50 protein-coding genes, 2 tRNA genes and 1 pseudogene (1 of these 53 cut by a window edge) are annotated in these 57671 nt (G+C 42.0%); 26 read left to right on the top strand and 27 right to left on the bottom strand.

The genetic code is table 11. The features are described from left to right. The 3 genes from AAEY88_RS09690 to AAEY88_RS09680 all read right to left on the bottom strand — a co-directional run. Nucleotides 1-97 carry the start of an endonuclease/exonuclease/phosphatase family protein gene (locus tag AAEY88_RS09690; RefSeq protein WP_350561849.1) on the bottom strand. It extends 662 nt beyond the left edge of the window, so only the first 97 of its 759 coding nucleotides appear in the window; the start codon lies at nucleotides 95-97; its stop codon lies beyond the left edge, outside the window. Nucleotides 98-339: 242 nt separating this feature from the next. Next, the gene (locus tag AAEY88_RS09685) at nucleotides 340-1149 is read right to left on the bottom strand and encodes a glutathione S-transferase N-terminal domain-containing protein (protein ID WP_350561847.1); all 810 of its coding nucleotides are present in this window, start codon (nucleotides 1147-1149) and stop codon (nucleotides 340-342) included. A 183-nt stretch (nucleotides 1150-1332) separates the two neighbouring features. Next, nucleotides 1333-2445: a hypothetical protein gene (locus tag AAEY88_RS09680; protein WP_350561846.1), complete on the bottom strand. Its 1113-nt coding sequence runs from the start codon at nucleotides 2443-2445 to the stop codon at nucleotides 1333-1335. A 592-nt stretch (nucleotides 2446-3037) separates the two neighbouring features. Between AAEY88_RS09680 and AAEY88_RS09675 the strand changes: the two genes are divergently transcribed. The 5 genes from AAEY88_RS09675 (at nucleotide 3038) to AAEY88_RS09655 (ending at nucleotide 8435) form a co-directional block, all read left to right on the top strand. Beyond that, nucleotides 3038-5275 carry a M3 family metallopeptidase gene (locus AAEY88_RS09675; protein ID WP_350561844.1) on the top strand — a complete coding sequence of 746 codons (2238 nt, stop codon included), beginning with the start codon at nucleotides 3038-3040 and terminating at the stop codon, nucleotides 5273-5275. Next, nucleotides 5275-5532: a hypothetical protein gene (locus tag AAEY88_RS09670; RefSeq protein ID WP_350561842.1), complete on the top strand. Its 258-nt coding sequence runs from the start codon at nucleotides 5275-5277 to the stop codon at nucleotides 5530-5532. The genes AAEY88_RS09675 and AAEY88_RS09670 overlap by 1 nt, the downstream gene beginning before the upstream one ends. Nucleotides 5533-5869: 337 nt before the next feature. Then, entirely contained in the window at nucleotides 5870-6553 is a 684-nt protein-coding gene (locus AAEY88_RS09665; RefSeq protein WP_350561840.1) for a cupin domain-containing protein, read from the top strand. Nucleotides 6554-6623: 70 nt separating this feature from the next. Further along, complete coding sequence (locus AAEY88_RS09660; RefSeq protein ID WP_350561838.1) at nucleotides 6624-7811, top strand: FAD-dependent oxidoreductase; 1188 nt, start codon at nucleotides 6624-6626, stop codon at nucleotides 7809-7811. Between the two features lie 135 nt (nucleotides 7812-7946). After that, nucleotides 7947-8435 carry a M48 family metallopeptidase gene (locus tag AAEY88_RS09655; protein WP_350561836.1) on the top strand — a complete coding sequence of 163 codons (489 nt, stop codon included), beginning with the start codon at nucleotides 7947-7949 and terminating at the stop codon, nucleotides 8433-8435. Nucleotides 8436-8976: 541 nt separating this feature from the next. Here AAEY88_RS09655 and AAEY88_RS09650 read toward each other — a convergent pair. Further along, entirely contained in the window at nucleotides 8977-10236 is a 1260-nt protein-coding gene (locus AAEY88_RS09650; protein ID WP_350561834.1) for a ferredoxin reductase family protein, read from the bottom strand. 269 nt (nucleotides 10237-10505) lie between these two features. Between AAEY88_RS09650 and AAEY88_RS15840 the strand changes: the two are divergent. Then, nucleotides 10506-10574: pseudogene (locus AAEY88_RS15840) on the top strand (manganese efflux pump MntP); the annotation flags it as partial. A 370-nt stretch (nucleotides 10575-10944) separates the two neighbouring features. Here the strand turns inward: AAEY88_RS15840 and pnp are convergent. The 14 genes from pnp to tpiA all read right to left on the bottom strand — a co-directional run bounded on the left by pnp (nucleotide 10945) and on the right by tpiA (nucleotide 24905). Next, entirely contained in the window at nucleotides 10945-13041 is a 2097-nt protein-coding gene (pnp, locus tag AAEY88_RS09645; protein WP_350562067.1) for a polyribonucleotide nucleotidyltransferase, read from the bottom strand. A 689-nt stretch (nucleotides 13042-13730) separates the two neighbouring features. After that, complete coding sequence (gene rpsO, locus AAEY88_RS09640) at nucleotides 13731-13997, bottom strand: 30S ribosomal protein S15 (protein WP_350561832.1); 267 nt, start codon at nucleotides 13995-13997, stop codon at nucleotides 13731-13733. Between the two features lie 347 nt (nucleotides 13998-14344). Beyond that, a complete protein-coding gene (locus AAEY88_RS09635) occupies nucleotides 14345-14530 on the bottom strand; it encodes a hypothetical protein (RefSeq protein ID WP_350561830.1) in 186 nt (61 codons plus the stop codon). 112 nt (nucleotides 14531-14642) lie between these two features. Beyond that, the gene (locus AAEY88_RS09630; protein ID WP_350561828.1) at nucleotides 14643-14804 is read right to left on the bottom strand and encodes a hypothetical protein; all 162 of its coding nucleotides are present in this window, start codon (nucleotides 14802-14804) and stop codon (nucleotides 14643-14645) included. Nucleotides 14805-14862: 58 nt separating this feature from the next. After that, nucleotides 14863-15390, bottom strand: coding sequence for a type 1 glutamine amidotransferase domain-containing protein (locus AAEY88_RS09625; RefSeq protein WP_350561826.1), 528 nt, complete (start codon nucleotides 15388-15390; stop codon nucleotides 14863-14865). 336 nt (nucleotides 15391-15726) lie between these two features. Further along, nucleotides 15727-16839 (bottom strand): tRNA pseudouridine(55) synthase TruB, encoded by a 1113-nt coding sequence (gene truB, locus AAEY88_RS09620; RefSeq protein ID WP_350561824.1) that lies wholly within the window; start codon nucleotides 16837-16839, stop codon nucleotides 15727-15729. Nucleotides 16840-16848: 9 nt separating this feature from the next. Then, nucleotides 16849-17238 carry a ribosome-binding factor A gene (locus AAEY88_RS09615; protein ID WP_350561822.1) on the bottom strand — a complete coding sequence of 130 codons (390 nt, stop codon included), beginning with the start codon at nucleotides 17236-17238 and terminating at the stop codon, nucleotides 16849-16851. A gap of 208 nt (nucleotides 17239-17446) precedes the next feature. Further along, nucleotides 17447-20176, bottom strand: coding sequence for a translation initiation factor IF-2 (gene infB, locus AAEY88_RS09610; protein WP_350561820.1), 2730 nt, complete (start codon nucleotides 20174-20176; stop codon nucleotides 17447-17449). A 151-nt stretch (nucleotides 20177-20327) separates the two neighbouring features. Then, nucleotides 20328-21812, bottom strand: coding sequence for a transcription termination factor NusA (gene nusA, locus AAEY88_RS09605; protein WP_350561818.1), 1485 nt, complete (start codon nucleotides 21810-21812; stop codon nucleotides 20328-20330). 224 nt (nucleotides 21813-22036) lie between these two features. Then, the gene (gene rimP, locus AAEY88_RS09600) at nucleotides 22037-22537 is read right to left on the bottom strand and encodes a ribosome maturation factor RimP (RefSeq protein WP_350561816.1); all 501 of its coding nucleotides are present in this window, start codon (nucleotides 22535-22537) and stop codon (nucleotides 22037-22039) included. A gap of 409 nt (nucleotides 22538-22946) precedes the next feature. Beyond that, nucleotides 22947-23023, bottom strand: a tRNA-Met gene (locus tag AAEY88_RS09595). A 122-nt stretch (nucleotides 23024-23145) separates the two neighbouring features. Further along, nucleotides 23146-23230 (bottom strand) — tRNA-Leu (locus tag AAEY88_RS09590). A 300-nt stretch (nucleotides 23231-23530) separates the two neighbouring features. Continuing rightward, nucleotides 23531-23839, bottom strand: a complete 309-nt coding sequence (gene secG, locus AAEY88_RS09585; protein ID WP_350561814.1) for a preprotein translocase subunit SecG — start codon at nucleotides 23837-23839, stop codon at nucleotides 23531-23533. Nucleotides 23840-24083: 244 nt separating this feature from the next. Then, nucleotides 24084-24905 carry a triose-phosphate isomerase gene (tpiA, locus tag AAEY88_RS09580; protein ID WP_350562065.1) on the bottom strand — a complete coding sequence of 274 codons (822 nt, stop codon included), beginning with the start codon at nucleotides 24903-24905 and terminating at the stop codon, nucleotides 24084-24086. A 420-nt stretch (nucleotides 24906-25325) separates the two neighbouring features. On the opposite strand from tpiA, the gene pilB reads away from it, so the two are divergent. From pilB to coaE, 4 genes are all read left to right on the top strand, one after another. After that, nucleotides 25326-27035, top strand: coding sequence for a type IV-A pilus assembly ATPase PilB (pilB, locus tag AAEY88_RS09575; protein ID WP_350561812.1), 1710 nt, complete (start codon nucleotides 25326-25328; stop codon nucleotides 27033-27035). 128 nt (nucleotides 27036-27163) lie between these two features. Beyond that, nucleotides 27164-28387, top strand: coding sequence for a type II secretion system F family protein (locus AAEY88_RS09570; RefSeq protein ID WP_350561810.1), 1224 nt, complete (start codon nucleotides 27164-27166; stop codon nucleotides 28385-28387). A gap of 7 nt (nucleotides 28388-28394) precedes the next feature. After that, a complete protein-coding gene (locus tag AAEY88_RS09565; protein WP_350561808.1) occupies nucleotides 28395-29294 on the top strand; it encodes an A24 family peptidase in 900 nt (299 codons plus the stop codon). Between the two features lie 283 nt (nucleotides 29295-29577). Continuing rightward, a complete protein-coding gene (coaE, locus tag AAEY88_RS09560; RefSeq protein WP_350562063.1) occupies nucleotides 29578-30240 on the top strand; it encodes a dephospho-CoA kinase in 663 nt (220 codons plus the stop codon). Here the strand turns inward: coaE and rlmB are convergent. Then, a complete protein-coding gene (gene rlmB / locus AAEY88_RS09555; RefSeq protein ID WP_350561806.1) occupies nucleotides 30203-30973 on the bottom strand; it encodes a 23S rRNA (guanosine(2251)-2'-O)-methyltransferase RlmB in 771 nt (256 codons plus the stop codon). The genes coaE and rlmB overlap by 38 nt on opposite strands. Before the next feature lie 212 nt (nucleotides 30974-31185). Beyond that, a complete protein-coding gene (locus AAEY88_RS09550; RefSeq protein ID WP_350561804.1) occupies nucleotides 31186-31521 on the bottom strand; it encodes a pyrimidine/purine nucleoside phosphorylase in 336 nt (111 codons plus the stop codon). 861 nt (nucleotides 31522-32382) lie between these two features. On the opposite strand from AAEY88_RS09550, the gene recN reads away from it, so the two are divergent. The 11 genes from recN (at nucleotide 32383) to AAEY88_RS09495 (ending at nucleotide 41400) form a co-directional block, all read left to right on the top strand. Then, complete coding sequence (recN, locus tag AAEY88_RS09545; RefSeq protein WP_350561802.1) at nucleotides 32383-34062, top strand: DNA repair protein RecN; 1680 nt, start codon at nucleotides 32383-32385, stop codon at nucleotides 34060-34062. A 150-nt stretch (nucleotides 34063-34212) separates the two neighbouring features. Then, the gene (locus tag AAEY88_RS09540) at nucleotides 34213-34776 is read left to right on the top strand and encodes a YqgE/AlgH family protein (RefSeq protein WP_350561800.1); all 564 of its coding nucleotides are present in this window, start codon (nucleotides 34213-34215) and stop codon (nucleotides 34774-34776) included. A 24-nt stretch (nucleotides 34777-34800) separates the two neighbouring features. Then, nucleotides 34801-35331 carry a Holliday junction resolvase RuvX gene (ruvX, locus tag AAEY88_RS09535; protein ID WP_350561798.1) on the top strand — a complete coding sequence of 177 codons (531 nt, stop codon included), beginning with the start codon at nucleotides 34801-34803 and terminating at the stop codon, nucleotides 35329-35331. Between the two features lie 32 nt (nucleotides 35332-35363). Continuing rightward, nucleotides 35364-35870 (top strand): hypothetical protein, encoded by a 507-nt coding sequence (locus tag AAEY88_RS09530; RefSeq protein WP_350561796.1) that lies wholly within the window; start codon nucleotides 35364-35366, stop codon nucleotides 35868-35870. Nucleotides 35871-35928: 58 nt separating this feature from the next. Further along, entirely contained in the window at nucleotides 35929-36192 is a 264-nt protein-coding gene (gene tusA, locus AAEY88_RS09525) for a sulfurtransferase TusA (protein ID WP_350561794.1), read from the top strand. Nucleotides 36193-36362: 170 nt separating this feature from the next. Further along, the gene (locus AAEY88_RS09520; protein ID WP_350561792.1) at nucleotides 36363-37577 is read left to right on the top strand and encodes a class I SAM-dependent methyltransferase; all 1215 of its coding nucleotides are present in this window, start codon (nucleotides 36363-36365) and stop codon (nucleotides 37575-37577) included. A 164-nt stretch (nucleotides 37578-37741) separates the two neighbouring features. Next, nucleotides 37742-38680 carry a site-specific tyrosine recombinase XerD gene (gene xerD, locus AAEY88_RS09515; protein ID WP_350561790.1) on the top strand — a complete coding sequence of 313 codons (939 nt, stop codon included), beginning with the start codon at nucleotides 37742-37744 and terminating at the stop codon, nucleotides 38678-38680. A 185-nt stretch (nucleotides 38681-38865) separates the two neighbouring features. Beyond that, nucleotides 38866-39204: a DUF3817 domain-containing protein gene (locus AAEY88_RS09510; protein WP_350561788.1), complete on the top strand. Its 339-nt coding sequence runs from the start codon at nucleotides 38866-38868 to the stop codon at nucleotides 39202-39204. A 453-nt stretch (nucleotides 39205-39657) separates the two neighbouring features. Next, nucleotides 39658-40275 carry a hypothetical protein gene (locus tag AAEY88_RS09505; protein WP_350561786.1) on the top strand — a complete coding sequence of 206 codons (618 nt, stop codon included), beginning with the start codon at nucleotides 39658-39660 and terminating at the stop codon, nucleotides 40273-40275. A gap of 125 nt (nucleotides 40276-40400) precedes the next feature. Next, nucleotides 40401-40667 (top strand): hypothetical protein, encoded by a 267-nt coding sequence (locus tag AAEY88_RS09500; RefSeq protein WP_350561784.1) that lies wholly within the window; start codon nucleotides 40401-40403, stop codon nucleotides 40665-40667. Between the two features lie 124 nt (nucleotides 40668-40791). Next, on the top strand, nucleotides 40792-41400 hold the full coding sequence (locus tag AAEY88_RS09495) for a methyltransferase (protein WP_350561782.1): 609 nt from the start codon (nucleotides 40792-40794) through the stop codon (nucleotides 41398-41400). A gap of 90 nt (nucleotides 41401-41490) precedes the next feature. On the opposite strand, the gene lptG is transcribed toward AAEY88_RS09495, so the two are convergent. Next, on the bottom strand, nucleotides 41491-42699 hold the full coding sequence (lptG, locus tag AAEY88_RS09490; protein WP_350561780.1) for an LPS export ABC transporter permease LptG: 1209 nt from the start codon (nucleotides 42697-42699) through the stop codon (nucleotides 41491-41493). After that, nucleotides 42699-43982: an LPS export ABC transporter permease LptF gene (lptF, locus tag AAEY88_RS09485; RefSeq protein ID WP_350562061.1), complete on the bottom strand. Its 1284-nt coding sequence runs from the start codon at nucleotides 43980-43982 to the stop codon at nucleotides 42699-42701. The genes lptG and lptF overlap by 1 nt, the downstream gene beginning before the upstream one ends. A gap of 718 nt (nucleotides 43983-44700) precedes the next feature. Here lptF and AAEY88_RS09480 point away from each other — a divergent pair. From AAEY88_RS09480 to AAEY88_RS09465, 4 genes are all read left to right on the top strand, one after another. After that, complete coding sequence (locus AAEY88_RS09480; protein WP_350561778.1) at nucleotides 44701-45300, top strand: cysteine hydrolase family protein; 600 nt, start codon at nucleotides 44701-44703, stop codon at nucleotides 45298-45300. Nucleotides 45301-45709: 409 nt separating this feature from the next. Beyond that, a complete protein-coding gene (locus tag AAEY88_RS09475; protein WP_350561776.1) occupies nucleotides 45710-47353 on the top strand; it encodes a leucyl aminopeptidase in 1644 nt (547 codons plus the stop codon). A 37-nt stretch (nucleotides 47354-47390) separates the two neighbouring features. After that, the gene (locus AAEY88_RS09470; protein WP_350561774.1) at nucleotides 47391-47852 is read left to right on the top strand and encodes a DNA polymerase III subunit chi; all 462 of its coding nucleotides are present in this window, start codon (nucleotides 47391-47393) and stop codon (nucleotides 47850-47852) included. Nucleotides 47853-48742: 890 nt separating this feature from the next. Beyond that, nucleotides 48743-49930, top strand: a complete 1188-nt coding sequence (locus AAEY88_RS09465; RefSeq protein WP_350561772.1) for an MFS transporter — start codon at nucleotides 48743-48745, stop codon at nucleotides 49928-49930. A gap of 222 nt (nucleotides 49931-50152) precedes the next feature. Here AAEY88_RS09465 and AAEY88_RS09460 read toward each other — a convergent pair whose 3' ends face one another. From AAEY88_RS09460 to AAEY88_RS09445, 4 genes are all read right to left on the bottom strand, one after another. Further along, nucleotides 50153-50476, bottom strand: a complete 324-nt coding sequence (locus AAEY88_RS09460; protein ID WP_350561770.1) for a chaperone modulator CbpM — start codon at nucleotides 50474-50476, stop codon at nucleotides 50153-50155. Nucleotides 50477-50554: 78 nt separating this feature from the next. Continuing rightward, complete coding sequence (locus tag AAEY88_RS09455; RefSeq protein ID WP_350561768.1) at nucleotides 50555-51529, bottom strand: DnaJ C-terminal domain-containing protein; 975 nt, start codon at nucleotides 51527-51529, stop codon at nucleotides 50555-50557. 138 nt (nucleotides 51530-51667) lie between these two features. Continuing rightward, on the bottom strand, nucleotides 51668-53698 hold the full coding sequence (locus AAEY88_RS09450) for a DUF4105 domain-containing protein (RefSeq protein WP_350561766.1): 2031 nt from the start codon (nucleotides 53696-53698) through the stop codon (nucleotides 51668-51670). A 132-nt stretch (nucleotides 53699-53830) separates the two neighbouring features. Further along, nucleotides 53831-54301, bottom strand: coding sequence for a DUF3015 family protein (locus tag AAEY88_RS09445; protein ID WP_350561764.1), 471 nt, complete (start codon nucleotides 54299-54301; stop codon nucleotides 53831-53833). A 499-nt stretch (nucleotides 54302-54800) separates the two neighbouring features. On the opposite strand from AAEY88_RS09445, the gene AAEY88_RS09440 reads away from it, so the two are divergent. After that, on the top strand, nucleotides 54801-55163 hold the full coding sequence (locus AAEY88_RS09440) for a septal ring lytic transglycosylase RlpA family protein (protein ID WP_350561762.1): 363 nt from the start codon (nucleotides 54801-54803) through the stop codon (nucleotides 55161-55163). Nucleotides 55164-55348: 185 nt separating this feature from the next. Here the strand turns inward: AAEY88_RS09440 and AAEY88_RS09435 are convergent, their stop codons facing one another. Continuing rightward, a complete protein-coding gene (locus AAEY88_RS09435) occupies nucleotides 55349-57421 on the bottom strand; it encodes an ATP-binding cassette domain-containing protein (RefSeq protein WP_350561760.1) in 2073 nt (690 codons plus the stop codon). Nucleotides 57422-57671: the final 250 nt, after the last annotated feature.

The following is a 57671-nucleotide window of genomic DNA, read 5'->3' as shown; positions in this document are numbered from 1 at the left end:
CTTGGGCGATACCTTGCATTTTAACTTGGCGATTCATCGGCGACATGCCTTTATGAATGTTATAACTGGTCAGGACAAAAGAGGTTGTAGTATTCATAAACTCAGTATTCATAAGATAAGTGTTGGATATCGTTATTGTTGTCATTGTTTATATTATTGATGTTTTAATTACTAATAAGATAGCGTTTACAACAACTACTAGAGCGTAACTGACATCGCGATTGTTGTTACTTTAAGCGGTTAACTGTCTATCATAAAGCATCAACGGCAAAAACAGTGTAGCAAATAACATAATGCCCATTAATCGTTATTATCAACCAGTCCTAGCACTCATCACTATCAACCATAGTTTTTATCTAAATAATTGATAATATCTCGCGACTCAAACATCTTAGTATCCGTATTGGGATCGATGAGATAAGGAAATTGTAGCTTGCCATCCATCACCTCATTCATGATGCGTTCACGTTTACCACCTTTTATGGGCTTATACTGCCCCAGGTTGAGACGGATACCGAATGCACCGATATCCTCTATCTGTTCACGAGCGACGTTATGATTGATATAACCAACTTCAAGTACGCAAAGCTTTTCGCGTACTAAGCGACAAAAAGGACTGGCCTCAAAACCATATAAATGTAAGGGCTTATCGGGCTTACCACGGGCTTTATTCTTTTTCGGATAGTCAGATTTGATACCGCGCATCATAGATGCAGCACTGGTCGCTTTATTAATTAAAGTGGCATTATCTCCATTAGGCTTCTGATATTTCTCCGGTGTAGTGGCTTTTTTAGAATAATTTGTAAACAAATGATCAATGATTGCTTGCGAGTCTAATATTTTGTCTCCAGTATTCTCATCAATTAAAAACGGCACTTGTACTTTGCCAGCCAATTCTTTGAGCTCATCACGGTAAACATGACCCTTATGGGGACTTGGGCGGCTTTCATAGTCTAAATTAAGATGAGTCATAGCTTCGCGAATGCGGCGTGAATAAGGACAAGCTTCATGCTCATATAGAATCAATGATTTTTCGGGCTGCATAGGTGTTGGTGTACCCATGTTTCCTCGCCCCCCACGTAATAATGTTGAGGTCGTCGCTTGTAAAGTTTTTAATCTAAAACCAAGCGCATTATTTAGAATAATCATTGTTAACGTCCTTATTATCTGGTCGTAACTAATATACGTTGGTGATTAATAGTCATTATAAAAGCAGTGCTCATTAAAGGTGTTAATCGTTAAAAATGAGCATAATTAACGAAAAAGAGCATTGACTCTTATCGAACCAATGCTCTTCTATTGTTTTGCGCTTACCTATTCTATTACAAGTTATTAGTAGCGAGTGACCAACGCGATTGGTTGATCTGCCGCCATAATATCTTGGGGCATAAATACTGCTTCGCCACCGTTATGGATTACATGCTCAATGATTTCACCAACTGCATCGTCCGTTACCCCTTCTGCAGCAGAATCTTCAACGATGCTCAATGTCTGCGCTTTTTCATCAATCTTAGCTGGCTGGATATAGCCGCGACGTACATACAGGGTCTCACCGGCACCTTGATAAGCGGCACGATAGACTTCCTGTAAATCGGTTGTTAACATATTGGCGCCGCGAGCTTTATCAATCTCACCTAAGGCTGCTTCATGTAATGATGTCCGATATTCTTCTACCGCTTTTTGGACACTATCAATGACATGTTGGGCGCTACCGTCTTCAAGATCGGTGGCGTTCGATACCGTAGCAATGATATTTTCTGGACGGTCACATACTTCTTTGTAGTAGCTAACATTGCGCGCGTCACCGACGATAACCAACGGCATTTTATGCTCGCCCCACAGCTCTTGCACACTTTTATCCACCTGATTAAAAAACTCTTTTAAATAAGTGTCTTCTTTAGAGGCTGACCGATCAGAGCCACCATCACCAGTGGTATATAAGCCATTATTATCAATTGGGAATGGGATGCTTTCCATGTGGTTTTGGGTATCGTCATTTTTATCCAATTCTATTACCACACGATCATTTGATGCCTCAATTAAACGGGCCTTTTCGCGCGTAAGAACAACGGTATAATAATGTACGGCACTGGCCATATCACGCACTAAATCACGCGTTGCAAAGCGGTCTGAGATAACCACACGCTCTGTTGTATCTATCGGCATGCGTACAATCTGTACATCATCAGTACTCGCAAAAATAGCTAAAGTATCTAGATTATAATTATGATTGAGATCATTAGTCTTAGCATGGATATTATCCAGAATCGTAGTCGCTGTACGCTTATCATATTCAGTCGTTAAACGCTCTTCGACAACTTTTAGTTGGTTTTTTAGAGCAATAGGGTCTTTCTCGTTGTCGGGATGTTCACGATGAGTTTTAACAAAAATACTTACTGCTGGGTTGGCCTTAGTCTCGCGTAAACTCTTGAGGGTCGCTTTCATAGATTATTTTCCTTATTTTATAATGATAAATTTTTAATAATAGGTTTTAATTTTATTTGAAAACTTGCTTTGCTGTGTTGCTGAGAAATTTTAGAATGGATTAACCATAATGCTTACTTACTAAGCATATTGCTTCTTATTATCTATAATTTATATATCCTATACCTATGATGCTAACAATTTCATCCTGATAGCTGTACGGTTAGTTTGCAAGCAAATGATGGCGCTTTGTAAGCAAAGTAATAATTACTGTGTAATCATGGTTGTATAGGGCAGGCTTTTATTTGCTATCTCTAACAATAGAGTGAATGAGTTATTGATACATAAGGCAGGATTATCAATGAGACCTATCCTTAATAAAGTCATGTCTACTAACAAAGCTGATACTCATGAAAAGCCTACAGACGACTGGGTTGTATTTTTATCCAAGCATACCCATCTTTTAGTTAGCTTTTATTGAATGCACACCCCTAAAATACATATCCTTTTGATAAAATTTAAGTATAAATAATATTTTATTTATTGATCTTCCTATTCACTATTTAATCTTGTCACGACTCAATCTTGCTACTTACTATTATTGGACCTCTTTATGACTACTCTACTTTCAGACTTGCACCTCGTTGACTTTGCCGCCGCAACGCCCAGCAACTTACAGGCACAAGTAACTACTGCTATCGATCAAGCTAATAATTTCTTAGATCAGCTGTCAGTGATGATTGATGACAATCAGGATGCTAATAAGATGAATGCCGAGCAAGCGCTGGCTGATGTAATGGCATTTGAGCATATCAACTTGGCATTGGATCGCAGTTGGGGTATTTTATCGCACCTGAATGGCGTAATGAGTAATGACGAGATTCGTCATGTCCATCATGAGCTGCTACCTAGATTATCGGCTTATGGGACGCGCGTTGGGCAACATCAGCCGCTATTTACTCGCTACCAAACCATTGTTAACGACCAAAAGTTTTTTGCCACACTTGAGCCTGCGCGCTCGCGTGCGATTGAGCTGGCGCTACAGAGTTTTGAGTTGTCAGGCGTGGCCTTGCCTAAAGCTGAGCAGGATAAGTTTGCTGCTATCCAAAGTCAGTTGTCCACTTTATCCGCAACATTCTCTGATCATATTTTGGATGCAACCCAAGCTTATGCGCTGCCGCTTAATCAAGATCAATTAGCAGGATTGACTGAAAGTGGCCTGGCACTGTTAGCCGATGCAGGCGAGCAATTCAAAGCTCGCGAATTGGCAAATAACACGCTCACGCAAGCTAAGCTAGACGAGCTGCCAACTCCTTATTATGTAGCGACGTTAAATATTCCAGTGTATCTCGCCATTATGACTCATGCCAGTGATCGCAGCCTACGTGAAACTTTATATCGCGCTTATGTAACCCGCGCATCAGAATTTGATAGCCATAATAATGCTAAAGGTGAGTCACTAAATAACGCAGATATCATGAGTCAAATCTTACAACTGCGCGAACAAAAAGCCCAGTTATTAGGCTTTACTAATTATGCTGAGGTGTCACTATCAACCAAAATGGCAGATAGTGTGCTAGAAGTTGAAACCTTTTTGCGCAATCTAGCGACGCAAGCAACGCCTACAGCCGAGCAGGATTTAGCGCAGCTACAAGAATGTGCGCAAGATTATGATATTGAGTCATTACAACCGTGGGATAGTGCTTATATTGCCGAAAAGGTGAAGCAAAGCAAATTTAGCTTATCACAAGAAGAGATTCGCCCGTACTTCCCGTTACCCAAAGTAATCAGTGGATTATTTGCTATCGTTGAGCGTTTATACGGCATTCAGGTACGCGAACAAAATAACGCTACTATTGATACTGATATTGATGTCAACAGTGAAGATAATAATACAGATAAAGGCATCTCGCGCTGGCATGATGAGGTACGTTTTTATCAGTTATTCGATAAGAACGATACTTTGATAGGCGGCTTTTACTTTGATTTATTCGCTCGTAGCGGTAAGCGTGGCGGTGCATGGATGAGCGGCTTTCAAGCACGTTATAGTCATGATCAGCAAAACTATCAGCAACTGCCGGTTTGCTTTATGGTTGGTAACTTTACCCCAGCGCTGGAGGGTAAACCAAGCCTCCTCACCCATGATGAAGTATTGACCTTGTTCCATGAATTCGGTCATGGTCTCCATCACCTATTGACCCAAGTAACGGTCGGCGATGTCGCAGGCGTTAATGGGGTGGAATGGGACGCGGTCGAGCTACCCAGTCAATTTATGGAAAACTGGGCGTGGGATGCAGAAGGTATCGCGTTAATTAGCAGTCATGTTGAAACTGGTGAACCATTACCCAAAGACAAGCTTGATGCTTTATTGGCCGCTAAAAACTTTCAAAGTGGCATGCAAACCTTACGCCAGATTGAATTTTCACTGTTTGATTTACTGATTCATGCGCATACGCCTATACCCGATTATAAAGGTATTCTAGACACCTTAAATACTGTCCGTGCCGATATTGCCATTATGGAAACCCCTGACTATAACCGCTTTGCCAATGGCTTTAGTCATATCTTTGCCGGTGGCTATGCCGCAGGTTATTACTCGTATAAATGGGCAGAGCTATTATCAGCTGATGCGTTCAGTAAGTTTGAAGAAGAAGGTATTTTTAATCCTATAACGGGCAAGGCGTTTCGTGAGACCATTTTATCCGTTGGTGGCAGCTTACCAGCCAAAACTAACTTTGAAAACTTCCGCGGTCGTCGTGCCAGCATTGATGCCTTATTACGGCATAGTGGCTTTAGCAATTCTAAAAATAATAACGCAAACAATGAGCAAACCAAACGTGAGGCGATATAATGCGTTATCAATCAAGCCGCCCCAAGCGCCAGTTTTTATCTGGCGTGCGTTGTCCTAAATGTCAGACCCTAGATGCAGTGGTACAGGTGCAGATAGTGTCACCTGAGCCTGATGAGTATATAGAATGTACTCACTGCGGTCATATAGAGCGCCGTCCTGAGCCTGATGCTATTAGTGCCAAAAATCACGCTGAAGATCAGCTTACCCGTGATGCGATGGCGACTGGCACCAGTGGTACGGTGAAGTTTAAGCCTTAAATAGTCGGTGGTAGTGCTTGCATAACCTACTACCAAAAACGGTCTGCTTAATAATTAATAAGTAGTAGCAATTAAACTATAATGACTACTACTTATGCAGCCTACTGCTATGGATAGTTTCAATTCATATCATAGGCGATTTGAAACTTGATCTTACCCCGTAACAATTTTGTTCTGCCATGCTGCGTTTTTTGGTCCATACGTTTGTGCCTGTATAAATGCTCAGCTCATCAAGTTGATCTTTACAGTTTTCTCAGCCTATATCATTACCTTTGAATAGGCTTATTTTTATTGGAATCAACTACATTAGCCCTTAATCTTTTATGGAAAATACTTTATGTTGATTAATGCAGATTTTTCACAACGGGCGTCGTTAGCAGTTGAAGATTATCAATGGGTGAACTCACCGCAAAATGGCGTTGAGCGCGTGATGCTCGACCGTATAGGCGAAGAAAAGGCCCGTGCCACTAGTATCGTACGCTATGCACCCGATTCTTATTTTCCACACCATTTACATCCAGGTGGTGAGGAAATTTTGGTATTGGCGGGCACTTTTTCCGCAGATGACAAAGATTATCCAGCAGGTTGGTATCTACGTAATCCGCCAACATCAGGCCATAAACCTTATAGTCGTGAAGGGGCTGTTATCTTCGTCAAACTCTGGCAGATGTTGCCAGACGAAGATCAACATGTGGTTATCGATACCCAAAATACAGCAAACTGGCAACAACATGGAGAGCATCAAGTCTGTCCTTTATTCTCAAACGATAACGAGCAAGTGAGCATGCAACGGCTGAATGCGGGCGTAGCATTATTCGCTACTGAGATAGTGGGAGGTGCAGAACTGTTAGTGATAGAAGGCGAATTAATAGAGGCAGAGCAAACCTATAAGCGCGGTAGCTGGATACGTCTGCCCGTAGGTTCAGTTGCACAGTTAAACGCCGGTGCAGAAGGTGTCACCATTTATCTAAAGACTGGACACCTTGCTCAAATAGAGAACATTGATTTTGAAAATTTCTAAGTTTGGTGCACAGTAATACTAAAAAAACTTCTATCCGTTAATTGAGGCTATTAATCAGGGAACACTCAACATGCAAAATATACCGGTTGCGATTGTGGGCGGCGGTTTAAGTGGGTTATATGCCGCTTTTTTATTAGAACAGAAAGGCATTGACTATATACTTTTAGAAGCTCGTGATACGCTGGGTGGTCGCATTATCGCTGCCAAGCATGCTAAAAAACAGTCTTCGGAACCCTCGAATTCTGACACTACAGAAATGGCGGTAACAGACAGCTTTGATTTGGGACCTTCTTGGTTTTGGCCTGACTATCAGCAACAATTGAGTCATCTTATCAATGAGTTGCAACTGGAAAGTTTTGCACAATTTGAAGAGGGAGATATGATGGTTGAGCGCGCTCCTAACGAAGCCCCTATTCGTACACAAGGCTATAAAAGCTCGCCGCCCTCAATGCGTCTAACCGGTGGCATGGCCGCTTTGATTGACGCCCTATATTGTCGCCTCGATAAAAAACGCGTTCACACCGGCCAAATAGTACGTCGGCTGAATAACAGGGGTCAGTATATAGAGCTTGCCAGCAAAGACTCGTCTGGGCAAGTGACGACTTGGCAAGCTCAACATGTGCTGCTCGCATTGCCGCCGCGTTTGGCAGAAGCCAGTATAGAATTTACGCCCGCTTTACCACTAGATCTGAGCAAACAATGGCGTGAGACGGCTACTTGGATGGCGCCACATGCCAAGTACTTTGCGATTTATGACAGGCCTTTTTGGCGAGAGCAAGACCTGTCAGGAGCAGCTAGAAGTGCGCTAGGGCCACTTAATGAAATTCATGATGCCTCTATAATGGGTAGCAGTGGCGCACTATTTGGTTTCCTCGGAGTTCCCGCTCAAGTACGTCAAAGCGTTTCTGAAGACCTGCTAAAAGCACATTGCCGCGCACAATTAGTTCGCCTATTTGGCACGCAAGCAGACTCACCACAGGCAGAGTATCTTAAAGATTGGGCACAAGACCCATTTACGGCGACGACAGCTGATGCTGATAGTGATGGTCAACATGGGTCAGCCCCTACTGCCAAAGCGGCATCAGGTGTATGGAAAGACTGCCTGACTGGCATAGGTAGCGAATGGTCCCTGCAGTTTTCTGGTTATACAGCGGGTGCCATTGAGGCTGCAAGCTTCGGTGTGCAAAACTTGCTTGAGTCGCCTAGATCTATGCTACCAGATAAGATTTCGGCACGCTCTAATTTACCCAGTGTCTGATTATGGGGTTAAAAATTGCATAACTAGGTCGTTTCTGACCAATAATAAATGAGCTTGATGCGGTTTTAAAACCTCCCAAATTAATATTTACGGAATTGATCATATATATTAATGTAAATGTAAAGGATAAAACCGATGACTACTTTACGATATATCGCTCATTACCCCGAGCAGATTCAAACCCAAGCAGGAATGCTAATCAGTAGTGGTCGGTTGGGGAATTATATTGAAAAAAGCTATCCTAACAAGCACCAAATACAAAGTGATAAAGCGTTATATCAGTATATAAACGAGCTAAAAAATCAGTACATGCGTAAAAGTGGTCCGCTTACTCAAGTCAGCTATAACAGTAAACTAAAGGTACTTAAAGATGCGTTGGGCATTCATACCTTTCAATCTCGAGTGCAAGGCAATAAGCTGAAATCACATAACAGCATCACGGTAGCCAGCTTATTCAAAGAAGCGCCACCTGAGTTTTTGCGTATGATCGTTGTACATGAGTTAGCACATTTTAAAGAAAAAGAGCATGACAAAGCGTTCTATCAATTGTGCTGCCATATGGAACCTGATTATCATCAATTTGAGCTAGATACCCGCTTGTGGTTACAGTGGCGTGAATTATAATCTGCCTCAATAACAATAACAGTCATCACAAAATAACCTTTTTCCGGCTAGCCACTATAAATATGGCAACAAGTGCTTAAGTAAGATCTAATAAATATAATCATCTCAACAGCCTGATTTCATTATAGCAGTGATTTTTAAGTGGACTATAAATAGACTTAAGAGACACAATTAGCTTTTTCCATTGGGCTATACGCTATTATCAACTATAAATTTTAAGAAAAGCGCACCTTTATTCTTAAAACAAATCCATACATAAAGTGGCCAAGTTATCATGGATATAGTCGATCCAATTTAAAAATGATACCGTGTTGCTGGTATGAATTTTTTGCAGCCTCTGTCACGTATGCGAACAGCAAGCAAGAAAAATTTATACCAGTAGCACGCTGATATGAACGACTCCCTTTTATTTTGAACTGACTATAGCAACAAACTAGAATTTCTAATAATACTGTAGGAGTTCGACTAGCAGAAACAATGCGCGAGACCTGCTCTCAATTAAGACAGCAGGTTGTACCAAGTAAGGCAATTATTATACTTTTTAGCGAAAATCAAAGAACTCATAATGAATATTTTTGGCGGGGATACCATTTTCTTTCATTAATTCTCGCACTTTTTGTAAAAGCCCTTTCGGACCGCAGAAACTAATCTGAACCTGCTTCGGATCAACGTCACTAGCGGCGTGGCGGATAGTTTCGGCCATGGCATCACTACCACTCGGGTTGGCTACGAACTGGAGTTCAGATTGGTCTGTTATTTCCTGCATGCGCTCAACACTAGGAAAAGCGTGCGATGGATTGAAGCAATAAACCAAAGTGGCCCGTTCAAAATGACCAATAGTTTTATCCTGCTGCCAAGAAATAAAGGGTGAAATCCCCACCCCTGCCCCAATCCAAATCTCACGCTCTGCATTCGGCAGGCGTTTAAAATTGCCATAAGGGGCATAAACATTAGCCAACATCCCTACTTTGACTTGTTTACTTAGCTTTTTCGTATAATCGCCTAATTCTCGAATCACGAAATGAATGTGTCCCGTATCAGAATGTGCGCTGGCTATAGTAAATGGATGCGGCTCTTGCAACCCTGATTCTTTAAGAGAGATAAAGGCGAATTGACCCGCTTTGAATGGAAATCCATTACGAACCGGCTCAAATTCCAAGTGTACAGCCGCTTTGCCATGGGATATGGCTGCTACCTTGTATTCGCCAGCTTTGGAGATGAAGGGATATAATACTATTTTGTACAGCGCCGCAAGCACGCCTACAGAGCAAAGCAGTGCCAACCAAATACCTGCTGGGCTAGTCAATGTGATTGGCGACTTAATACTCAGCCAATGCAGAATAACGATCAGAAAAAGCGGGCCTGAGAGCTTATGCAACCAACGCCAGTTGCCATACGGGATATTTCGGTTCAGCGCTAGCAGCACAATCGTACCTAGCACGACAAGACCGAGTTGACGCACTAAACGCGTCCAATCCTTAGGCAATTCCAGAATAGAAGCAAGGTCCCAGGAGTCAAGTTCGGCTTTAAAAACGAAATGATAGGCGGCGAAAACAAGTGCCCATATGGCGATCCATTTATGAGCCTCATAAACTCTGTCCAGACCACCAAATGACCATTCAATGCCATGCCAACGACTAGCAAGTATGCATGAGCTTGCCATACATGCTAAAGCTGAGGCACCCAGTATCAAGCTGGCTGTTGCCGTTGTGGCCCACGTTTCGGAGGGGATTTGCATAAGTACAGTGACTGAAGTAATTAACACGATGCTACTGATAGCTTGCCAAGCCTTTACAGCCATAAGAATCTCCCTAAAAATTATTTGATTAAAATTAAGAAAGCTTAATTTACTAAGTTTACATTTATTGAAAAATCATGAATGATAATACAGTTTAATTCTTAACTGACTCTTAAGCTGCATCTGGGATATATAATAAAGACAAGTATTACCATCAATAAACTTATATTCTACTTTGGCGCTGCCTGCGCCTTAATGATTGGTTATGCGCTTGGTTCTACTATGCTTAGTTTGCTGAAAAGGTCTATCTAGGGTGCCAGTCATGAACCTAGCTTGGCAATTGGGCTGAAGCTCTGGGTGGTTTGGTGTTGATAGCAATTGGTGTCAACAGGGTAGTTTGAAGGCAATCTTATATTTAATAATTTTTAGCGATTAATTAAAAAGACGGGGATGCCACCATTTCATATTGAAAAGTACACTGCTATATACACTGATCTGACATAAATAACTTAAATCATTGAAAATGATAGCTCACATTCAAAGGTTCGAGTCCTAACTAGAGAACCACAGTTCGTTTTGATACCCTTATAGTCCAAATTTTAGCCTATCGTTAAAACACAATTTTTTAGTATGATACTTTATTACTTATTTATATCTATTAGTAAAATCATATTCAGTCCATAAAAAAACCGCCTTGAGAAATTGCTCAAAGCGGTTTTTATAGTATTAAGACTGTGCAATATTAACTTCGAAAAAAGCCTTTAGCTAGGCTTAGTTCTGCTCAATACCTTTCATGGTCAACTTGATACGACCACGGTTATCAACGTCTTGGACAAATACTTTAACGATTTGACCTTCTTTTAGATAGTCTGATACATTCTCAACGCGCTCTTCTGCGATTTGTGAGATATGGACAAGACCATCAGTGTTTGGTAAGACGTTAACGAAAGCACCGAAGTCAACGATACGCGCGACCGTACCTTCATAGATTTTACCCACTTCAACTTCTGCAGTCAACGCTTCGATTTTACTAATAGCCGCTTTGGTTGCTGCTTTATTTTCGCCAAAGATGCGAATTGTGCCGCCATCATCAATATCGATAACCGCACCCGTTTCTTCAGTTAGCTGACGAATCGTTGCACCGCCTTTACCGATAACTTCACGAATTTTGTCAGGATTGATTTCGATAACCGCATAGTTAGGGGCATGGGCATTGATTTCGGTACGGCTCTCAGGCAGTACTTTATTCATCGCGTCTAAGATATGGATACGGCCAGCATGGGCTTGTTTAAGTGCTTGCTCCATGATGTCTGGCGTAATACCTTCGATTTTGATATCCATCTGTAGCGCGGTGATACCGTCTTTAGAGCCCGCTACTTTAAAGTCCATATCACCAAGATGATCTTCATCACCTAAGATGTCTGATAAGACAGCAAAGCGCTCGCCTTCTTTAACTAGGCCCATTGCGATACCAGCAACGGGTGCTTTGATTGGTACGCCAGCGTCCATCAATGCCAAGCTGGCGCCGCAAACAGAAGCCATAGAAGAGGAACCATTCGATTCAGTGATTTCTGATACCACACGGATGACGTACGGGAAGCGTTCGCTATCAGGAAGCATCGCTTGTACACCACGGCGTGCTAGACGGCCATGACCGATTTCGCGACGCTTAGGAATACCTTCACGGCCCGTTTCGCCCACTGAGAAATGCGGGAAGTTGTAATGCAGCATGAAATGGTCACGAATAGTACCGGCTAGTGAGTCAATCATATTGACGTCACGACTGTTACCAAGCGTAGTCGTTACTAATGCTTGAGTTTCACCGCGAGTAAATAGCGCTGAACCATGAGTAAACGGTAATACGCCTACTTGTACATCAAGGGCGCGAACGGTCTCAAGGTCACGACCATCAATACGGGGCTTACCAGACAAAATATTGTCACGAACCGTACGATATTTTAGATCGTTGTAGATTTCTTTAAGATCGGAGACCTTGCTACTATAAGTTTCTGACTCTGCATCACCAGCAAGCGCATCAATAGCGGCTTGTCTAATATCATCAAGCTTAGTGTAACGTTCTTGCTTATCAGTGATGGTATAAGCATCAGCAACTTGCGTGCCGAACTGCTCTTTCATGCTGCCTTCTAATGCTTCATCATGCTTAGGAGCGCTGAACTGTTGCTTAGCGGTGCCTACTTCTGCTGCTAATGAGGCAATATTGTCAATAACAATCTGCTGTTGTTCGTGGCCATATAGTACTGCGCCCAGCATTTGATCTTCTGAAAGCTCTTTAGCTTCAGACTCGACCATCAATACTGCCGATTTGGTACCAGCAACGATTAAGTCCAGATCACTCTCTTTAAGCTGTTCAAGAGTCGGGTTTAAAACGTATTCGCCATTAATGAAGCCAACGCGTGCACCAGCAACAGGGCCGTTAAACGGCGCGTCAGAGATAGCTAGCGCTGCTGAGGCACCAATGAGTGCTGCGATATCTGCAGATTGGGTTTTGTCTGATGACACAACCGTGGCGGTAATTTGAATCTCATTCAGATAACCTTCTGGGAATAATGGACGAATTGGACGGTCAATCAAACGAGAGGTTAAGGTTTCAAACTCGCTAGCACGGCCTTCACGTTTGCCATAAGCCCCTGGAATTTTACCCGCAGCGTACATTTTTTCTTGATAGTTAACAGTCAAAGGAAAAAAGTTTTGTCCTGCTTTCGCTTCAGACTTAACGACTGCTGCGACTAATACAGAAACGCCGCCCATGTGTACCATGATTGAGTTGGCTTGACGAGCGATACGGCCAGTTTCAAGAATAACTTGCTGGTTACCGTATTGGAATTCACGCTTAATGGTGTTAAACATTGTCGGAGTTGTCATATAATTTTCCTAATGTTGAGTGACGAAAATAATAACAGCTGCACGAACAGGCTGCTATCAGTCGTTAAAAAATTTTGTGTAGGCTAGCGCTACTTACAAGTAAGGCTACCATCACACATTTATCTATAGTACTACTGCATCATTCTGGTACTTCAAATTCGACTTATTATAAATACTAGTAAAACCTCTATACTTGCATACTCTTTATCAAGTTTATAAAATATATAGGACGGTTTACTTTATTTTTTGCCAGTATTTATGACTATTATTACTTGTAACTATGGCATAGATAATGCTATACCAATTCACAGTGCACTATTTTACAGGGATTTATAAGCATTGACCAATTAATTGCAGAACTCAATGAATGCTGTGATTCTTTACTGCAAGTTATCCCTGTTTGGTCTTGTGGTATTAATGCACAATAAGCAAATTATTACAGAGTTTTTGGGTAAAGTATCTGCATAAACCATCGGCGTAAGGCACCTAAATATAGTAAGACACCTAAATGTAATAGCCATAAAAAAAACGGCGTGAAACTATTCCACACCGTTTTTGTACTACTCATATCTTAAGTCGATAACAGCAAGTTAGTTTTCTCAGAACCTTCAGATTTATTCTACAAACTTTCAGAACCTTCTCGCTTAACTGTTACCTATGCAACAGCCGTTAACTTAACGACGTAGACCAAGCTGGCTGATAACTGTGGTATAGCGACCTAAGTCTTTGCCTTTTAGGTAATCAAGCAGTTTACGACGCGTACTAACCATGCGGATAAGACCACGGCGGCTATGATGATCCGCTTTATGTGCTTTAAAATGGTTTTGTAAATCATCGATACGTGCACTTAGTAAAGCCACTTGCACTTCAGGTGAGCCCGTGTCGTTTTCGCTGCGCTGGTATTTAGTGATGATTTGTTCACGATCAGTATTAGTTAGCATAAATTTCTCCGGCAATGCTAAAAGCTCCAAAGTAACTCAATAAGTTTGAGCCGTTATGGAACGATAGAATAGTGTAAATAAAATAGCTTGCACTCCATTCAGGACAACCCTGCATTACTAGAGTTGACCTAGTGAAGAGCAAGCACAATGTATGAGCTAAACAATTTTCGCTGGGATGAGCAGAGCTGCTCAATAATATTAAGATCAGCTAACCGTTCAAACAAAAACTTGTTTATAACTTGATAGCGATTATAACAAAAAACTGCTGAACTAGCAGCAGTTTTCCGCATTAGTTTCAACAGTTTTAAAATGAATAGGTTTAAATCAACTCTATATAAATAAAATGCTTACTTATATTTGTCTTTCTTTATATCATCTTCGGTCGCATTGCCACCAAGTGCATCATCGTCTAATGGTACGGTCGTTGCTTCAGCGACACTATCAGGAAAAATATCCTCACTAGGATTAATATCATCTGCTCGCTTTTTTATTGTCTGTTCTTGCTGATCCAACTCTTTCTTTGACTTATCCATGAAATCTCCTCTAGTATATTTTTACTATTAAGGTTTTTAGGGTTAAAAATGCCAACTGTTTGAACAGTTAGCATTTCTGGTTAAAAAATTGATTAGAAATAGAGGTTAACTTTTATTTCTTTTTCTTGGCATCTTCTGCGTTATCAGCGATACGATCCGCTGCTTCTTCGGTATCTTCTGAATAATTACTTTCAGTTTGATTTTTTAGAGACGCAGTCGCTGCTTCAGAACGTTCTTGCTCAATTTTAGTATCGTTTGGGTTGGGCTGTGCCATAGTAATTTCCTTTTTTCGTTATGAGTAAGTGTTTTAAATCAATATAAATTGCTTATGTTTATACCGATAAAGCCTTGTCGATAGCCTCAACAAAGTTCTTAATGTCATCAGGATTGCGTGAAGTAATTAAGTTACCATCGGTCTGTACCGTCTTATCCACAAAAGTTGCACCCGCATTCTCTAGATCTGTTTGCAAAGATTGATAAGCCGTTAAAGTTCTTCCTTTGGCGATTCCAGTATTGATAAGTATCCAAGGCGCATGACAAATTAAAGCTAGGGGTTTACCTGCATCATTAATAGCATTAATTATATTATGCGCTTCTTTGTTGCCCCGTATAGTATCAGCATTTACAGTACCACCTGGTATCACTAGAGCATCGTACTCTTCAGGTTTCGCATCTTTTGCAAAGATATCCGCTGTAAAGGTATCGCCTTTGTCGACATCTTGATTCATAGCTTGGACTTGCCTATCATCATTAGTGGTGATCAAGATTGTCTTATAGCTTTTGTCTTTTAATTGATTATTAACGTCTTCATATTCTGCTTGTTCAAAGTTATTATGTAGTAAGAAAGTAATCGTTTTCATAATATTCCTTATACTCGTATAAGTTAAATTTCAAATTGGGGTATATTTCTAGAAATTTTTAGCGTGTAACCCTTATTCAAGTTATGCTTATAGCTATTTCTTATTATTAAATTATTATTCTTATGAAGCTTTATTATCAATTTATTATTTACTTTTAGTACTGATACCACTTTACCTAGTGGACTAAAAATAAGTGTATAAAAAAAACAGGTTCCACCATAGGGGAAACCTGCAATAAAATGTGACGGTATGTGATTAATGTAAAGCATTAGTAAATCATTAAAATCTAGGCAAGTCACATCGAACTAATTTTATAGGACTAATCATCTCAATAGGCTATAAATGAATTATTTTTTTAGGTTGTAAGCGTCCATTAAGACTGACTGCACCCAAGCCGATGAACTGTCCCTGTTCGTTTATTAGACGAATATCTACAGGTTGCTCATGCTCTAACAATGGCTCTGAACTGTCTCGATTGTCATCATCCGGATTTTGAGTGACAGTGGCTGCTTCCTTTTCTACTAGCATTGTCTGAAGGGTATTCAAAATATAATCTTGCAACGTAGCTGTAAGCTGGTCAAATACATTTAAACGTTGACCTTGGCGAACACGCGTACATTGCGCCACTGTCAATATCAGTTCGGCCTCGATATTTACGCACGCATCTACTGGTAACAAGTGCGCCATCCGGCCATCTAGTACTTGATCTTCTAACTCTACCAATGTAATGGCATTATCAAGCCGAAAGTCACCGACTCGAAAACGACGTAAAGCCGTTAAATGACCTAGTGTCCCTAATACTTTAGCAATATCTTCTGCCAATACACGCACATAAGTACCTTTAGTACAGGTGACAGTTAGCTGAACCTGCTCATCATCAAGCCCTGTTAAGTCAATAGCTTTAATCACAATATCTCTTGGCGCACGCTCAACTTCTATCCCCGCCCGCGCATATTCGTAGAGCTTTTTACCGTCTTTTTTTAAGGCAGAGTACATTGGTGGCACTTGCTGCTGCGCACCAAAAAACTGTTGAGCAATACTTTTTAGTTGTGCCTCATCAAACTTAGGTATAGCGGCCTGCGCAACCACCTGTCCGTCAGCATCTCCAGTATCTGTCTGCTGACCAAGCAATATTGTCGCTTGATAGGATTTATCTGCATCAAGCTGATAGTGACTAAATTTGGTCGCCTCACCCAAACAAATGGGCAGCAGACCAGTTGCCATCGGATCTAAGGTTCCGGTATGACCTGCCTTTTTACTGTCATACGCCGGTGATTTAAATAAATATTTAACTTTTGACACTACTTGCTGTGATGTCATACCCATTGGCTTATCAATTAAGATAACACCTGAAACCTTTTGCTTGGTTGGTTGCTTAACGGGTTTTTTAGCAAGTCGTTCGATAGATTGCTCGGCAGAATTAGGCGGGTCAGCTGACACTAAAGACATAAAGGTACACTACTCGTCTGTTTCGTTTTGCTCAGTTTTGGTGACAGCCTGATTAATCAGATCCATCATATAATTACCGCGGGCAGTGACTTCATCATAATGAAAACGTAAGCGCGGGGTGGTACGTGTTTTTAGGCTATGGCTGAGCTCAGTACGCAGAAATCCAGCTGCTTTATTTAAAACTTGCACGCTAGGTTCATGGTTGGATTTGCTCATGGCATCATTAAGCTCAGGTTCCATAATAGTGACATAAATATCTGCATAGCCTAAATCAGGACTGACTTTAACACTAGAGATGGTCACAAAACCAGTCAGACGTGGATCATTAACTTCATCACGAATAAGGACAGCAAGCTCACGCTGAATTTGATCAGCTAACCGTTGTAGGCGTTGGTTCATATTATTATCCTGTTTTTTAATAATAATTTAATAATAGTTTAATTCTAATTTAATAGTAGTAATTACAAGCAAAAATAATTTTTAATAAAGGCGTTGTTTGTAATATACAATAAAAAAGGCCTAGCAGGATGAACCTGTTAGGCCTAAATACAGCATGATATCAGTCAGCAATGCTAAAGATGCTCAGCTGATTAGGCTTATCGCGTGCTTAAATAGTACGCTCGAATTCTTGAATTTCAAAGACTTCGATTTTGTCACCTGCTTCAACGTTATAGCCTCGAACGGCAAGACCACATTCCATACCAGTGCGTACTTCGTTGACATCTTCTTTATAGCGACGTAATGATTGTAGCTGTCCGGTAAAGATAACTTGGTCGTTACGCAATACGCGAATAGGCTTGTTGCGATAAATTGTGCCTTCAACCACCATACAACCGGCAGCTGCACCGAATTTACTAGAGCGGAAGACTTCACGAACATCAGCAACACCCAAGATTTTCTCACGATGTTCAGGAGCAAGCATACCACTCATGGCTGCTTTAACATCGTCGATCAAGCCATAGATAACGCTGTAATAGCGGATGTCCATGCTAGCAGCATCTGCTTTACGGCGGGCGGTACTGTCTGCACGAACGTTAAAGCCTAACAGTACAGCTTCACTAGATTCTGCTAAAGTCACATCAGACTCAGAGATAGGACCGACACCGGAACTAATAACTCTTACTTTAACTTCATCAGTAGATAACTCATCTAATGCAGAAAGTAACGCTTCAAGCGAACCACGAACATCGGTTTTTAGGACGATATTCAAGAACGATACATCCCCTTGTTCCATCTGCTCAAACATGCTCTCTAAGCGCATTTTGTTCTGACGTTCAAGCTGACGCTCGCGCTCACGGTTGGTTCTAAAGTCAGCGACTTCACGGGCTTTTTTCTCATCAGTAACGACTAAGAACTCGCTACCTGCAGCTGGGGTGTCAGGCAAGCCTAAAATCTCAACTGGAATAGAGGGACCTGCTGACTGAATTCGTTGACCATGCTCATCAACTATGGCACGGACTTTACCGTAGTATTCACCAGCCAATACCAAATCGCCTTGCTTCAAGGTACCTTTTTTGACCAACACACTAACGACAGGGCCACGGCCTTTATCAAGTCTTGACTCAATAACCACACCTTGAGCAGCACCATCTAGCGGCGCTTCTAATTCCATCAGCTCCGCTTGCAAGCTAATATACTCTAAAAGCTCATCGATACCTTCACCAGTTTTAGCTGAGATACGCGCCATTGGCGTATCGCCGCCCCACTCCTCTGATACCACTTCTTTTGCGGTCAATTCATTCAACACGCGATCTGGATCAGCGCCTGGCTTATCCATTTTGTTGATAGCAACAATAATTGGCGTACCAGCAGCACGAGCATGATCAATCGCTTCTTCAGTTTGCGGCATCATACCATCATCAGCTGCCACTACAAGTACCACGATATCAGTCGCTTGGGCACCACGTGAACGCATCGCACTAAAGGCAGCATGACCTGGGGTGTCAAGAAAAGTAATGACTCCGCGATCCGTTTTCACATGATAAGCACCAATGTGCTGGGTAATGCCACCGGCCTCACCTGTAGCAACTTTGGTTTCGCGAATCTTATCTAGCAATGAGGTTTTACCATGATCAACGTGACCCATGATAGTAACCACTGGTGGGCGCGATTGTACATTGCTGCTACGCTCATCAACGGCACTATGAAGATCGTCTTCAACCTTAGTATCACTCACTGGTACTGGATTATGGCCCATTTCTTCAACGATCAGACTGGCTGTCGCTTGATCAATAGTATCTGACTCACGAGCCATTTCACCCATTTTCATCAGTAATTTAGTAACTTCACGAGCTTTAACCGCCATACGCTGAGCAAGATCTGCTACTGCAATTTGCTCACTAATCTCAACGTCATAAACGATTCTTTCGACCGGTTTTTCAAACTTATGTTGCGATGCTTGCGTTGAACGTAAACCGTTTTTACGGTTTTTCATCTCACGCTCATCTTGGTTCTTACGGCGGCGACCGCGAGCACCAGTACTGCTTGCACCACGCTTTATCTCGCGACGCTCTTTTTCAAACGATTCTTCTAATGCATCACCCACTAAGCCTTCGGCTAGTGGTTCGTCTTTACGCACTTCAGTGACAGGCTCACGATCGGTATATTTACCGGCCATTTTGCGCATTTGCTCAATGGTACGTTTTTGCGCCTCTTTAGCTTGCGCTTGGCGAGTTTCTGTTTCGATTTGACGTAGACGATTTTCTTCTACTTCACGAACCTCACGGGCTTTACGCTCAGCTGCCGTTTCGACTTTCGGCTTAGTAGCTGCAACTTTTTTCTTTTCTTTCTCTTTAGTTTTGATCTCAACAGCAGGTTTACCGCCTTTTTTGACCACTACTGAAGAAGTAGAAGCTTTAACGTTCTTACCTTCTGAGCTTTTACTAGAGCCTAGACTGGTACGCATTGCTGCTAAAGTTACCGCTTGACGCTCTTCGGATTTTTTCTTAGTAGCAGCACGGTCTTCAGCTTCTTTGGCAGCACGAGCTTGCGACTCAATCATCGCTTGTTCACGCGCAGCCAATTCTTCAGCCATTTTTTCTGGATCCGGCTTCTCAAAGACTTTCTTTTTACGTACTTCAACGTTAACGCTCTTAGATTTACCTGAAGAGCCAGTCACGCGAGCAGTACTGGTCGTTTTAGATTTTAGGCTAATACGGCGCTTTTCGTGCTGGCCATGACTTTGTTTTAAATACGCCACTAACTTCTCTTGCTCAAGTTCGGTGACTGAGTCATCCTCCCCACGAGCAGGCAGCCCAGCATCCTGCAGTTGCTGCTGTACAGCCACTGCGGTTTTGCCTACCATTTCTGCCAGTTCTTTGACGGTCTTATCTGCCATTGATTATCACCTACTGTCTATTATTTGCTATATGTTCAATTCAGTTGTTGGCTACAAATGATCGCGTTAAGACTGGCATTAGTTGTATATAAATACTAGTCATTAATTATCGATAGCATATCACTAAAAGACAGCGATATGCAGCTAACGCCTATTCATCGAACCAAGATTCCCGAGCCTTCATGATCAGCTGCCCTGCTGTTTCGTTATCTAATCCTTCAATATCTTCTAGATCAAATACGGCTTGTTCAGCTAAATCATCAACGGTAATGATGTCTTTTTGTGCCATTTTATAGGCCAAACTGACCGTCATACCTTCAAGATCTTGCAGCTCTTGACTGGGCTCTTTCATGTTTTGTTGTTTGACCAGCTCATCAGCAATGACCACTTCTTTAGCGCGCTCTTGAATCATATCAATTGCTTCGTCATCTAAGCCTTCAATATCATAGAAGGTGTCAACCGGTACATAGGCCACTTCTTCAATGCTAGTAAAGCCAATATCGACTAACGCGTGTGCTAAATCTCGATCAACTTCTAAACGTTCATAGAATAGGTCAATAAAGATTTTTGACTCATTGGCTTGACGCTGCTGATACTCTTCTTCTAGCATCATATTAAGCTTATAACCGGTTAACTCAGATGCCAGACGCACATTCTGACCTTGTGAGCCAATAGCGCGTGCAAGCTGATCATTGGTACTAAAGATAATGTCAGCAGTCTGAGTATCTTCATCTAAAATGATACTGCTGACGTCTGCAGGTTCAAGTGCACTAATGATATATTGTGCCGGATCGTCTGACCATACCACCACATCGATACGCTCGCCATCGAGCTCTTGCTGTACGGCTTGGATACGAGTACCACGCATACCAATACAAGCACCAACCGGATCAATACGATGATCGTTGGTTTTAACTGATATCTTAGCACGTGTACCTGGCAGTCGAGCAACGTTACGAATCTCTATGATCTGCTCTGCGATTTCAGGAACTTCTTTTTGCATCAATGCTGAGAGCATCTCAGGATGGGTACGCGATAACAACAACTGGGCGCCACGATTTTCACGGTTCACATGATATAAGATAGCGTTAATACGTGACTTTACACGCAGCTGTTCACGTGGCAGCATCTGATCACGTGATAAATAACCTTCAGCATTATCACCTAAATCAATGATATAACCATCACGCGTTTGTTTTTTTACCTCGCCATACATCATTTCACCAACACGAGCCTCAAAAGCGTCTGCCACTAGGGCGCGCTCAGCTTCACGAATTTTTTGAATGATAACTTGCTTGGCTTGAGTAGCTGCAATACGACCGAATTCGATCGATTCAATCTGCTCCTCTTTAACATCACCAATTGACCATTCTTCTTGGTCAAGGTCAGTAATGGCAAGCTGACAGGCAGGCATCTCATGATCTTCATCTGCAACCACTGTCCAGTAGCGATAAGTATCATAATCACCAGTTTCACGATTGATTGCAACCCGCACCGCCACTTCTGGCTGTTCGGTATACACTTTTTTCTTAGTCGACACCACTAAGGCATCTTCTATGGCTTCAAAAATATCTTCAGGATTTAAGCCCTTTTCATTACTGACGGTTTCAACTACCGTTAAGATTTCACGACTCATGCTATACCTGTCCTATACTTACTTAAATTTTATAATTTATGTATTGACGTTATGTTGTCACCGTAGGCCATACGCTACTTAGAGATTACATCATCAATCGATGATGACGAAATAATTTATGAAAGACATCTATCACTCATTTTAGTATTACCTATATTGTAGACTCAATATAATGTTAGGTACTTTGATAAATTAGGTACTTTGATAAATGAGTATTTCAAATACTAAGCATCTTCATAAATTAAATTGGCTTTATCAATATTACTCAAAGCAATCTCGAACTGCTCACCATCGGTGGCTGTCAGTTTTAGAATCGTACTATCTATACTATCTAAGCTACCGGTTGCTTTACGGCGTTTTTTATCACCTTGTCCGATAGCTTGTATCAAGCGCAAACTTACTGTTTGACCGACATAATCATGCATTTGCTCATCTGAGAAGAACGCCCGATCAAAACCAGGGGAAGATACTTCTAAAATATATTCACCAGCAATAGGATCATGCACTTCAAGGATACCACTCACCTGATGGTTAACCGCCGCACAATTCTCGATGGTCACCTGCTTATCTTGCGCTTGCTCTTCAGGTAACGACTCAATATAGATACGTAATAAAGAGCGACGGCCTTGTGGCACAAATTCTACGCCCCACAGCGCTACATCACAAGCAGCTACCGCAGGGGCAATAATATTGGTTAGTTCTGCAACTTTGGTAGAAAGTTTCATAATCTATTTATAGTGTCCTATTCGCTTATCTGTCTTACTTAATAAAACGCATTACTCGTTCATTTACAAGATCGCAGTAATCGTTATGTATTCTACGGCTTTTATAACGGCTTAAGTACAACATCACATTTGTTTTGACTCTATATGAGGATGTGACTTGTGAACATCAAGCTCAGCTTATTAACGAAGCAAAATAGCCAGCAGATAGAGTGCAAAATAAAAATAATGTCGCTGACGAATAATAATCGCGCAAGTGGCAGATATTATCGTACTCTATAGGCATAGAGCTTAGCATAAGCAGGATAGATACCACGGCAACACTGACTAACAGATACAAAAAAACCCACAAACATAATGGTGGGCTTATTGTCACTGACAAATTTACTGTACAAAATATCAGTATGAAAAATGGTAGCGGGGGCTGGATTTGAACCAACGACCTTCGGGTTATGAGCCCGACGAGCTACCAGACTGCTCCACCCCGCATCAATCTAGAACGCACATTATAGGTAGTTTATATAGAAGTGTCAATCTTTATTTGAAAATAACTTAAAATAAAAATCTCGTGACTATTAATAACTAACGTAACGCTGTGCAGCGTAAAAACTTGGTGCGATTGGGGGGACTTGAACCCCCACAGCTTGCGCCACCACCCCCTCAAGATGGCGTGTCTACCAATTCCACCACAATCGCTTACTTGCTAATAACATTAATAACTTCTGTTATTAGCTTTTATATTTAATTTAACTTATCGTATTCTTCTATACCATGAGGATGGCAATAGCGATAATAAATAATAATAAGTTGTGTCTAGCAAAATCAGAAAGGCATTATAATGCGAACAAGCCAAAATAGCAAGGGCTACCACAAAAACGTTTATAACGACCTTATTAATGCCCTAGCTGTCTCGTTATGAGCAGTTGCTATTATAAATACGCTTATTATAAATGGCTAGGTTATGAGTCGTTAAATCATAACCCGTTAGAGAGATAACTACTGAGAGCTTTCTGTTAAAGGTCGCGGTGTCTGTGGCGCTGAAACTGGCGCATCTAAACGAAACTGATCTTCAGCTTGCTTACGAGCATGAACGGCAAGGGACATACTGGTTATAAAAAAGATGACAGTCAAAAAGGCCGTGGCCCGAGTCAAAAAATTTGCTGTACCCGCTGCACCAAATACTGTACCAGAGGAGCCCGCACCAAAAGAAGCGCCAGCGTCTGCCCCTTTACCATGCTGTATCAAGATCAAGCCAATCATGGCAATCGCCACGATAATGTGCAGGGCTAATATAAACGTAAACATGAAGGCCTCTTTTGCTGCGTGATGACAACTGATAACGAAAATTAAGTCTTAGGGTCTAGTACTGATAACTTTCAGGACTAGTACTAATATAAGTGTAATGACATAAATCAATCATATTAAATAAGGCGCATTGTACACGATTGCAAGGGCACTGTTAAACCCACTTTTATCAACTTGTCAGCCTGTTTTTATATGATTCATATATTCAATACAAGCGCTGGATATACATGCTCAGTCATATTGATTAGGCTTTAGTGTGGCTAAAAGCATTAGCAATTGCTAAGAAGCTATCCGCCTTTAAAGAGGCACCACCAACCAATGCTCCGTTTATCATGGCATTAGCGGCAAAACTATCAGCATTAGCGGCATTGACACTACCGCCGTATATTACGCTAATATTTGATAACGGCACAGCAAATCCGGCTACCATGTGCTTAATATGCTCATGAGTGGCACTTACTTCATTTACTGTCGGTACTTTACCCGTACCAATAGCCCAAACCGGTTCATAAGCGATAATTAAGCGTTCATTTAAGGTATTAATAAACTCCGGCTGTTGTTCTAACTCTTGATTTAGCAGCGACTTTATTACGGCTAACTGCTTATCAAGTACATCAAACGTCTGCTTGGCATCATACTGGGCTTGGGTTTCACCAATACAAAACACGACGCCTAGGTTTGTTATAAGCGCATGAGTCAGCTTTTGCAATAGAACATCATGCGACTCTTGATGATATTGACGACGCTCTGAGTGACCAAGTATCGTCCATGTGGCTCCAGCATCCGCGACTTGTTGCGCTGAGCAATCACCGGTATAGGCGCCAACGCTATCGCTATGCGCACTAATATCTTGCGCCGCACAGAGTACTGAGGTGTCCTTTAAGCGTGTACTGACAGCAGCCAGATGAATACAGCTTGGTGCCACCATCAACTGACAGTGAGTTACCTTGTTTACGGTATCATTTTCATCACTATTAATGGCGGCTAATAGGCTATCTAATAATGTATTAACCTCGTGTTTCGTTGCTGGATTCTGCTTCCAATTCCCAATCACCCAAGCTTGCATCACATATCTACCTTGTGTCGTTTGTCTTTGCCAATACGGCTAATATGCGCGCAAGTATAACAAATATTTAGCAAGTGCTATAGTATGGGCCAGCAACATCTGTGTCTGAATATTTTTAGCGCTCTATTATTGACCAATCTCAATCATTAATCAGCAGTGATGTTAGACAAGAGATAATCCTCCACAATTTTAACTAGATTTACTCTGATCTCGTTATTCTGAACTTTCCCTATTTTAAGATAGACGCTTCTCGAAACTGTCATGCTTCTTGCATGATTTATTATAAGAAAATCAAGGTCAGGTATAAAAAATAAGTAGCCAGTTTTTATATGACTATCTAGCTCTAGAATAAAAACTCAACTCAATTTAAAAACCTAACTGCCAAATTTGTACCATGTCCCATATTAAGGAGAGAGTTCTATGCCTACCACAACCGATATATTAGGTGGTCTAGCACAACGGCTAGTCCGGGCAGGTATTGTTAGCGACATCCATATGGAAACGGCGGTCGCTGAGTCGCAACAGCAGCAAATAAGTTTAGTAACATATTTAGTCGACAACAAGATAGCCAATGCTTATCAGATTGCCCAGAAACTATCGCGCGCTTTTGGCGATCCTCTGTTTGATCTTGACGCCCTCAATGGCGATATTATTCCCAAAGACTTAGTAGACGAAAAAGTAGTTCGTAAATTTAACGCTTTGCCTATCTTCAAGCGCGGACAGCGATTGTTTGTGGCATTGAGTGACCCTACTAATATTGATGCAATTGATGCGATTGCTTTTAACTCACGGCTGTCTGTTGAGACCGTTGTGGTCGAAGAGGACAAACTTAGAAGACTTATTGATAGTACTTATGCGGATGTCATGCAAAGTTTTGGTGGCTTTGCTGATAGTGATTTAAATATTGACTTGGATGACCCTGAAGGAGATGAAGACAAAACCAAACTTGCTGATAGGGTTGATGATGCTCCTGTTGTTAGGTTTGTCAATAAAATGCTGGTTGATGCCATTCGTATGGGCGCTTCTGACTTACATTTTGAACCTTATGAGAAGTCTTATCGCGTACGCTTTCGAATAGACGGGGTGATGGAAAAAATGGCCAGTCCCCCTGTACAACTTGCGCGCAAAATCGCAGCGCGCTTAAAAGTTATGTCGCGAATGGATATCTCGGAGCGCCGGGTACCACAAGATGGGCGAATCAAGCTTAAACTGTCCAAAAACAAAGCCATTGACTTCCGGGTAAATTCTTTGCCGACCCTATTTGGTGAAAAGGTAGTGCTGCGGATACTAGATCCTTCCACAGCGATGCTGGGTATTGATGCCTTAGGTTATGAGCCTGATCAAAAAAAGATGTTTTTAGAAGCCTTGCATAAGCCGCAAGGTATGTTACTGATCACCGGCCCTACTGGTTCTGGTAAAACAGTGTCCATGTATACGGGTATCAATATTCTAAATACGGGTGCCACCAATATTTCTACTGCTGAAGATCCAGTGGAGATTAATGTTGAAGGGATTAATCAAGTCAACGTCAACACTAAGGTTGGTCTAACCTTTGCTAATGCACTAAAATCGTTTTTACGCCAAGATCCAGATATTGTCATGGTCGGTGAGATTCGTGATCTTGAAACGGCTGAAATTGCTATTAAAGCGGCACAAACAGGGCACATGGTACTCTCGACGCTACACACTAACTCTGCGCCTGAAACTTTAACTCGTTTGAAAAATATGGGTGTGGCGTCATTTAATATTGCTACCTCAGTGAACTTGGTTATCGCACAGCGATTGGCAAGGCGCTTATGTAAAAATTGTAAAACCCCTATCAATATTCCAAAGCACAGTTTACTTGAGATTGGCTTTACGGATACTGATTTGAACAATCCAAATACTGTGATTTATGGGCCTGTCGGCTGTAATGAGTGCCGTGAAGGCTATAAAGGTCGCGTTGGTATTTATGAAGTTATGAAAGTCAGTCCAGATATCTCACGCATTATCATGGAAGATGGCAATGCGATCGATATCAAAGACGCTGCCCTTAAAAATGGCTTTCGTGATCTACGGCACTCCGGTATTTTAAAAGTATTGCAAGGCATGACTAGTATTCAAGAGATGATGCGGGTAACTTCTGAATAGCGTTGAGCAAAAAATAATGGCTCAATAAAAGCTATCAGAATAAGAACCATCAAATAATGATTTAGAGAATACTTATTATATGACGCTGATTCGAATATACAGATTAGGCAAAATTTGAGGGTGTAGACATGGCAAAATCGAAGACTGATAGGCTATCAGACTTTGTCTATGACGGAGTCAATCGGCGTGGGCAAAAGATTAGAGGCGAGACTACCAGCCGCAGTGTAGAGCTGGCAAAAGCCACGTTACGTAATCAAGGTATTACGATTAAGACCATTAAGAAAAAATCCAAGCCTTTATTTATCTTCAAAAAATCCATTAAGCCTATTGATATTGCTATTTTTTCGCGACAGCTGGCCACCATGATGAAAGCGGGTGTCCCCTTGACTCAGTCATTTGAGATTGTCGCTGAATCACTAGACAACCCTAGTATGAAAGAATTAGTGTTACAAATTAAGTCTGATATTGAAGAAGGCAGTACCTTTGCCTCAGCGCTACGTAAGCATCCACGTTATTTTGATGACTTATTTTGCTCACTTGTCTATTCTGGTGAGCAGTCAGGTGCGCTAGAAACTATGCTTGAACGGGTTGCTACTTATAAAGAAAAAAGTGAGTTACTTAAAGCTAAAATTAAAAAAGCGTTAAAGTATCCGATGGCAGTTATCGTAGTCGCCCTCATTGTGACTATTATTCTGCTAATTAAAGTGGTTCCCGTATTCTCCGGCTTGTTTGCATCTTTTGGTGCAGAATTGCCCGCCTTTACCCAAATGGTAGTCAATATGTCTGAATGGATGCAGTCATGGTGGTACATTTTGATCATTGCTATTGGCGCAGCTATTATTGGCTTTTCTGAAGCAAAAAAACGATCTAAAAAGTTTCGTAATTTTTTAGATCGGCTCACTTTAAAAGTCCCTATATTTGGTAATATTGCTTATCAAGCTATCATTGCTCGTTTTTCTCGCACTCTTTCTACCACCTTTGCTGCTGGTATTCCACTGATTGATGCGCTAGAGTCTACTGCTGGCGCAACCAATAACGTGGTATTTTATAATGCGACTCAGCAAATTAAGAATGATATTGCTACGGGTCAACAGTTACAGTTTTCGATGCGTAACACTAATTTGTTCCCTAGCTTAGCCATCCAAATGGTCAGTATTGGCGAGGAATCAGGAAGCTTGGAAGAGATGCTAGATAAAGTAGCGGTATATTATGAAAACGAAGTCGATAACGCTGTCGATGGTTTAACCAGTTTAATGGAGCCGCTGATTATGGCGGTACTAGGCGTGTTGGTCGGCGGCTTGGTCGTTGCCATGTATTTGCCAATCTTCCAAATGGGCTCAGTAGTAGGATAACGACTTAATGCAATTGATACAGTTATTACAAAATAATATGAGTGTGGCGTTAGTTGTATTTGCCATATTGGGACTTTGTGTCGGCAGTTTTTTAAACGTAGTGATTCACCGTATTCCACTAATGATGCTCTATAGCTGGCGCCAAGAATGTAGCCAATTTTTAACACAGCAAGCTGATATGGCAAGCACGCATACATCGATATTAACTGACGCAGTTGCCAAAGATGTGCCCATCACGTTAAGTTTACCGGCCTCACGCTGTCCGCACTGCTCGCATAAGATTAAATGGTATGAGAATATACCGGTAGTCAGCTGGATGATATTGCACGGACGCTGCTCAGACTGCAAAGCGGCGATCGGTCTACGTTACCCTATTGTCGAGCTGGTCACTGCACTACTATCAGCATTGGTTATTTATCATTTCGGCGTTAGCACAGCTGGACTGTCCGCTTTAGTATTGGTATGGACGCTGATTGCGCTTACCGGTATTGATTTTGATACTCAACTACTACCTGATAGACTTACCTTTCCTTTAGCAGGACTGGGCTTAGCAGTCAATTCACAAGGTTGGTTTGTAACGCCAACTGAGTCTATTTGGGGCTTACTACTTGGGTTTTTATCGCTATGGATAGTGGTCAAGGTATTTTATCTTATCACTAAAAAACATGGCATGGGACAGGGCGATTTTAAGTTATTAGCAGTGCTTGGCGCGTGGCTCGGCACCCTAATGTTACCCTTGATAATCTTACTATCTTCTCTACTGGGTTCAATCGTTGGTATTATCTTGATGAAAAAACAAGGTGAGAGTCAACCTTTTGCTTTTGGCCCCTATATTGCTATCGCAGGTATTGTCGCTTTACTATATGGCTCAGATATCGTTAACTGGTATCTAGGAATGTATGTTTAAAGATTAAAAAAACATCTAATCAGTAGTTTAGGTAACAATAGTAAATTACAGTATGGTAATACCGATATCTTCATTAATCAAAACTACTATTAAGCCAAACAATAATAAGGTTCGTTTTGTGTCTTTAATTTGCTTCTATTTTTAAGCGCTTTGGTTTTATCAGCTATTTACTCATGTTTATTTATTTTTTATTTTATCAGCCAAATAAGTCACTCTTATGTCCATAACCAATCAGTCCATGAAAGATTCTTTATCCTCTCAGACCACTTTTGCAAATAGCAATATGCAGCGACCGAAAACCATCAATACTCATAAGAGCAAACGGTTGGTTATCGGCTTAACGGGCGGTATCGGTAGTGGCAAATCTGCTGCCAGCGCTTGGTTTGCTACCCAAGGCATTGATATTATTGATGCTGATGTGATTGCGCATGAGGTGGTGGTTAAAGGCAGTCCCACCCTACGTAAAATTCAGAAAAAATTTGGGGATTGGGTAATCAATCCTGCTGGACAAATGGATCGTGCGGCGGTACGCGCACATGTATTTACCCATCCTGAAGCGCTGATTGAGCTTGAAGCAATTACTCATCCAGCAATACGTGAGGCGGCAAAAGCACAATTGGCAGCCAGCACGTCAGCTTATGTGGTGCTATCAGCACCATTATTAATTGAAGGGGCGGAAGCGGGGCTAGCAAATTTATGCCAGCGCATCTTAGTAATTGATGCTAGCGAAGACACGCAGCTTGCGCGGGCAAGTCTACGTGATGAGCAAAGCATGATCAAAATTAAGGCTATCATGGCCAATCAACTTAACCGCGATGAACGTAATCGTCATGCAGATGATCTGGTAGTAAATGAGAATAATCTAGCAGCCCTGCATTTACAGTTACAACCTTTGCACCAGACTTATATTACGCTTGCCCAGCAGCTAAAGTACGCTGCCGATTAACCTCATAAAGCGCCATACCGGTGGCAACGCTAACATTAAGGCTTTGTAGATTACCATGTTCGTTGCCCGACATCGGAATATATACCAGCTCATCGCAGCTTTCAGTGGTTAAGCGGCGCATGCCCTCACCTTCAGAGCCCATAATTAAGGCGGTCTTGCCAGTCAAATCTGCAGCATGTATCGGCTTGGCGTCTGCGTTAAGAGCAGTACCAAATACGAATACTCCGGCGGCTTTGATTTGCGATAGCGTACGCGCCAAATTGGTGACGCTGATAATAGGCATCATCTCGGCTGCCCCTACCGATACCTTGGCAACCGTCGGTGTTAGACTTGCGGCATGATGTTTTGGACAGATAACGGCATTGACACCCATGGCGACAGCTGTTCGCAGACAAGCACCGAAGTTATGCGCGTCAGTAATTTGATCTAAAACCAATAGCAAACAATCATCGCGACTGACAAGCCTATCTAACAATCCTTCATCCGCAAAGGCTAATGGTCGGGCGTGAAGCACCACACCTTGATGCTGCGGGCTGCCACATAGCTGGGCCAATTTGTCTTTTTGAGTCGGCTGGATACTGATATCATTTGCTTGGGCTTGCGCAATAATAGCTTGCACACTGCTGTCACTTTCGCGTCCTTGCTGCACGAATAAACTAAGCGCATCAAGTGGACGATACTCAAGTAAAGCATCAATGGCATGAATGCCATAAAAATAACTGGGTTTTGCCATAATAGACCTACTGATTAAAAGAGGGCTATCGCTAAGCACGATAGAAAGTAAGATGCTGTTGGTACTGCTATAGATAGTCAAGTCAAAAAGAGACAAACAAAATCGCGCTGATTTTGTTTGTCTCTTTTTGAAGTGTATGTGGTTTTACGGGTTGTTATTTCATAATCTGTAATTGTACAGTCTATGACTTAGAATGTGCTGAACGTTTGGTATTAGCCTTCTAGATGACAGATGTACTGGACGATTTGTTCGGTACGTAAGTTAAAACCACTATCGCCTTCAACCACAAAGGATTGGCCAGCGCGATAGTAACTAAAATCTTCATCACCATTAATTTTGACTTCACACTCACCGCTGATGATTTCAATACGCTCAGAGGTGTTGGTGCTAAAATGATATTGCTCGATGGTGTTGTCGCAGGGTAAAATAACACCTAGTGTTTTGTGACGACCGTCCTCGAACATAACAGTATGGCTTGAGCAACGCCCATCGTAGGATATGCTGGCTTGAGCATTGACTGTCACATTAGTAAATAGTGCCGCTGTCATAGTGGCTTCCTTATCAAATAATTATTGCCAAACTAAAAATGAGTGACTCATTAAATTATGGTTTAAGCAGCTACTTCTATGTCTTTGTAGAAGTTAACGTAAACGCTTTAAGGTACTGACAATTAAAGTACTGACGATTTCACTCTTCATTATACGCTGCACTGACTTGTTATAAAATAGCGTAATGTATGTAGTTATTGTGGCAAGAGTTTATCGTTATGTGAGATTATGCTACCACATTATATCTATAAAGTTTGTTACAGCATCGCTAAAAATCTCACTTTACTGTTAATTTAATTCCTAATCTACTTGATAATATCACCTGCTTTTAATCGTATTTAATAGTGGCCAAACCAAACCCTTATTACAATTATGAGGTGCACTAATACCATAAAGTTATCGCAATATGAGATGCCAAACAAAGTTGATTTAAGTAAGGCTTACGGTTAGTCTACCTTAACTTCTAACGCAAACTGTAGTAATGATTCACCAATTATCGGTACACTGGAATGTGTCATCAATTAGCATATTAATTCATTTAGTGGTCTTAAAATGACTAAATTTTGCTAAACAGCGTCAGGATTCTGGTCAATATATTTATATTTACTACAAATTCTTCCTAGTTTAGCGGCAACTTATCTCATTTTAAACCGCACCATTTAATTGATGACATACCCTAGTATATATGGTTTTACTGATAGACTGTAATATGCGTTGATATGATTTACAGCTCTTAGCATTTGTATTTGTATTGCTATGGCACGATATAGAGTTCAATAGACCCCACCTTATAAGCTGATGTTAAGATATCAATAAAATAGCCTTTTATTTGATATTTATTAGCTAGCATGAGAGGCTTTAATGCTTTTATCATTAACCTTATATCAGTTCGCCCTAATAGCTGAGCATGAGCTGAGCTTTACTGAGGGCTTTAATGTCATCACTGGTGAAACAGGAGCTGGCAAATCCTTGCTACTTGATGCTTTATCTCTATGCATAGGTGAACGAGCAGACAGTGCAATGGTAAGACACGGCGCCGCTCATGCTGATATCTATGCTGAGTTTGATGTTGAAGGTAACCGTCCCATAGCTGCCTGGTTTGCTGAACATGAACGCACTTTAGAGGAGTCAGAAGTATTGATTCGCCGGCAACTGAGTAGTAGTGGACGCTCAAAAGCATGGCTCAATGGTACCCCAGTTAGTTTGGCTGAGCTCAAAAGTTTAGGCACATTACTGGTTAATATCCACAGCCAACACGCTCAGCAAGCATTACTGAAGCCGCAGTTCGTTGTACAATGGCTTGATGAGATGGCGCAAATAACGGCTTTAGCGGTGCAAACGGCAAGCAGTTATCAGCAGTATCAACAGCTACAACGCCGTGCTGATGACCTTGCTAACCGCGAAGCTCAGCGCCAAGATCGTCTACAACTATTGCAAAACCAACTGGCTGATATTGCGCCGTTACTTGCCGTTGATTATCATGATATCGAAGCTGAGCACGAAGAGCTGTCCAATATTGAAGCTTTAATGCAAGAGGCCAGTCATGGTCTGCATCTATTAGATAATGATACAGATGAGCCGGATGTCATGACCTTACTTGGTCAAGCAATCAAGCTGTGTGATCATCAGGTGGGTGTCAGTCAAACTTTTGTGCAGGCGTCTGAGCAGCTACATTTGGCTCAGCAGCAAATAACTGAGGTGACTGCCTTACTTTCAGATTATGCTGAGCAGCAATTGCCTGACCCTGAGCGTCTGCAAGAATTAGATAGTATCATAAGTCTTGGACATCGATTATCCAGAAAACATAGCTTGCCAGCGGGTGACTTAATAACTGAGGCAAAAGGCTGGCAACAGCAATTAGAGCAGCTAGAAAACGAGCCTAGTAGTGATGTGCTGGCTGTGCAAATTGATGAGGCGTGGCAACACTATCTAACACAGGCAACCAAGCTTAATGAGGCACGTGAGCAGGCTGCAACCTCCATTTGTGCACAACTGATTGCCCAACTACAACCACTAGCGCTACTTAATGCGCGCTGTGAGTTTGTCTTTACCAAAAAGTCTGATCCTGCACATTATAACGCTCAAGGTTGTTATGATATTGATCTACTATTTAGCGCCAATGTTGGTATGCCGATGCAGCCTTTGCATAAAATTGCCTCGGGTGGCGAGTTGTCACGTATGGCACTGGTGATGCAAGTATTGCAAGCGACTAATGTAGATAATAACGCCGCTAAGCCCATGTTGGTCTTCGATGAAGTCGATGTCGGTATCAGTGGCGGTACTGCACAAGTAGTCGGCGAGCTCCTACGTGCCCTTGGGCAGACTCAGCAGTTATTAGCCATTACTCACCAAGCACAAGTAGCCGCCCAAGCGCATCAGCATATCTTAGTACAAAAACATCACCATGAGCAGTCCCAGAGCGAGCTGCTTATTTTGACAGACAACACACAGGTGGATGAGTTAGCGCGGATGTCCGGCGGTGTCACTATCACAGACGTCACTCGCGATCACGCCCGTAGCTTGTTGACTGATGTTAAATGACTATCCATTAATACAAACCACTTGATGCTAAACCGTTAATATCAATCTATTAACGTCAGTCGATCAACAGCGCGGCTAACGTCTGTTGATTTTTAGGTTGTTATCGCCATATAGTAGTGTCTCACCTTTTTTTATACTGTGTCTGTCCCTATGTCTAAAGCTAACTTGACTCATCATTTCTTAATTGCGGCGCCCGAGCTGTCAGACCCACGGTTTGAGCGGGCGCTTATTTATATTTGTCGTCATGACAAACAAGGCGCACTAGGTCTAATGGTCAATCGTCCGCTAGAGCAATCACGAGTGGGTAAGCTATTAGAAGATTTAGATATTGATGTCACTAATCCGCAGGTGATGGAAGACTTGGCATTAGAAGGTGGCCCTATGTATCCGGAAATAGGCTTTGTACTACATACTGGACAGCCAGAATGGGCGTCATCATTTGCGATCTCAGAAAACGTCTGTATTACTACCAGTCAAGACATTCTAAAGCGCATTGCTGCAGGTCAAGGCATTGGTCATTATCAGCTGTGCTTAGGTCATGCCAGCTGGGGCAAAAAGCAGCTTGATCGTGAGCTTGAGAGTGGCGATTGGTTGGTCTGCCCTGCTGACTTAACCTTATTGTTTGATACGCCTTTTGAAGAACGTTGGCAATTGGCCGCTGATAAAATCGGGGTCAATTTTGATTATTTAAGCAGTGATATTGGTCATGCTTAATAAAAATAGGAAACACCCCCTACTATGGTAGATAGTGAGACCGACTTTGAAATCGACAAAATCGATGATACTAGTATTGCTGAGCCCACCATCAAGCCCCACCTCATATTGGCGCTAGATTATGGGGTTAAAAAGATGGGTATGGCGCTTGGGAATACCCTTACTGAAACCGCCCGCGCTTTTGATATCTTAGTGATGAATAATGGCCAGCCAGACTGGGATAATTTACTCGGTATCATCAAGGTTTGGGGGGTTGCTCAAGTGGTCGTTGGGCTACCGTTGAATATGGACGGCAGCAGCTCGATGATATCTAAGCGCGCCCATAAATTTGCGCGCCGTCTGGCCCATCGTTTGTTAGAGCAACATATACCTGCAACCGTAACGCTGTGTGATGAGCGTCTGACCTCGGTCGCGGCACGTGAGATCGCCTGGGAGCAAGGCTGGATTAAAAATCCGCGCGATCCGATTGATGATATTTCTGCCTGTATCTTAATGTCTACCTACTTTGCTGACCCTAGTAGCAGCATTGCAATTGATGCTATAAAAGCTGATTAAACCAATACTTACCTAAAAGATGACTGCTCGTTATGACAAATGTCTCTGACCAATCCACGCAACACGGCTTTGCCCCACTTGCGATTGCCCGTATTAAGGGCGCACAACGAGCAAACCAAATTGCAGTCTATCTGATCTATGCTGCTATTATCGCCTTCATGGTCTTTGGGACAATTGCCAGTATAAAGATGTTTCATGACAATACGTTGCTATATCGGTTATTTTTTAACTTACCCTATGCGTTGATTGCCCTGACCATTCCTATTACCTTATATGATGCGCTGGTCATTTATCGCTATCGTCTCAATCAAGCATCGATGGTGATAATGACTATTGGCGTCTCGAGCATTATTCTTATCGGTGGGTTGCTGTTTGCGGATACCGCTTGGCTAGGTTTGGCGTCATGGCTTGGTGTGGCATTTTTATTTAAAGTTAGTTTTAAGCGCTTTTTTGACTTTTTAGAGGTGGCAGATTTGCCTGAAACTGATGAAGCGTTAGAAACAGATATTGTAACTGACACAGAAAATACGCCATTGTAAGCGTATAAATAAGCTAGCAGCTATCAAACTTATCTATTAGGTTTATAAAATCAAAACTATGACGACTTCACTATTAGACACCCCTATTAACCATCATTTAGACACTCAAGGGCTGATTTGCCCTGAGCCTGTGATGATGCTGCATAAGACCATTCGTAAAGCAGATAGTGGCGATATTATCGAAATGATCGCTACCGATCCGGCGACCACACGCGACATTCCTAATTTTTGTCGTCACTTGGGGCACACGCTTGTCCATCAAGAAACGCTTAATGAGGCGCCAACGTATCGCTATTTGGTTAAGAAAAAGAGCGCCTACTAATAGTTACTAATCGTCGGTTGCTAACTTGCATGTATTCCGGTTACTCACAAGTACTTAGAACTACATAGAGCACTGATAACAGCGCAATACATAACGTACAGATATCTTTTGCGTTCAAAATATCTTTGCGTTATAGAAAACATATCATTCACAGATTAAAGGTAGGCGGCGTGTTAGCAACAGAAAAGCAGTATGTACAGTGGCACGAAAACGAAACCTTACGTCATGCCCGCTGGTTGTCCCAAAGCAATCAAGTGCCGCCTGCGCGTATTGTTTTAGTTGACGACAAAACGACAGCAGATGAGGCCTATCGCTTGGCCTGCGCGGGCACGTCAATGCTGTGGCACGGCGACTTTCAGAATGCGCGGCAATTACTACAAGCCCTCACTCGACGTATTGAACGCAGTGAGCTGCGCAAAAGTATCAAAGCAGCTAATAAATCTGCTGAATCTGCTAAGCTCGCTTCTGAATCTTTAGTGTTACCTAAGGTGATACCTAACTTGTTTCATCAGCAACGCCAAGCTCAAACCCAACGTTCGCGCGTATTAAGTCGTTTGCTATTAGAGCTTGGTAAAGGTTATGTCAGCCAGTTACGTCGCGCCCCCGATGTGAGTGCAGCCTGTACGGCGGCTTTTGGCCAGTTAGATGAGAAGATAGATGAATCGTGCTTACTCTCGTTTCGTGACTTGCAAGGTGCGTTAGGCGCGGCGGGGTGGCGCGCGAAAGGGGTACCGATTGAAAACTTAGGCCTATCTATTTTCCCGCATTATGGTGTCTTCGCGCCAACCCGTCATGAGTATGTGCAGCTGTTGCTCGATGCACCGTTGCCTAATGAACATGATGTTGCCTTTGATATTGGTACCGGCACCGGTCTGTTGGCAATTATCTTGGCGCAGCGCGGTGTGAAACAGGTGATTGCGACGGACTTAAATCCGCGTGCTTTGTCCTGCGCCAGCGAGAACTTTGTGCGTTTAGAATTACCTGCCGTACAGTTGCAGCAAGCAGATTTGTTTCCGACTGACGCACCATTGGCCAATCTGATTGTCTGTAATCCACCTTGGTTGCCCGCTAAGCCAACCTCGCCATTAGAATACGGAGTCTATGATGCCAATAGCGCGATGTTGCGCGGGTTTTTGCAAGGCGCAAAACAGCGCTTAGCCGAGCAGGGAGAGGTCTGGTTGATTCTGTCAGATTTAGCGGAACATTTACAGTTGCGCAGCCGTGATGAGTTATTGGTCTGGTTTGCGGATGCCGGTTTAGAGGTGAAATACCGTCTCGATACCCACCCTAAACACGGTCGCAGCCAAGACAATACTGATCCCCTGTTTGCTGCGCGTAGTGCGGAAATTACCTCGTTATGGTGTTTAGTGCCTTTTAATAATTGAAGTAATACCTGAATAGTACCTGGAGCATAAAAATTGCCTAGCAAAATTTTATGAAAATTGCTAGGCGATAAACTTATAAACTTATAAACTTATAAACTTATAAACTTATAAACTTATAAACGAATTAACCTATCCTGTCCTATACAACCACCGAGTATTGTCTTATGAGCCGCGACCGTGCCGTACAGCCGCGCCAGCCAAAAGCGCTAGCAGTAGATGACGAGCCGAGCTATATGACTGAGTTTCGTCAAGCGATGCTGGCACGTGGTCTGGCAACCCGCACTCGTAACGCTTATGTGCGCGACTTACGCTCTTGTGAGCTGACCAGCCATACCGCTCTAACACTTTGGCAACCTGATGAAGTACTACATTGCTTATCTATCCTTGCCCAAGACGGTAAAACCCCACGCACACAAGCACGAATGCTCTCCAGCCTACGCCAATTTTATCTATGGATGATTGCCAGTAATCTACGTGAAGACAATCCTTGCGAGCGTATTAAAACCCCCAAAATTGGCCGACCGTTGCCAAAAGACTTAGCCGAAGCTGATGTTGATAATCTACTCGCTGCGCCCGATAGCAGTACCGCTCTTGGTTTGCGCGATAAAGCCATGTTAGAGGTGCTATATGCCTGTGGTCTACGGGTCAGTGAATTGGTTAATCTATCAATAGAGCAGGTTAATCTGAATGCTGGCTGGCTACAAATCACTGGTAAAGGCAATAAAACGCGCTTAGTGCCATTAGGGGAATATGCGGCGGATGCGCTTGAGGATTATTGGACGCATGGTCGCGATGATTTAATTGCTCATTTGAAGGCAGGAAATTGCCAGGCGGTATTTTTGACCGCGCAAGGCGGCTATATGACCCGGCAAAACTTTTGGTATCTGCTAAAGAAATACGCTAAAGTCGCCAGTATTGATAAAGACTTATCGCCGCATACCTTGCGTCATGCTTTTGCTACGCATTTACTGAATCATGGCGCGGATTTGCGTAGTGTGCAATTACTCTTAGGCCATAGTGATTTATCGACTACCCAGATATATACTCATGTGGCGACGGCTCGATTGCAGAAGTTGCATGCGGAGCATCATCCTAGAGGGTGAGAACCGTTAAAACGAAGCACTGCTTCGTTAGGTTCGCAAGAGAAAATCCCTTAAAGGGGATTTTCTGTATAATATTTAAAAAAATCATATCTATATTTCAGCTAATTGAAACCAAACTGCAAATATTCAACCTAGCCAATCTTTTAAGCTGTCCGATCAATCGATGACCGTAAGAGGAATATACAGTGTTGCAAGCTCAACCATCCACCCTGTCTACCCTAACCAAGAGGCAAAATACGGTATTAAAAAATCTCACGATTGCAGGTTATTTAGAAGGCACTTCTTTTTTATTATTGCTTGGTATCGCCATGCCTCTAAAATATATGTTGGGCATTCCAGAAGTGGTGAAATATATCGGCATGGTGCATGGAGCACTATTCATCGCCTATATCTTGATGCTTGTGGTCGCAGCTAGTAAAATAAAAATGCCGTTTTGGGCAATGCCTACAGGTGTACTCGGTTCGTTTTTGCCATTTGGTCCGTTTACATTTGATCATTTATTAAAAAAGAGTTTGAGAGGGTAGGATTAAAAATTTAAAGGTTGCCATAAAGATCGCGAACGTGAAAAGCCTATTTCTAAAGGCGAAGTAATAAAATACGAGCAAGATCTATCGAAAAGAGAAGCTTGCTATGCGCCTCAAAAATTACACTCAGAATGTACGAACATCATAAAAGCTCATACTGTTTCTAAATCTAGTGGTTTATCGGATATAGCTGATGACACTAATCATGTTTTAGGGTTAAGACAAAACTTAGTAAGCTTTCAAAAAAGTAAGGGTAAATTAAGGTTTGAAAAAATCGGTATAAATAAAGCTTCTACCTTTAAAGGATTCTGTTCAAAGCACGACAAAAAATTATTTTCATGTTTCGAGGATACCTCATTTATAGGAACACAAGAGCAGTGTATAGCTTTAACTTATAGATCTATAGCTAAAGAAATTTATGCTAATTAAAATGCCTTAAAAGTAGCAGATTTCATGAAGAATATGGATCGAGGAAGACCGCTTTTGTTTCAAATAAAGCTACAAGAGTATAACTATTTTTATAAATTAGGCTTACAAGCAGCGATCATTGAATTATATAAAATTAAAAGCAATCTAGATCTTAAGTTTTTAAATAAAAATTATGAGCATTATAACTTCTTAATCATAGAATCCTCAGAACCACTACCAGTTGTAGTGTCATCAGTAATTAATCCTACACAAAATTTCAAAGGTGAGATTCTACAAGATCTATCGGATCTAGAAGCAAGACCTGAATACCTAGCATTCAATGCATTTTCAAGTAACAGAAAAGGATTCGTAGTTTTCAGTTGGTTAAAAAAAGCAAATATAGTAGATAGCTTTATAAACTCTCTACTAGAAATAGATATAAAAGATATGTCTAGCTACTTAATTAACTTCTTTTTTAGCTCTGCTGAAAACACCTTTATTTCTTCTGATTGGTGGGAGGATCTAGACATTTTACAACGTAATAAGATAGAAGAACTTTTTAATATAAGTTCAAATCCTTTTAAAGATAACTCTGAAAATATTCTTATTGACAATGAAGTTAAGTTTACAGGTTGGAATATTGAGAATATCTATAAGGTTTGATTATTAGAAAGTTATACGGTGTGCCTTGTATATCGTATAACTAACTATCCTATCAATATTGGTGTACAAAGTGCACCCTGCCAAATACTTACCTTTTTTAGTCGTAGGGTGCGCCTTGCGCACTGATGTTAGAAATTATCTTGATTAAGATGCGCAAGGCACACCCTACTCTTCTTCAAATTTTATCACCTTATAATAGTCGCCTTGAGATGCGGTTTAGCCGTGACTGCCGCGGTATCCTGTACATCTGGGCGGGTTGCGGGCACTTGGCTGAAGGTAGTCTCGCTGAGCAGGAATGCCAGCAGCCAATAGTGACCGCCCCGCTCGGAGTACAGATACAAGCAGAAGGCGCGATTGGCTCAACTCAAAAATCCTGCAATACAATTCTATAAATCCATAGCTGCAAAAGTCTCTTTTTCTCGCTACAATACGCACTATAAAGCGTTCGCTGATTTTGGCTTATTAATTGTCATAAATTGGACGCATCCCTTTTTATATCCATAATACGAGAATCCCATGAGCCATAGACCTCCTGCTGACCTATTAGCAAAAGCAAAACACTGGCGCGATGATATTAATTTTCGTCAAGATGTGTTGGGCAAACCTTTTGATTTTGCGACCACGTGGGGTATTTTTTCTCCGCAAAAGCTTGATGACGGTAGCTTGATGCTACTCGATTATATTGATTTTGAGCAGGATGATGACTCAATAGATTTGGGCTGTGGTTATGGTGTACTAGGAATGGCAGCAGCACGCGAATGTCCAGATGGTCAGCATACGTTGATTGATAAAGACTTTATGGCAGTGGAATATGCACGCCGTAATTGCGAAAAGAACGGTTTAAATAATGTCGATGTGCATTTATCGAACGGCTTTAACCATGTGGATAAAGCAAAAGATTTCAGCCTAGTGATGTCAAACTTGCCAGCCAAGGTTGGTAAAGAGCAGCACTATTTATATTTCCTCGACGCCCATGCGCGTATGCGTAAAGGTGGCCGCTTTTATGTGGTGACTATCAATGGCCTACGTCAGTTTATGAAGCGCTCATTTACCGAAGTATTCGGCAATAGTGAGAAAGTTAAACAAGGTAAAACCTATACCATTACTATGGCAACTAAAGATTAAGCCGTTGAAGTTTCGGTCAAAATTTAAATCAAAAAAACATGCTAAAGATAAATTCTATTAGCGTGTTTTTTTATGTCTATTCATACCCGTTTACATTTGTTTTTTCAGCAGATAACCACCAAGTATGGTGCTAGCGATAATCGGTAATAGCACCATCAACAGCGGTGAAAATCCGGTAGCCAGCGAGACAAAGCCAACCAAATCTTGGATATAGCTGAACAATAAGCCAAATAATAAGGCCACTACAATTCGCAGGCCTAAACTGTGCGTGCGTAATGAGCCAAAGACAAATGAGCAGGCGACAATCACTAGCGATAAGATAGACAAGGGTGAGAGGAGCTTTTGCCAAAACGCCAGCTCATGCGTTAATGAACGTTGACCTTGTTGGCGCATAAACTGTCGATGCGCATACAGCTGGGTGAGCGATAAATCTTCGGCTTGACGTGTGAGTAGATAAACCGACTCAGGGGCAAATGGCAGACTTAAAGTATCGGAGGATGACTTAGCTTGAGTGGTATTGAAGCCTTGATTAATGATCAGCTTGGTCATATTGCTCAATTGCCACTCGTAGCGATATTGCTCGCTTGGTTTAGCGCTTGCTGTATTGACTGGCTGACGACCGATATATTTTCCTCCTTCAGCATGAATAGCCGTTTGCAAGTGGCCATTATTATCCAGATGCCAGCGCTTTACTGCACCAATATTACCTTGCACATCTGCATAATCAATATAAAGAATATCACTACCATCCGGCTGGACGTTTGGCGTATCGGCAGTGTTGCTGGCATTTCCAGTAACGGTCTTAAAGCGTGGCTGCACCGTCCAATAGCCACGTACGGAGGTGACTAGTGAGCTGCTGCCTTCACTATTAATTTCATTAGCCAATTGATTGGTATGCGGCAGTACAAACTGATTAATTGCTAATGCCAGTAGTACAAAAACCAAGGCGGGTTGTAACACCCAACCAACAATACGATAAACGCTGATTCCTGAGGCGCGCATGACTATCAGCTCGCTTTTATTCGCCAGTAACCCCAAGCCAACAACTGCGCCTAATAGAGCGCCTGTTGGGATAAACTCCTCTAAAAAATATGGTGAGCGATATAAAATGTATTTGAGTGCATCCGACATAGTATAGCTGTCAGTTAGCGCATCAAGTTCTGCTAGGTAAGAGAACAAGATTTGTAGCGCCCAAAGCCCCAGTACGGCGGCAATAATCGCCAGTAGCGCATTGACTTTGACATAGCGGCTAAGTACTTGTAGCTTGGCAGGCTGATTTTTAGAAAGCAAGGAGCGCATTAGGCTTGCCCTCCATGTGAGCTATTGCTTTGATTATCAGTAGCATCAGTTGCTATTGACGCCTTATCGGTAAGGCGGAAACGCAGTCGATGTTGTATGCGGCTACCCCAGTTTAGATATAGCGCCAATGCTATGAATCCTAAGATCAGCCATGCATACGCCCACACACTAACACTGCCTTGACTCACCGCATTTTTAAGAGAAATAACCCCAAGCGCACAGCTAACAAACAGTAAGATAGATGGAAACAGACGCAGCCAGCGCCCTTGACGGGGACGCACTTGCGCCAGTGGCACTGCCAGCATAGGCGCAATAATTATCAGCCACGGAAGCGCCAATCGATAACCCAGTTCCGCTTGTGCTGCCTGCATAGCATTGACACTGCCGCCTTGCGCGCTACCAGTTGCCGCTTGCCATAATGGCCCTATCGCTTGGGTTTCAATATTGTTTTCAGTCACTATTTCTTTAGACGATTCGGTTAAGGTAATACGGTAGCGATCAAAGCTGACTTGATTATATTTCAGGCTACCGGCACCAACTTCATAACGACGCCCTTGGAATAAGTCTAACTGAGTCACACCGCTACCGCCATTGTCCACTTGCACCGCTCGCTTGGCCAATGTAATAGTATCTTTACTAATAGATTGATTGCCGCTGTCCATAGTATCGATCAATTCTTTAGGTAACTTATTAGACAGTTCTGGAATAGGTAATTGCTCTGTTATTTCGGAGTCTGTGTTTTTTGTAGAAGCCCCTTTTTCTTTCGGTTTAGTTTGTATCAGTATCACATCTTGTAGCTGTTTTTTATTATCACTGAGACTGCCAACATACAGATGATAATTGCCACTACTGATAAACTCATTAGGACGAATCAGATCAAAGGCACTGGTTAATGCTTGCTGCTGCCAAATGGTCTCAGATGAGCGTACCCCCCACGGCTTACCGACTACGGACAGCGCCGCTTCACCGACAAATAGCGCTGCAATCAACGGTATCATTAGTCGCGCAAGCTTACCACGGGAGACCCCACTTGCATTAATAACTGCCATTTCTTGATCGACGTAAAGCCGCCCAAATACTAGCATCAAGGCAATAAAAAAGGCTAGAGGTAGAATTAACTCCAAGAAGTACGGCAGATTATAACCAATAATGATGAATAACAGGCTGATATCTAAGTTGCCTTCAGCGGCGATACCAAAGTAACGTATCAGACGGCCACCGAGCATCATCACCATCAAAAACCCCAATACCAAAGCGGTGGTTGAGGCAACCTGACGGGTCATGTAGCGGCGTAATATCACAATAGGTACTCTTAGCAGTTGGCGTTCACGCGAGAGATCGCATGTTTATAAGTAAATATAGAAGCGACACTTAAATAGCGTGTCTGTAGAACTGCTGAGGCTACTACTTAAAAGGGCGTAAACGCAACTGAAACAGTTGTGCACCAAACCAATTAAATATAAGCGTCAGACATAACCGCTAATGCTAGCATGTTTTTGTAAAAAATAGCGGTGAAATGTGTTTGTAAACATTACCTAAGCCTTGCTAACTACGTACTTATCCCTCGATAGATACCATGGTAATGTTAGCTTAAGATACTAATATATGCCATCAGCCCTTTTTAACCGTACCACTTTCTTTCATTATTACTAGTTCGCTATTACGGGTATTTTTTATCATTGATATCGCTTATATTTTAATAGTCAGTAACTGCAGTTTGAATTGTTATAAATAGTAATGCCCTGTTTGCTCAGTGATGATAGGACCATAAATCACCCCAAATAAGCTTTTGCCTCATTTATTTAAAAAATTTGTGTATGGTTCGTATCATGCACTGAATATCTTAACCATTAGTTGTTAGAATTTAGCTTCACATCATAAAGTCGAAACCAAATAACTGTCGTTACTTTCGATAAGATGCTTTCGTTGCTTTCGACAGAAGAAAAGCGAATGCACGCTGTAGCTACTTTATATGAGTTTGACCATATAACGGAGAATAAAATGTCTGTTCCCTCTACTCTACTTGAACTAGCTGGTGGTCAATTCGATACGCTTGATTGGTCAAATTGTGCTGTCGTCTTAATTGATTTTCAGAATGAATATGTTGACGGCGCGATGCCTCTAGGTGATGCTGGTAGCAAAGCGACTGCAAACGCACGTCTACTGCTTGATAAAGCCAGAAATGAAGATATTCCTGTTTTTCATGTGGCGCATCACGGTAATGAGAATATTTTTGATCCGTCATCTTCCAATGTTGCCATTGTTAATAGCTTACAACCAATAAACGACGAAAAAACTATCACCAAAATGCACCCCAATGCCTTTCATGACACACCGCTACAGGAGCTTATAAAGGCCACTGGCAAACAACAAATTATCTTTGCTGGTTTTATGAGTCACATGTGTATCAGCTCAAGCGTAAGAGCCGCCTTTGATCTTGGTTTTCAGAATTATGTTTGCCATGATGCTTGTGCGACTCGTGCCTTACCAAGTGCGAAAGGGCAAGCCATCAGTGCTGAAGTTATGCATGATACTGCCATGGCGGCGCTTCAAGATAGATTTGCAGCTCTAGTATCGACGGATCAACTGGTTAATAACTAATTGCAGCGAATACGATAACGGGCTAACAAGCAGCCTATTGACAAATAATGCCCGTCATACTATTAGTTAGCCTGTTAATAGCATGTCGAGTATTGGCGTATGCAGTCGACAATATAATGCAGCAAATAGGTTCAGAAACATTACCTAACCCTTGCCGACTGCGTACTTATTACCTGATATGCTACACTATAATGATAGCTCGACATGCTAACAAATCTAATTCTGATACGGCACTAGCATCTACGTTCTTTATCACTTCAGTCATTTAAATCTATGATTGTCGCCAAATGGTTAGTAATTGTGTGTGGCTGCCTGTTGTTTTTAACATTTGTGATGTGAAATTATGGTCTCTAACCTGCCAATATTTATCCATATCACCTAATTATGACTCTAATAAGGATAACAATATATGAATATTAAATTAACTCAGCATCTACCAAAAACTCATACGCAAAAAATGCTCAAAAAAGAAGCCAAAGATAAAGATGCAGCTTGCCTAGTGGTACTGGTCGATGATAAGAAGAATATACTGGCTGAGTCCGCTTTAAGCGATTACCAAACACGGATTGAGCAACTGATTGAAGTTTCTCATTTTAATGGTAAAGCCTGCGAAACGGTTGCCGATTATGCCTTAGCCGGTGATAAAAAAACCACCAAGCAAAACCCAGTCCAGCTATTATTGGTTGGTGTTGGCGACTGCGATAAGCTCAACAACACTATATTAGAGAAAATTGCCAAGACCATTTATCAAAGCACCCAAAAACGCGTTGCGTCTATTACTGTCGCCTTAGGTGATGCTTTAGAAGAAGCTGAGTTTGGTCAGTTTGCACTCAACCTGTTAGCAGCGACCTATCGTTTTGATAAATATAAATCTGAACAAAAAACGCCAGTATTAACAGATATCTACTTACTTGCCGATGAAGCATTACAGCCTGCATTAGACTTTGTACAATCGGTGTTTATTGGTCAAAGTCTCACTCGTGACGTGGCCAATGAGCCAGGTAACATTTGCTTCCCAGCTTATATGGCAGATCAAGCACAAGAACTAGCAAGTGCTTATCCTGATGTGCTAAAAGTAACAGTACTTGGCGAAGAAGAGATGACAGCACTGGGTATGAATTGCTTCATAGCGGTCGCTCAAGGCTCAGCTAAAGAAGGCAAACTAGTACTTTTAGAATACCAAGGTAAGTCAAAATTTAGCGCCAAAGCAGCAAATAGTAGTGCAAAAGCCAGTAGCGGTCTAAAAGCACTCACTGATAAACTCCCAAGCAAAAAATCTGCCAAAAATGCAGCTAAAAACAACGAAGGCAACGTACAAACTTCAAATGAAGACGCCCCTATCGTTTTAGTTGGTAAAGGGGTTACTTTTGATTCAGGTGGTATCTCAATCAAACCTGGCGCCGCAATGGACGAGATGAAGTTTGATATGGGCGGCTCTGCAGCTGTATTGGGTACTATTAAAGCGCTTTGTGAAGCGCGCTTACCTATCAACGTCGTCGGCGCTCTCGCTTGCGCAGAAAATATGCCATCAGGTGATGCCACACGTCCCGGTGATATTGTCAAAGCTATGAACGGCAAGTCGGTTGAAATTCTAAATACCGATGCTGAAGGTCGCTTAGTACTAGCAGATACCTTATGCTACGTCCAGCGTTATCAACCAAAAGCTATCATCGATGTTGCCACTTTAACCGGCGCTTGTGTGGTTGCCTTAGGTCACGTACGCTCAGCGGTATTTAGTAATGATGAAGACGTGTTATTTGCACTAGAGAATGCCAGCGATCAATCAGGTGATCTTATCTGGCATATGCCAATGGATGATGCTTATCAATCATTGCTAGACTCGCCGATCGCTGATATGCAAAACATCGGTGGTAAGGGTGCAGGCGCAGTGACTGCAGCTTGCTTCTTGTCGCGCTTCGTTGAAGACGGTCAAGCATGGGCGCATTTAGATATTGCTGGTACCGCCTGGAATTCAGGTTCCGAAAAAGCAGCAACCGGTCGTCCTGTACCACTATTTATGCAATATTTAAAAAACTGTGTAGAAATGGATTAATCGTTAATGATGATTGTTAATATAGAATATTTATACTATGAAAATTAGTTTTTATGTTCTGAGTGAGAGTAAAGCCCAAGATTTCTTGGGCTTTATTTGTCAGTTGTCCCAAACGGCGCTCAACAAAAGCCGTCAATCACTGCTTATTCTTATTGAAGATGAGACGCTATTGGCCACGCTTGATGACGCGCTATGGGGTCATGATGCCAGTAGTTTTATTCCGCATCACCTTCTTACGACAAACGCTGATTCTGTTGCCTTTATAAGTAAACCTGTAGCGCCCGTTCTACTGGGGGCTCATCTGCCAGCGGAGTTTGCCGGTATTATTATTAATACCACCGCCCGTCCTATCAATGACTTTATTACCGCCACGAGTAATGCCGTACCCACGCGCATTCTTGAAATCATCAAACCAGATGCATCTAACGTACAAGATGGCCGCAATAAATATAAACACTATCAGCAATTAGGCTATGAATTGACTCATTTTAAAGTCTAGTTCTCTGTGAGTGATGATTTTGTCTAAAATAATACAGTACCTTTTAAAATATAGCCTCCTTCCAAATATAACGCCGCCAACTTTATTTTTATTATAGATAAGCCAATCCCCTGTCATAGCATCCATTTAGCGTTGTGCCTCTCTTCATACTTTTCGTTTTTACCTATAGCCTAACTAGCTCTTGTACGGTAGTAGGCGAATATCTGAAAAAATGCTACCATCCCCCGATTATTATGCCGTTGTTATAATGGCTTTTTATTATTGATTGGGTTAAAGGTGAAATAATGCGTTCATTGATTGCGATGTACCAACGAATAGGGCTGGTACCGCTGATTATTATTGGCTTGATATTGGGTGTCTTAATTGGCTAAAATCTGCTCATCTTGCCCTGCAATATAGTATTTAGTTAATTACTATTTGATACTCTTATTATATTCAAACAAAACACTTAGTTTCGCAACTCAGTCTCAGTCTCAGTCTCAGTAACTGAATGCTAAGACTGGAAAGTATACGGCTCAAAACCATGGTGCCAAATAAAAAACCATCATATGTAGTAAGGGTTTTACGCTTAACAAAACCGCACATAGCACCATACGTATGCTCTCTAAACGCAGTTATACTGCACCTCTCTTTTAGACTCTAGTTGAAAAATTCGATCTATTTCACAGTCACCTTTGTAGCTTTGTCATCATCAGTTTTGGTGCTTAGCAGCATCTATCTATAGGTACTCAAAATACACTAATACCCTAGCCATTCTTGGAAAGGGTTTTTTACCTATTATCAAAAGAAATTAACATGAACATTAATAGAAAAATGAACAGTGCTAGCTTCACTTTCCATACATCCTGTATTACTTGGATTGCCTGTAAGATCACAGGGGCAATGACTGTATGAGTGTCGACGAACATAAAAAGTCTGAGCTTGACGCCCCAAGTTTACCTATATGGAAGCTGCTAGCATTCACCTTGGCAGGCTTCCTCGCCATCATGACCGAAACCATGCCTGCCGGTCTGCTACCACAAATAAGTGAGTCCTTAGGGGTTTCTAAAGCGCTAGCAGGCCAGTTAGTAACCTTCTATGCGTTAGGCTCTGTACTAGCCGCTATCCCAGTTATCGCCGCCACTCGCAGTTGGAACCGCAGGCGGCTGTTCTTGCTGGCAGTCACTGGTCTGTTAGTGTTTAATATCATTACGACTTTGTCCAGCCACTATGGCGTCATTATAGTCGCACGTTTTGCCGCAGGCATGGCAGCTGGGGTGATATGGGGATTATTACCCGGCTATGTATTGCGAATGGTGGCAGACAATATGCGGGGGCGTGCATTAGCAATAACGGGTGTAGGTCAGCCCATTGCGCTGGCCGTCGGGGTGCCCTTAGGAACGTGGCTGGGTTTGTTATTCGACTGGCGTGGGGTGTTCTGGATCATGTCAGCTCTAACCTTGTTATTATTAATCTGGGTACGTCTAGCGATACCAGACTTTGCTGGTCAGTCAGCTAAACAGCGCCTGCCAATCCGGCACATTTTCTTGATGCCAGGTATCCGCTCCGTATTGCTAACGCTATTCGTATGGATAACCGCTCATAACCTTCTCTATACCTACATCGAACCCTTCTTAGCATCGGTCGGGCTGGCAGAGCGAGTGGATGTCGTGCTGCTACTGTTCGGTATTTCCGCTATGGTAGGAATCTGGCTCACTGGGTTATTAGTAGATCACTGGCTACGCGCCATAGCTTTGATAAGTTTGAGCGCTTTCGCGGTAGCAGCATTAGTATTGGGTTTCTCTGGAGGCTCCACTGCACTCGTGCTAGTGGGCATAGCCATATGGGGAATCACCTTTGGCGGCGCACCGATCATGCTACAAACCGCGCTGGCAGGAGCAGCGGGCTCTAATGCCGATGTGGCACAGTCTATGTTTGTGACAATATTTAACTTAGCAGTAGCTGGTGGCGGGGTAGCAGGCGCGATACTACTACAACGTATTGGAGCGGTATCGTTTCCGTGGGCAGTGTTGGCGCTGGCGCTGCTAGGTCTGTCAATAGTATGGTCGGCTAAGACAAATGGGTTTGTTTCGAGCTAAAGTTTAGGCTAAAAACTGGAACGCGGCTACCTCAATAAAAACACACGCGCTTACGTATTAACTTAGATCAGTTATTTTTGACTATTTATAAAAATAAAAAAGGGCATCTATTGCCCTTTTATTTCATCCATTATTTATGACTGTGTTATTCAACCAGCTTTTCTAAACATCGTTTGAAGTAAATTTTTCCATTAACTTAACCATTAACTGTACGTTAAGGAATTATTTTAAGCTACTGACATCTACTTCAATCATCTGGGTCTCAACTTCCCATTGGCGTTTAAATTGGCGCAATTGTTCCAGCTCATCCAAGAGCTCAATGATTAAGCCGATAGCTGGCACACTGGCTTCAAAGTCACGGCTCAGACGTGACGCTCGGCGAACGGTGGTCAGCTGATAACCACTGAACTGTTGGCTTTCAGGCACGTCATATTCGATAATACTTTCTTCAATCAAAGCAATAACCCATTGGCGTTCTTGCCCGCAAGCAGATACCAGCTCATCCAAGCTCATGATAATGTCGGTTAATTCAGGCGAGTGTTTCATAATTATTATCCTCGTTTGCGCTTTATTTCATCAGTATCGTATGGTTGTTATCTCTATTACTGTTATTAAGGACTACTTTTAACGGCTAATGCTGATATCGGCAAAGGCTTGTTTTAGCTGCTCATAGGCTTGTTTTGCTGTATCGGTACTAACGTCTGGATTAACAATATTTAAGGTTAAGTACAAATCACCGGCTTGCTTGGCCGGGATACCCTTGCCTTTCAAGCGTAAATTGCTGCCAGATTTACTGTTTTTAGGAATAGTAACGCCTAAGGTGCCCGCTGGCGTACTGACATTAATTTTTTCACCAAGTGCTGCTTCCCATGGGGTTATGTTTACGGTTTGATAAACATTAGCACCATCCAAGCGGATATTATCAGCATGAGTAATTTTAACTTTTAAGAATAAATCACCATTTTTGCCGCTCCCATTGCCCGCCGCGCCTTGTCCGGCTAGACGAATTTGTTTGCCATCGGTGATACCTTTAGGAATTTTAATTCTGAGGGTTTTATTATCGTAGCTGACATGGCCATTAGGCTGGCGGACAGGGACGTTCAGTTTAATACTATAATCATCGCCATTATAGACCGACGCTAAATCAACATTAATTTCTGCATGCTGGTCTTGACCTTTGCTATTTTGCTCAGCAAAACCGCTACGTTGCGACTGTCCACCAGCTTGCCCACGTGCGCCGCGCCCAAATGCCGAAAAGATATCATCGAAGCGGAAGCCGCCATCGCCATAGGCTTCGCCGTCGCCAAATTGACCTTTCATATCTTCCCAACGTTGACCACCACCGCCGCTCGCTTGACCGCCAAATCCGCTTTGTCCTGCAAAAGGATTATCGAGCATGGCATCATATTCGGCGCGCTTATCCTTATCTCTTATAGTTTCATAAGCGTTATTAATCTCGGCAATCTTATTGTCGGCGTCCGGATCATCGCTGACATCAGGATGATATTGGCGTACCAGCTTGCGGTATTTCTTTTTGATATCGGCGTCTGAGGCGTCTTTTTTGACTCCTAAAGTGTCATAGTAATTTTTCTCAGCCATGTTATTTTTCCTTAAGGTAAAAGCTTTTTAATGGTGGTGATGTGCGAACTTTAAACAATATGGTATAGAAGTCTACATGACTGTGAAATAACCGTTTATAGCGTGACGCTGTCGTTAATCAAGCCTTACCAGTACGCCTTACCAGTAATAGTGCCAAGCGACACTAGCGTTTAGGCTATCCGAATCATTTACGACGTTATTATTAGTGTGGGTGTCAGTATGAGTTACTTTGATTCTAGCATCATTATTTTTGGACAGTTGTTGCCGTAATGTCAGCTCAGTTTGCGAGATTGGCGAGCGACCTTCGCGCTTATTAGTGCTATAAGACAACTCAGCGGCTTGACCTTGTCGTTTGGTACGCAAACCCAGCTCAACACCGACATCCAGATGTCTGTCTTGATCGTGGACAACCGCATTTACCATACCATAGCCAAGCACCTGCGCGCCAAACATAATACCAGCGCCAATCCCCGCTTGACCGTAAGGACTATGGTTATCGCCGGTAAATAAATCCGTACGAGTGCCTGTTTTTAATTGCCAAGACAGTTTAGGCTCTCCCGCTAACGGCTGGGCTAAATCTTCGATTTGTTGCATATCTAGAAAAACAAAATCCGTAAGCGCCAACTTATCCTCATCAAAATCATAGCCAAACGATACTTGTACGGCTTCAAAGCGTTTATTAATATCGTTGTAAGGATTTAAGGGGTCTTTTACAAATAATGATACGCCTATTTGTGCGCTCTCTTCAGACAAAATAACTTTGGTTTGGGTCGTTTTATTGCTTAATGCCGGTGAAGGCTTATCAGGTATCATCAATTTAGCCAAATTATTGCTAGCAGGCAAGGTAAAACGTTGGCTCAATAATTGCTTTTTTAATGCCTGATTCTGAGGAGTGTCATTTTGTGAGATTTTATAAGTGCGATGCAAAATTAGAAAATCAATCGCCAAGGCTCTATCTTCCGAATTTAAGGTTAAAAGTGACGCTGTGTTTTCTGTACGAATGACCGAGTTGATGACAGTTTGGATAGATGTTGGTAGCTGCACAAACTTCTGTCTTAACTGCGTTTGTTCAGAAGGCAAATAACGGACTGAGGCAACCAGTGGCGAGGTATTGTTATTGGCATCGTCATTGTATTCTATTAATTGGTCGAACACATAATCTGGGGCATACCAAGGACCGAGGCGTTCCGTAGTTTTTACATCGCTAATTAGCTCTAATATCTCTCCAGAGCGATAGCCACAGTTTTGTTTAATAAAATAATAATCAAAGCGCGCAGATTTGGCTTCATACAAATGGTAATTCAACAACTGAGTTTCAAACGCTTCAAGATTGAGGACATATTCCCACATGTCTCTTTGCTCGTTTTTAGAATATACCGCATCGTGCTTAAAAAATTCAGCCTCTGAAAAACCCGCATCATAAAATCCAAAAAGCCCTTTAATGGCATACATCACCCCATTGTCAGTTGGTGGAATACGAGCACCAAAATTGTATGAGTTATTCAGTAAATCCTTACCTGAAAGTTGCCCAGTGACATGGTCACCGCTCTCCATTGCCGCACTGGTTTTGACCAATACATGGCCAAATGAGGAAGCCGGATTTTTTAAATAGTTACTCACCAAGATAAGGCTAATCTCTTGATTTGAATCCGGTAAATTAGGACAGCGTTGCAAATCAATTTTTAATTCAGGCAGATGCCGATCAAGCCACAAGTACCGGGCTGGATAGCGACAAACAATGCTATCATCGCGCACATTTTTTAGAGTAGCTATTAACTCATCATAAAGACTAAAGCTGTCGGTTGATTGTGCATTGAGGTCTGTCAGATAAAAGTCTGACGATATGACTTCAGCTTTGCCGTTTTTATAAAACAATAAATGTTGCCACTGCGAATGCTCAGACAATGCTTTTAAATATTGCGGGTCAATATCTAGTTTTTGTTTTAAATCTTCTGTAGTTTGTACACCCACTTGTGTGTTATCTAAGTCATTGGCCACAGAGATTTTTTTATCAGATTTATTATCGCTATAGTCAATAATATCTTTTGCGTCAGCGACTGCTGAATCTGTTACATCAGTTCCTGTGACATAAACTTCCGTTACTTGAAAATTTGTTGCATAAGCAGTGGACATACCAAAACAGACGACCCATAAAAATAATTTTTGCATGTTTTTAAATACCGTTTTTTAGATATCGCTATTTAGACATCTGAATTATAGAAGCAATAAAAAACACGTAAGCGCTAAGTTTACGTGTTTTTATAGTTTAGCAATCAAGTTCATGACTAAATAAGTTTATGCTTAGATAGCACAGCTTTGCTGAACGATGCTATACAGTGTTTGAGCGTTTTGATCTTGAGTTGCTGTGCGATATGCAGAAGTTTGCGCATACTGACCATACTGCGCACGTACGCTAGCAGTTGAATCACAGTTAGCAACATTTTCTAATGCAGATAAATGAGCACCTTGACCTGAAGCTAAGTCTTTTTCAACACTTGGGAATGCTTCTTTAATAAGAACGGCTGCTTTAACATTATTGCTTTGGCAAGTATTAGGAGACATTGAATTAGAAGTCGCAGCAGTGGTACCTAAATCCCATGTTACGTTAGAGATAATTGCTAGAATAGGACTTGAGTTGCCAAATATAGCGCCCCCAATACCACACTCTTTATAAACCTGCTCGATAGTACGACCAGTATCAACTTGAGCACTGGCAGTGCCAAATGGAATCATGACAGCAGCGACTGAAGCAAGCGCAATTTTTTTAAGCATAAAATTTCCTTAAAGGATTATTGGGATATTAGTAAGTAATCTATTCAGCCAAACTAATCATCCATACTGATTATGACTACTGGTTCTAAAAGATTAATTCGAGCGAACATGAATTTTCTGGAAGAATGTTTAACCTTGGGTGCATTTTACAAAGTTGTAATAATTTAGCAAGGTCTTTTTACATTAGTTTCAAATAGTTTTTTGTTCTTATTCTAATAATATTAAATAGCTTAGCTGAATAGTCGTATGTTCTAAATATAACTTCCTTAAAAACAGTAAACGATAGTATAGATATTATGAATCAAATTGTTCATAGACTATCTACACTAACGAGCGTAAACACACTAAAGAAAGATTTGACCTTGGGCGTTTTTTACAGAGCCGTGAGGACATGGCAAGCTTTTTATAGTAAAATACCTATATTATTCATACTCATAGGGAATATGGATAACATAGGCAAGTGTATCTGTCTATTTTATAAATCGCTAAAAGGTATTAAATGTCTTATTTAATCAAGTCTTTGGTTATCACCTTATCACTACTGTTAACGACCACCGTTTTTGCTGGTAACACCAGTTACTACGGTAGTAAGTTTCATGGTAAACGCACTGCTAGTGGTAGTATCTTCAATATGCATTCCTTGACCGCCGCCCATAAAACGCTGCCATTTGGTACGAAGGTAAAAGTGACCAACAAAAAGACAAAGCAGAGTGTGATAGTGAAAATTACGGATAGAGGACCTTTCATCAGGGGACGAATTCTTGATTTATCTAAAGCCGCTGCTGGTAAAATAAACTGTCAGCTTTGTACAACTAGTATGAAGATATTATCTTACGGTGATGGCAAATACCGTAGGCAATAACATAGTAACGTCATAGAAAAGGGAGGGCTAGCGCCCTCCCTTTTCTATGACTTAAATTCTATAACTTAGCGACTACATAATAAAAAACTAAATTCGTCAATAATATTAGCTTAAAACCTATTGGTGTATCACCTACTCATTGGTAGCTAGCTTCGCTGACTCAATCTCTTTTACCCAAACACCTCTTACCCAAACTTTGCTTCCATTTCCTCTAACGTAGTCATCGCTACCAGTAAAGATTCTTCACTAGCGCTATGCTGCTGCTGTAGAGCGGTTTGCTCATCAAGTAAGGTCATCAAATCAGATTTACGGCTGTCTTCATAAAGATCAGTATCGCCAAGCTTAACTTCTAAACTTGCCAGCTTATCGTCAATTTTTGCCAACGCTTTTTCTGTAGCCTCAATCTCGCGGCGAACAGGAGCAGTAAGCTTGCGCTGGTCAGCGGCCAGTTTGCGCTGCTCTTCTTTGGTAAGTGTTGATGCCGCTGTCGCACCTACACCTGATTTAGGATTTGCTAGTTTTTTTTTAGCGTGCTTTGAGTTATCAGTCTCAGAATCGCTAGTGTTAGTATTTGTTTTACGTGAAACGTCCTCTTTATTAACGAATTTTTTCTTGGCTTTTTTATTCTTACCTTTTTTATCGGCGCCTTTATCTGGACTGTTGGCTTCCTTGCGTTTATCCGACAACCATTTGCCATAGTCATGGATATCGCCATCAAACTCTTCGATGATACCGTCATGTACTAGATACAGCTCGTCACAGACGTTAGCAATCAGTTCGCGATCATGCGAAACCAGCACGACAGCACCCTCAAAACCTTGTAGAGCCATGGTTAGGGCTTGGCGCATTTGTAAGTCTAAATGGTTGGTAGGCTCATCGAGTACCAACACGTTCGGGCGCTGCCAAACAATCAAAGCGAGCGTTAAACGCGCACGCTCACCACCTGAGAATAATTCGCTCGGAGTGTCAATACGGTCGCCACGGAAGTCAAAACCACCCAAAAATGAACGCAATTCAGCGTCTGATGTCTTGCCAGCCAAGCGGCGCATCATCTGTAGCGGGGTGGCGACAGCATCTAAAGCATCCATTTGATGCTGGTTAAAGTAGCCTAATTTGAGCGTATCTGAAATATTATAAGTACCAGATAATACGCCAAGCTCACCGACCAGTGCTTTAATTAGGGTCGATTTACCCGCACCATTCATCCCAAGCAAACCAATACGGGTGTCAGGGGTCACTTGCACATTGGCGTTATAGAGTAGCGGCGTGTCGGTGTAACCAATATCAGCATTGGTTAGCTCAATCAATGGCGAGCTCATATTGGCAGGCTCATAAAAACGGAAAGTGAACGGATTGTCCGCCATCATTGGTGACAGCTCACTCATACGCTCAAGCTGTTTGATACGGCTTTGCGCTTGCTTGGCCTTACTGGCTTTGGCACGGAAACGACGGATAAAGTCGTCCAAATGTGCCTTAGTCGCTTCTTGCTTCTCAAAAGCTTGCTGCTGCTGCGCCATACGCTCATGACGGGTACGAATAAACTGCTGATAGTTACCGGTATAAAGGGTGATTTTCTTTTGTTCAACGTGCAAGATATGACCAACGGTATTATCCAAGAATGTTTGGTCATGGGAGATAACAATAACCAAACCCATAAACGCATTAATCCACGTTTCTAACCATAAAATAGCATCCAAGTCCAAATGGTTGGTCGGCTCATCCAGTAACATTAAATCAGCGCGACTCATCAAAGTCTTCGCCAAGTTTAAGCGCATACGCCAACCACCCGAAAAACTGTCCACTGGCAGCTCGTGTTGCACGGTATTAAACCCAAGTCCTGCCATGATTTGCGCGGCTTTGGTTGGGGTACGATAGCCGTCAATTTCATCGAATTGCTGATGCAATACACCAATTTGGTCATCACTAACGGTGCTCAAATCACTCAAAGCCTCATTAATTTTATACCACTGCTCATCGCCGCTGAGCACATAATTAATCGCCGTTTGTGCACTTGCGCCTACTTCCTGCGCCATGTGCGCCACCTGCCAGCCATCCGGGATCGTCACTTCACCGCGATCGAGCGTCACTTCAGTATCGCCCGTGCCCATGCGGGTTAGTAATAGGGCAAATAGAGTAGATTTTCCGGTGCCATTATTGCCCGTTAAGCCCACTTTATGGCCCGGATGTAGCTGAAAGCTAGCACCAGCAAATAATTCACGACCATCACGGCGAACACCAACGTCTTTAAATTCGATCATAGGGTTTTTTCATCTCAAGAGTTTTATAAAATGTATTGTTAATAAAAACAAGTTCATAGGCAAAGTGCACTTTACTAAGTGCCAACTGCCGGCTATTATTTCAAACGCTTACCTGATAGGCAAACGATTAAATAACTATTTCGTCAATCAGCATGCAGCGCTACTGTATACAACACCAAACTAAGCTTCTCTTTTAACAAACACTGCTGTCACCCTTGACAAACTTATCACAACCCCAATTATGATATAC

This window comes from Psychrobacter sp. CAL346-MNA-CIBAN-0220 (assembly GCF_040309805.1).
Lineage (GTDB): Bacteria > Pseudomonadota > Gammaproteobacteria > Pseudomonadales > Moraxellaceae > Psychrobacter.
This window is presented reverse-complemented; position numbering and strand designations above follow the sequence as displayed.

Coding starts and splice junctions, on each gene's coding strand:
- AAEY88_RS09685 (WP_350561847.1), bottom strand. CDS start 1,149: ATGATTATTCTAAATAATGCGCTTGGTTTTAGATTAAAAACTTTACAA.
- AAEY88_RS09680 (WP_350561846.1), bottom strand. CDS start 2,445: ATGAAAGCGACCCTCAAGAGTTTACGCGAGACTAAGGCCAACCCAGCA.
- AAEY88_RS09675 (WP_350561844.1), top strand. CDS start 3,038: ATGACTACTCTACTTTCAGACTTGCACCTCGTTGACTTTGCCGCCGCA.
- AAEY88_RS09670 (WP_350561842.1), top strand. CDS start 5,275: ATGCGTTATCAATCAAGCCGCCCCAAGCGCCAGTTTTTATCTGGCGTG.
- AAEY88_RS09665 (WP_350561840.1), top strand. CDS start 5,870: ATGTTGATTAATGCAGATTTTTCACAACGGGCGTCGTTAGCAGTTGAA.
- AAEY88_RS09660 (WP_350561838.1), top strand. CDS start 6,624: ATGCAAAATATACCGGTTGCGATTGTGGGCGGCGGTTTAAGTGGGTTA.
- AAEY88_RS09655 (WP_350561836.1), top strand. CDS start 7,947: ATGACTACTTTACGATATATCGCTCATTACCCCGAGCAGATTCAAACC.
- AAEY88_RS09650 (WP_350561834.1), bottom strand. CDS start 10,236: ATGGCTGTAAAGGCTTGGCAAGCTATCAGTAGCATCGTGTTAATTACT.
- pnp (WP_350562067.1), bottom strand. CDS start 13,041: ATGTTTAACACCATTAAGCGTGAATTCCAATACGGTAACCAGCAAGTT.
- rpsO (WP_350561832.1), bottom strand. CDS start 13,997: ATGCTAACTAATACTGATCGTGAACAAATCATCACTAAATACCAGCGC.
- AAEY88_RS09635 (WP_350561830.1), bottom strand. CDS start 14,530: ATGGATAAGTCAAAGAAAGAGTTGGATCAGCAAGAACAGACAATAAAA.
- AAEY88_RS09630 (WP_350561828.1), bottom strand. CDS start 14,804: ATGGCACAGCCCAACCCAAACGATACTAAAATTGAGCAAGAACGTTCT.
- AAEY88_RS09625 (WP_350561826.1), bottom strand. CDS start 15,390: ATGAAAACGATTACTTTCTTACTACATAATAACTTTGAACAAGCAGAA.
- truB (WP_350561824.1), bottom strand. CDS start 16,839: ATGTCTTTAGTGTCAGCTGACCCGCCTAATTCTGCCGAGCAATCTATC.
- AAEY88_RS09615 (WP_350561822.1), bottom strand. CDS start 17,238: ATGAACCAACGCCTACAACGGTTAGCTGATCAAATTCAGCGTGAGCTT.
- infB (WP_350561820.1), bottom strand. CDS start 20,176: ATGGCAGATAAGACCGTCAAAGAACTGGCAGAAATGGTAGGCAAAACC.
- nusA (WP_350561818.1), bottom strand. CDS start 21,812: ATGAGTCGTGAAATCTTAACGGTAGTTGAAACCGTCAGTAATGAAAAG.
- rimP (WP_350561816.1), bottom strand. CDS start 22,537: ATGAAACTTTCTACCAAAGTTGCAGAACTAACCAATATTATTGCCCCT.
- secG (WP_350561814.1), bottom strand. CDS start 23,839: ATGTTTACGTTTATATTAGCCCTGCACATTATCGTGGCGATTGCCATG.
- tpiA (WP_350562065.1), bottom strand. CDS start 24,905: ATGCAAGCTTGGGTGATTGGGAATTGGAAGCAGAATCCAGCAACGAAA.
- pilB (WP_350561812.1), top strand. CDS start 25,326: ATGCCTACCACAACCGATATATTAGGTGGTCTAGCACAACGGCTAGTC.
- AAEY88_RS09570 (WP_350561810.1), top strand. CDS start 27,164: ATGGCAAAATCGAAGACTGATAGGCTATCAGACTTTGTCTATGACGGA.
- AAEY88_RS09565 (WP_350561808.1), top strand. CDS start 28,395: ATGCAATTGATACAGTTATTACAAAATAATATGAGTGTGGCGTTAGTT.
- coaE (WP_350562063.1), top strand. CDS start 29,578: ATGCAGCGACCGAAAACCATCAATACTCATAAGAGCAAACGGTTGGTT.
- rlmB (WP_350561806.1), bottom strand. CDS start 30,973: ATGGCAAAACCCAGTTATTTTTATGGCATTCATGCCATTGATGCTTTA.
- AAEY88_RS09550 (WP_350561804.1), bottom strand. CDS start 31,521: ATGACAGCGGCACTATTTACTAATGTGACAGTCAATGCTCAAGCCAGC.
- recN (WP_350561802.1), top strand. CDS start 32,383: ATGCTTTTATCATTAACCTTATATCAGTTCGCCCTAATAGCTGAGCAT.
- AAEY88_RS09540 (WP_350561800.1), top strand. CDS start 34,213: ATGTCTAAAGCTAACTTGACTCATCATTTCTTAATTGCGGCGCCCGAG.
- ruvX (WP_350561798.1), top strand. CDS start 34,801: ATGGTAGATAGTGAGACCGACTTTGAAATCGACAAAATCGATGATACT.
- AAEY88_RS09530 (WP_350561796.1), top strand. CDS start 35,364: ATGACAAATGTCTCTGACCAATCCACGCAACACGGCTTTGCCCCACTT.
- tusA (WP_350561794.1), top strand. CDS start 35,929: ATGACGACTTCACTATTAGACACCCCTATTAACCATCATTTAGACACT.
- xerD (WP_350561790.1), top strand. CDS start 37,742: ATGAGCCGCGACCGTGCCGTACAGCCGCGCCAGCCAAAAGCGCTAGCA.
- AAEY88_RS09505 (WP_350561786.1), top strand. CDS start 39,658: ATGAAGAATATGGATCGAGGAAGACCGCTTTTGTTTCAAATAAAGCTA.
- AAEY88_RS09500 (WP_350561784.1), top strand. CDS start 40,401: ATGTTAGAAATTATCTTGATTAAGATGCGCAAGGCACACCCTACTCTT.
- AAEY88_RS09495 (WP_350561782.1), top strand. CDS start 40,792: ATGAGCCATAGACCTCCTGCTGACCTATTAGCAAAAGCAAAACACTGG.
- lptG (WP_350561780.1), bottom strand. CDS start 42,699: ATGCGCTCCTTGCTTTCTAAAAATCAGCCTGCCAAGCTACAAGTACTT.
- lptF (WP_350562061.1), bottom strand. CDS start 43,982: ATGACCCGTCAGGTTGCCTCAACCACCGCTTTGGTATTGGGGTTTTTG.
- AAEY88_RS09480 (WP_350561778.1), top strand. CDS start 44,701: ATGTCTGTTCCCTCTACTCTACTTGAACTAGCTGGTGGTCAATTCGAT.
- AAEY88_RS09475 (WP_350561776.1), top strand. CDS start 45,710: ATGAATATTAAATTAACTCAGCATCTACCAAAAACTCATACGCAAAAA.
- AAEY88_RS09470 (WP_350561774.1), top strand. CDS start 47,391: ATGAAAATTAGTTTTTATGTTCTGAGTGAGAGTAAAGCCCAAGATTTC.
- AAEY88_RS09465 (WP_350561772.1), top strand. CDS start 48,743: ATGAGTGTCGACGAACATAAAAAGTCTGAGCTTGACGCCCCAAGTTTA.
- AAEY88_RS09460 (WP_350561770.1), bottom strand. CDS start 50,476: ATGAAACACTCGCCTGAATTAACCGACATTATCATGAGCTTGGATGAG.
- AAEY88_RS09455 (WP_350561768.1), bottom strand. CDS start 51,529: ATGGCTGAGAAAAATTACTATGACACTTTAGGAGTCAAAAAAGACGCC.
- AAEY88_RS09450 (WP_350561766.1), bottom strand. CDS start 53,698: ATGCAAAAATTATTTTTATGGGTCGTCTGTTTTGGTATGTCCACTGCT.
- AAEY88_RS09445 (WP_350561764.1), bottom strand. CDS start 54,301: ATGCTTAAAAAAATTGCGCTTGCTTCAGTCGCTGCTGTCATGATTCCA.
- AAEY88_RS09440 (WP_350561762.1), top strand. CDS start 54,801: ATGTCTTATTTAATCAAGTCTTTGGTTATCACCTTATCACTACTGTTA.
- AAEY88_RS09435 (WP_350561760.1), bottom strand. CDS start 57,421: ATGATCGAATTTAAAGACGTTGGTGTTCGCCGTGATGGTCGTGAATTA.